The 56,790-nt window shown below is 74.5% G+C and carries 51 protein-coding genes, 3 tRNA genes and 1 pseudogene (1 of these 55 only partly in view); 40 read left to right on the top strand and 15 right to left on the bottom strand.

What is annotated here, in order from left to right; genetic code table 11:
• Nucleotides 1-552 carry the 3' portion of a methyltransferase domain-containing protein gene (locus GXB85_RS06580; protein ID WP_370524047.1) on the top strand. It extends 249 nt beyond the left edge of the window, so 552 of the gene's 801 nt are visible here — the last part of the coding sequence; the start codon falls outside the window, past its left edge; its stop codon occupies nucleotides 550-552.
• A 531-nt stretch (nucleotides 553-1,083) separates the two neighbouring features.
• On the opposite strand, the pseudogene GXB85_RS18105 reads toward GXB85_RS06580, so the two are convergent.
• A pseudogene (locus GXB85_RS18105) lies at nucleotides 1,084-1,620 on the bottom strand (hypothetical protein); the annotation flags it as partial.
• A 35-nt stretch (nucleotides 1,621-1,655) separates the two neighbouring features.
• On the opposite strand from GXB85_RS18105, the gene GXB85_RS06570 reads away from it, so the two are divergent.
• From GXB85_RS06570 to GXB85_RS06560, 3 genes are all read left to right on the top strand, one after another.
• Complete coding sequence (locus tag GXB85_RS06570) at nucleotides 1,656-2,438, top strand: fumarylacetoacetate hydrolase family protein (protein WP_161916839.1); 783 nt, start codon at nucleotides 1,656-1,658, stop codon at nucleotides 2,436-2,438.
• 73 nt (nucleotides 2,439-2,511) lie between these two features.
• Entirely contained in the window at nucleotides 2,512-4,047 is a 1,536-nt protein-coding gene (gene gltX / locus GXB85_RS06565) for a glutamate--tRNA ligase (RefSeq protein ID WP_370524046.1), read from the top strand.
• Nucleotides 4,048-4,094: 47 nt separating this feature from the next.
• Nucleotides 4,095-4,814, top strand: coding sequence for an HAD family hydrolase (locus GXB85_RS06560; RefSeq protein ID WP_370524045.1), 720 nt, complete (start codon nucleotides 4,095-4,097; stop codon nucleotides 4,812-4,814).
• 16 nt (nucleotides 4,815-4,830) lie between these two features.
• On the opposite strand, the gene GXB85_RS06555 is transcribed toward GXB85_RS06560, so the two are convergent.
• Both GXB85_RS06555 and GXB85_RS06550 read right to left on the bottom strand, forming a co-directional pair.
• A complete protein-coding gene (locus GXB85_RS06555) occupies nucleotides 4,831-5,634 on the bottom strand; it encodes a sulfite exporter TauE/SafE family protein (protein ID WP_161916837.1) in 804 nt (267 codons plus the stop codon).
• A complete protein-coding gene (locus GXB85_RS06550; protein ID WP_161916836.1) occupies nucleotides 5,634-7,463 on the bottom strand; it encodes a gamma-glutamyltransferase family protein in 1,830 nt (609 codons plus the stop codon). Before GXB85_RS06550 ends, GXB85_RS06555 begins: the two co-directional genes overlap by 1 nt.
• 127 nt (nucleotides 7,464-7,590) lie before the next feature.
• Here GXB85_RS06550 and GXB85_RS06545 point away from each other — a divergent pair.
• Both GXB85_RS06545 and GXB85_RS06540 read left to right on the top strand, forming a co-directional pair.
• Nucleotides 7,591-7,662, top strand: a tRNA-Gln gene (locus tag GXB85_RS06545).
• 124 nt (nucleotides 7,663-7,786) lie between these two features.
• Nucleotides 7,787-7,859: transfer RNA gene (locus GXB85_RS06540), tRNA-Glu, on the top strand.
• Nucleotides 7,860-8,009: 150 nt separating this feature from the next.
• Here GXB85_RS06540 and GXB85_RS06535 read toward each other — a convergent pair.
• Nucleotides 8,010-8,729, bottom strand: a complete 720-nt coding sequence (locus GXB85_RS06535) for an IclR family transcriptional regulator (protein ID WP_161916835.1) — start codon at nucleotides 8,727-8,729, stop codon at nucleotides 8,010-8,012.
• 121 nt (nucleotides 8,730-8,850) lie between these two features.
• Here GXB85_RS06535 and leuC point away from each other — a divergent pair, with 121 nt between their 5' ends.
• Both leuC and leuD read left to right on the top strand, forming a co-directional pair.
• A complete protein-coding gene (gene leuC, locus GXB85_RS06530) occupies nucleotides 8,851-10,317 on the top strand; it encodes a 3-isopropylmalate dehydratase large subunit (protein WP_161916834.1) in 1,467 nt (488 codons plus the stop codon).
• A gap of 17 nt (nucleotides 10,318-10,334) precedes the next feature.
• Nucleotides 10,335-11,000 (top strand): 3-isopropylmalate dehydratase small subunit, encoded by a 666-nt coding sequence (gene leuD, locus GXB85_RS06525; RefSeq protein WP_161916833.1) that lies wholly within the window; start codon nucleotides 10,335-10,337, stop codon nucleotides 10,998-11,000.
• A gap of 1 nt (nucleotide 11,001) precedes the next feature.
• Here the strand turns inward: leuD and GXB85_RS06520 are convergent, their stop codons facing one another.
• Complete coding sequence (locus tag GXB85_RS06520; RefSeq protein WP_370524044.1) at nucleotides 11,002-11,838, bottom strand: LLM class flavin-dependent oxidoreductase; 837 nt, start codon at nucleotides 11,836-11,838, stop codon at nucleotides 11,002-11,004.
• Nucleotides 11,839-12,091: 253 nt separating this feature from the next.
• Here GXB85_RS06520 and murA point away from each other — a divergent pair, with 253 nt between their 5' ends.
• The 3 genes from murA (at nucleotide 12,092) to GXB85_RS06505 (ending at nucleotide 15,238) form a co-directional block, all read left to right on the top strand.
• Nucleotides 12,092-13,408, top strand: a complete 1,317-nt coding sequence (murA, locus tag GXB85_RS06515; protein ID WP_161916831.1) for a UDP-N-acetylglucosamine 1-carboxyvinyltransferase — start codon at nucleotides 12,092-12,094, stop codon at nucleotides 13,406-13,408.
• An 82-nt stretch (nucleotides 13,409-13,490) separates the two neighbouring features.
• Nucleotides 13,491-14,213 (top strand): lysophospholipid acyltransferase family protein, encoded by a 723-nt coding sequence (locus GXB85_RS06510; RefSeq protein ID WP_161916830.1) that lies wholly within the window; start codon nucleotides 13,491-13,493, stop codon nucleotides 14,211-14,213.
• Nucleotides 14,210-15,238 carry an NAD(P)H-dependent glycerol-3-phosphate dehydrogenase gene (locus GXB85_RS06505; protein WP_161916829.1) on the top strand — a complete coding sequence of 343 codons (1,029 nt, stop codon included), beginning with the start codon at nucleotides 14,210-14,212 and terminating at the stop codon, nucleotides 15,236-15,238. The genes GXB85_RS06510 and GXB85_RS06505 overlap by 4 nt, the downstream gene beginning before the upstream one ends.
• On the opposite strand, the gene GXB85_RS06500 is transcribed toward GXB85_RS06505, so the two are convergent.
• Nucleotides 15,235-16,440 carry a PLP-dependent aspartate aminotransferase family protein gene (locus GXB85_RS06500; protein ID WP_370524043.1) on the bottom strand — a complete coding sequence of 402 codons (1,206 nt, stop codon included), beginning with the start codon at nucleotides 16,438-16,440 and terminating at the stop codon, nucleotides 15,235-15,237. The genes GXB85_RS06505 and GXB85_RS06500 overlap by 4 nt on opposite strands.
• Nucleotides 16,441-16,480: 40 nt before the next feature.
• On the opposite strand from GXB85_RS06500, the gene GXB85_RS06495 reads away from it, so the two are divergent.
• Nucleotides 16,481-17,638 carry a D-alanine--D-alanine ligase family protein gene (locus GXB85_RS06495; protein ID WP_161916827.1) on the top strand — a complete coding sequence of 386 codons (1,158 nt, stop codon included), beginning with the start codon at nucleotides 16,481-16,483 and terminating at the stop codon, nucleotides 17,636-17,638.
• A 19-nt stretch (nucleotides 17,639-17,657) separates the two neighbouring features.
• On the opposite strand, the gene GXB85_RS06490 is transcribed toward GXB85_RS06495, so the two are convergent.
• On the bottom strand, nucleotides 17,658-18,182 hold the full coding sequence (locus GXB85_RS06490) for a DUF3515 domain-containing protein (RefSeq protein WP_161916826.1): 525 nt from the start codon (nucleotides 18,180-18,182) through the stop codon (nucleotides 17,658-17,660).
• Between the two features lie 54 nt (nucleotides 18,183-18,236).
• On the opposite strand from GXB85_RS06490, the gene GXB85_RS06485 reads away from it, so the two are divergent.
• Nucleotides 18,237-19,259 carry a thiamine-phosphate kinase gene (locus GXB85_RS06485; protein ID WP_370524042.1) on the top strand — a complete coding sequence of 341 codons (1,023 nt, stop codon included), beginning with the start codon at nucleotides 18,237-18,239 and terminating at the stop codon, nucleotides 19,257-19,259.
• Here GXB85_RS06485 and GXB85_RS06480 read toward each other — a convergent pair.
• Entirely contained in the window at nucleotides 19,244-19,765 is a 522-nt protein-coding gene (locus GXB85_RS06480; RefSeq protein WP_161916825.1) for a GNAT family N-acetyltransferase, read from the bottom strand. The two genes, GXB85_RS06485 and GXB85_RS06480, sit on opposite strands and share 16 nt — an antisense overlap.
• A gap of 158 nt (nucleotides 19,766-19,923) precedes the next feature.
• Nucleotides 19,924-20,115, bottom strand: coding sequence for a 50S ribosomal protein L28 (gene rpmB / locus GXB85_RS06475; RefSeq protein WP_161916824.1), 192 nt, complete (start codon nucleotides 20,113-20,115; stop codon nucleotides 19,924-19,926).
• Between the two features lie 295 nt (nucleotides 20,116-20,410).
• Between rpmB and GXB85_RS06470 the strand changes: the two genes are divergently transcribed.
• The 10 genes from GXB85_RS06470 (at nucleotide 20,411) to GXB85_RS06425 (ending at nucleotide 29,171) form a co-directional block, all read left to right on the top strand.
• On the top strand, nucleotides 20,411-22,015 hold the full coding sequence (locus tag GXB85_RS06470; RefSeq protein WP_161916823.1) for a DAK2 domain-containing protein: 1,605 nt from the start codon (nucleotides 20,411-20,413) through the stop codon (nucleotides 22,013-22,015).
• Nucleotides 22,012-24,231: an ATP-dependent DNA helicase RecG gene (locus GXB85_RS06465; RefSeq protein WP_161916822.1), complete on the top strand. Its 2,220-nt coding sequence runs from the start codon at nucleotides 22,012-22,014 to the stop codon at nucleotides 24,229-24,231. The genes GXB85_RS06470 and GXB85_RS06465 overlap by 4 nt, the downstream gene beginning before the upstream one ends.
• A gap of 19 nt (nucleotides 24,232-24,250) precedes the next feature.
• A complete protein-coding gene (gene rsmD / locus GXB85_RS06460; RefSeq protein ID WP_161916821.1) occupies nucleotides 24,251-24,823 on the top strand; it encodes a 16S rRNA (guanine(966)-N(2))-methyltransferase RsmD in 573 nt (190 codons plus the stop codon).
• A complete protein-coding gene (gene coaD, locus GXB85_RS06455) occupies nucleotides 24,820-25,314 on the top strand; it encodes a pantetheine-phosphate adenylyltransferase (RefSeq protein ID WP_161916820.1) in 495 nt (164 codons plus the stop codon). The genes rsmD and coaD overlap by 4 nt, the downstream gene beginning before the upstream one ends.
• Nucleotides 25,311-25,835, top strand: coding sequence for a hypothetical protein (locus GXB85_RS06450; RefSeq protein ID WP_237728042.1), 525 nt, complete (start codon nucleotides 25,311-25,313; stop codon nucleotides 25,833-25,835). Before coaD ends, GXB85_RS06450 begins: the two co-directional genes overlap by 4 nt.
• Before the next feature lie 258 nt (nucleotides 25,836-26,093).
• Nucleotides 26,094-26,600 carry a DUF177 domain-containing protein gene (locus tag GXB85_RS06445; RefSeq protein ID WP_161916923.1) on the top strand — a complete coding sequence of 169 codons (507 nt, stop codon included), beginning with the start codon at nucleotides 26,094-26,096 and terminating at the stop codon, nucleotides 26,598-26,600.
• A gap of 2 nt (nucleotides 26,601-26,602) precedes the next feature.
• Nucleotides 26,603-26,800: a 50S ribosomal protein L32 gene (gene rpmF, locus GXB85_RS06440; RefSeq protein ID WP_161916819.1), complete on the top strand. Its 198-nt coding sequence runs from the start codon at nucleotides 26,603-26,605 to the stop codon at nucleotides 26,798-26,800.
• Between the two features lie 3 nt (nucleotides 26,801-26,803).
• Nucleotides 26,804-27,541 (top strand): ribonuclease III, encoded by a 738-nt coding sequence (gene rnc, locus GXB85_RS06435; protein WP_161916818.1) that lies wholly within the window; start codon nucleotides 26,804-26,806, stop codon nucleotides 27,539-27,541.
• 1 nt (nucleotide 27,542) lies between these two features.
• The gene (gene mutM / locus GXB85_RS06430) at nucleotides 27,543-28,487 is read left to right on the top strand and encodes a bifunctional DNA-formamidopyrimidine glycosylase/DNA-(apurinic or apyrimidinic site) lyase (RefSeq protein ID WP_161916817.1); all 945 of its coding nucleotides are present in this window, start codon (nucleotides 27,543-27,545) and stop codon (nucleotides 28,485-28,487) included.
• Between the two features lie 60 nt (nucleotides 28,488-28,547).
• A complete protein-coding gene (locus tag GXB85_RS06425; protein WP_161916922.1) occupies nucleotides 28,548-29,171 on the top strand; it encodes a response regulator transcription factor in 624 nt (207 codons plus the stop codon).
• A gap of 6 nt (nucleotides 29,172-29,177) precedes the next feature.
• On the opposite strand, the gene GXB85_RS06420 is transcribed toward GXB85_RS06425, so the two are convergent.
• From GXB85_RS06420 to GXB85_RS06400, 5 genes are read right to left on the bottom strand one after another with little or no spacing between them, the layout of a single operon-like run.
• Nucleotides 29,178-30,872, bottom strand: coding sequence for a GAF domain-containing sensor histidine kinase (locus tag GXB85_RS06420; RefSeq protein WP_237728041.1), 1,695 nt, complete (start codon nucleotides 30,870-30,872; stop codon nucleotides 29,178-29,180).
• Nucleotides 30,869-32,671, bottom strand: a complete 1,803-nt coding sequence (cydC, locus tag GXB85_RS06415; protein WP_161916815.1) for a thiol reductant ABC exporter subunit CydC — start codon at nucleotides 32,669-32,671, stop codon at nucleotides 30,869-30,871. Before cydC ends, GXB85_RS06420 begins: the two co-directional genes overlap by 4 nt.
• Complete coding sequence (gene cydD / locus GXB85_RS06410; protein ID WP_161916814.1) at nucleotides 32,664-34,349, bottom strand: thiol reductant ABC exporter subunit CydD; 1,686 nt, start codon at nucleotides 34,347-34,349, stop codon at nucleotides 32,664-32,666. Before cydD ends, cydC begins: the two co-directional genes overlap by 8 nt.
• Complete coding sequence (gene cydB, locus GXB85_RS06405; RefSeq protein WP_161916813.1) at nucleotides 34,346-35,365, bottom strand: cytochrome d ubiquinol oxidase subunit II; 1,020 nt, start codon at nucleotides 35,363-35,365, stop codon at nucleotides 34,346-34,348. Before cydB ends, cydD begins: the two co-directional genes overlap by 4 nt.
• A gap of 10 nt (nucleotides 35,366-35,375) precedes the next feature.
• Nucleotides 35,376-36,875, bottom strand: coding sequence for a cytochrome ubiquinol oxidase subunit I (locus tag GXB85_RS06400; protein ID WP_161916812.1), 1,500 nt, complete (start codon nucleotides 36,873-36,875; stop codon nucleotides 35,376-35,378).
• 382 nt (nucleotides 36,876-37,257) lie between these two features.
• Here GXB85_RS06400 and GXB85_RS06395 point away from each other — a divergent pair, with 382 nt between their 5' ends.
• From GXB85_RS06395 to GXB85_RS06320, 17 genes are all read left to right on the top strand, one after another.
• Nucleotides 37,258-40,368: an Rne/Rng family ribonuclease gene (locus GXB85_RS06395; protein WP_370524040.1), complete on the top strand. Its 3,111-nt coding sequence runs from the start codon at nucleotides 37,258-37,260 to the stop codon at nucleotides 40,366-40,368.
• Nucleotides 40,369-40,525: 157 nt separating this feature from the next.
• Entirely contained in the window at nucleotides 40,526-40,834 is a 309-nt protein-coding gene (rplU, locus tag GXB85_RS06390) for a 50S ribosomal protein L21 (protein WP_370524064.1), read from the top strand.
• Nucleotides 40,835-40,885: 51 nt separating this feature from the next.
• The gene (gene rpmA, locus GXB85_RS06385; RefSeq protein ID WP_161916810.1) at nucleotides 40,886-41,143 is read left to right on the top strand and encodes a 50S ribosomal protein L27; all 258 of its coding nucleotides are present in this window, start codon (nucleotides 40,886-40,888) and stop codon (nucleotides 41,141-41,143) included.
• 107 nt (nucleotides 41,144-41,250) lie between these two features.
• Nucleotides 41,251-42,774, top strand: coding sequence for a GTPase ObgE (gene obgE / locus GXB85_RS06380; protein WP_161916809.1), 1,524 nt, complete (start codon nucleotides 41,251-41,253; stop codon nucleotides 42,772-42,774).
• Complete coding sequence (gene proB / locus GXB85_RS06375; protein ID WP_161916808.1) at nucleotides 42,771-43,940, top strand: glutamate 5-kinase; 1,170 nt, start codon at nucleotides 42,771-42,773, stop codon at nucleotides 43,938-43,940. Before obgE ends, proB begins: the two co-directional genes overlap by 4 nt.
• A gap of 13 nt (nucleotides 43,941-43,953) precedes the next feature.
• Complete coding sequence (locus tag GXB85_RS06370) at nucleotides 43,954-45,282, top strand: glutamate-5-semialdehyde dehydrogenase (RefSeq protein ID WP_161916807.1); 1,329 nt, start codon at nucleotides 43,954-43,956, stop codon at nucleotides 45,280-45,282.
• 121 nt (nucleotides 45,283-45,403) lie between these two features.
• Nucleotides 45,404-45,580 (top strand): hypothetical protein, encoded by a 177-nt coding sequence (locus GXB85_RS17805; RefSeq protein ID WP_202627683.1) that lies wholly within the window; start codon nucleotides 45,404-45,406, stop codon nucleotides 45,578-45,580.
• Between the two features lie 68 nt (nucleotides 45,581-45,648).
• Nucleotides 45,649-46,251 carry a nicotinate-nucleotide adenylyltransferase gene (nadD, locus tag GXB85_RS06365; protein WP_161916806.1) on the top strand — a complete coding sequence of 201 codons (603 nt, stop codon included), beginning with the start codon at nucleotides 45,649-45,651 and terminating at the stop codon, nucleotides 46,249-46,251.
• Nucleotides 46,244-47,866, top strand: coding sequence for a hypothetical protein (locus tag GXB85_RS06360; RefSeq protein ID WP_161916805.1), 1,623 nt, complete (start codon nucleotides 46,244-46,246; stop codon nucleotides 47,864-47,866). The genes nadD and GXB85_RS06360 overlap by 8 nt, the downstream gene beginning before the upstream one ends.
• Nucleotides 47,863-48,255: a ribosome silencing factor gene (rsfS, locus tag GXB85_RS06355; protein WP_161916804.1), complete on the top strand. Its 393-nt coding sequence runs from the start codon at nucleotides 47,863-47,865 to the stop codon at nucleotides 48,253-48,255. The genes GXB85_RS06360 and rsfS overlap by 4 nt, the downstream gene beginning before the upstream one ends.
• Complete coding sequence (locus tag GXB85_RS06350) at nucleotides 48,252-48,941, top strand: histidine phosphatase family protein (RefSeq protein ID WP_161916803.1); 690 nt, start codon at nucleotides 48,252-48,254, stop codon at nucleotides 48,939-48,941. The genes rsfS and GXB85_RS06350 overlap by 4 nt, the downstream gene beginning before the upstream one ends.
• A gap of 93 nt (nucleotides 48,942-49,034) precedes the next feature.
• Nucleotides 49,035-49,107, top strand: a tRNA-Ala gene (locus GXB85_RS06345).
• A gap of 163 nt (nucleotides 49,108-49,270) precedes the next feature.
• Nucleotides 49,271-50,599, top strand: coding sequence for an APC family permease (locus GXB85_RS06340; RefSeq protein ID WP_161916802.1), 1,329 nt, complete (start codon nucleotides 49,271-49,273; stop codon nucleotides 50,597-50,599).
• 160 nt (nucleotides 50,600-50,759) lie between these two features.
• Nucleotides 50,760-51,545 (top strand): LLM class F420-dependent oxidoreductase, encoded by a 786-nt coding sequence (locus GXB85_RS06335; RefSeq protein WP_161916801.1) that lies wholly within the window; start codon nucleotides 50,760-50,762, stop codon nucleotides 51,543-51,545.
• Between the two features lie 75 nt (nucleotides 51,546-51,620).
• Entirely contained in the window at nucleotides 51,621-53,555 is a 1,935-nt protein-coding gene (locus tag GXB85_RS06330) for a PT domain-containing protein (protein ID WP_161916800.1), read from the top strand.
• 87 nt (nucleotides 53,556-53,642) lie between these two features.
• Complete coding sequence (locus GXB85_RS06325) at nucleotides 53,643-54,278, top strand: copper resistance CopC family protein (protein ID WP_161916799.1); 636 nt, start codon at nucleotides 53,643-53,645, stop codon at nucleotides 54,276-54,278.
• Nucleotides 54,275-55,036: a YceI family protein gene (locus GXB85_RS06320; RefSeq protein WP_370524039.1), complete on the top strand. Its 762-nt coding sequence runs from the start codon at nucleotides 54,275-54,277 to the stop codon at nucleotides 55,034-55,036. The genes GXB85_RS06325 and GXB85_RS06320 overlap by 4 nt, the downstream gene beginning before the upstream one ends.
• 39 nt (nucleotides 55,037-55,075) lie before the next feature.
• On the opposite strand, the gene GXB85_RS06315 is transcribed toward GXB85_RS06320, so the two are convergent.
• The gene (locus GXB85_RS06315; protein WP_161916798.1) at nucleotides 55,076-56,788 is read right to left on the bottom strand and encodes a helicase HerA-like domain-containing protein; all 1,713 of its coding nucleotides are present in this window, start codon (nucleotides 56,786-56,788) and stop codon (nucleotides 55,076-55,078) included.
• Nucleotides 56,789-56,790 lie beyond the last annotated feature (2 nt).

Genomic DNA, 56,790 nt, shown 5'->3' with positions numbered 1-56,790 from the left:
GGCGTCACCTTCGAGGTGGCCGACGTCATGTCCCTGCCGTACGAGGACGCGTCTTTCGACGTGGTGCACGCCCACCAGGTGCTCCAGCACCTGGCCGACCCGGTGGGCGCCCTGCGTGAGATGCGTCGGGTCACGCGACCCGGTGGGCTCGTCGCGGTGCAGGACGCGGACTACGCGGCCATGACCTGGCACCCCGCCTCGCGCGGCCTCGACGACTGGCTCGAGCTCTACCACGAGGTCACGGAGGCCAACGGGGCCGAGGCCGACGCGGGCCGACGCGTGCTCGCCTGGGCCCTCGAGGCGGGACTCGATGCCACCAGGCTCACCCCGGGCGCCTCGTCCTGGTGCTACGCGACGTCCGACGACCGGGCGTGGTGGTCAGGCCTGTGGGCCGAGCGCGTCACGTCCTCGGACTTCGCGCGGCAGGCCGTCGAGCACGGCCTCGCCGACGACGTCGCGCTCGAGGCCCTCGCCGAGGCCTGGCGCAGCTGGGGGAGCGCCCCCGGGGGGTGGTTCGCGATCCTTCACGGCCACGTGCTCGCGCGCGTCTGACCGCGGCGCGGGAGCGAGGTCGCCCCGCCGACGTCCCTCCGGCACGAGCATGTCGGCGAGGGCCGACGACGGCGTGTGCAGCACGAGCTCGAGCGGCCCCCGGCCGAGGGTGAGCCGCCACGCCGTCGTCGCGGCGAGGGTCACCACGACGAAGGCCGCGAGCCGCGCGTTGCTCGGGTCCCACACGGCGTCGTCGCCGATCGCCGCGATCGCGACGAGGTGCCCGCAGTACGCGGTGAGCGCGAGCGCCCCTGTCGCCGCGAGCGGCGCGACGAGCACCGGGACGTGCCGGACCGCGAGCAGGGCGAGCGCGAGCACCACGAGCGTCACACCCACGTTGCCGACCACCTCGGACGTCGAGTCGGCATGGGGCTCGATGCTCGTGAGGGCGGTGCGCAGCGTCCGGTCGGGCGCCCGGGCGAGCACGGCGGTGCCGAGCAGGCCGCCGCCGTAGCCGATCACCGCGGCGGCCACGCCGAGCAGCCCGAGCCGCAGCGGTGCGCGAGGGGCGAGCAGATCGGTGCGGCCGAGCGCGAGTCCCACCAGCAGGTAGGCCATCCAGACGGCCGCCGGGTAGTACTCGCCCACGAGCACGTCGAGCAGCTGGGGCGTGCCGCCGTCAGGGCCGCTCACGACGGGGCGCGCGAGCTGGACCACCACGGGCCCCACCAGGGCCACGACCCCGGCGACGACCAGCAGGGTCCGCACGCGCCACGACATCGCCACGGTGACCAGCGCGAACATCACCGCGTACCCCGGCAGGATCACCGCGACCGGTGTGCCCAGGGCGATCATGAGCGCGCCGATGGGCCACAGAAGCGCGGCGCGCACCAGCACCCGTACGCGCGCGTAGCGCAGCCGGGGGCCGGTGGACGGCCGCGTGCCACCGCTCAGCAGGGCCGCCGACAGGCCGGCGAGCAGCGCGAACGTCGCGGCCGAACGCCCGTCGGCGAGGTTCTGGTAGCCGTGGGGCGAGGTGAGGTCGGGCCCCGAGGCGCCGAGGTGCGCGGTGAACATCCCGAGGACCGCGAGCCCCCGGGTCACGTCGGCCCCCACCACGCGCTCCATCCCGGGAGCGTACGTCGCGCCCCTACGCTGGGCCCATGCGCATCGCGAGGTTCACCACCGGAGGAGACCCCCGCTTCGCCCTCGTCGAGGGTGAGCCCGGGGCCGAGGAGCTCGTCGTCCTCACGGGCGACCCGATCTACATGCCCGTGCAGCCGACCGGTGAGCGCGTGCCGCTCGCTGACGACGTCCGTCTGCTCGCCCCGGTGATCCCGCGCTCGAAGGTCGTGGGGGTCGGTCGCAACTACGCGGACCACGCGGCCGAGATGGGCAACGAGCTGCCGACCTCGCCTCTGCTCTTCCTCACCCCGAACACGGCCGTGATCGGCCCGGACGACCCGATCGTGCTGCCGCCGTGGTCGGAGGAGGTCCACCACGAGGCCGAGCTCGCCGTCGTGATCGGGAAGGTGGCCAAGGACGTGACGCCCGAGCAGGCGCTCGATCGCGTGTTCGGGTTCACCGTGGCCAACGACGTCACCGCGCGCGACGCCCAGCGCAGCGACGCGCAGTGGACGCGGGCCAAGGGCTTCGACGGCTCGTGCCCGCTCGGCCCGTGGGTGGTGCCCGGCCTCGACGTGGACGACCTCGCGGTCACCTGCCGCGTGAACGGCGAGACCCGCCAGGACGGGCGCACGCGCGACCTGGTCTTCGACGTCGCCTACCTCATCTCCTACGTCTCGGAGGTGTTCACGCTGCTCCCGGGCGACGTGATCCTCACCGGCACGCCCGCGGGCGTGGGCCCGGTGGTGCACGGCGACGTCGTCGAGTGCGAGGTCGAGGAGATCGGCGTGCTGCGCAACCCCGTGATCCGTCGGGCCTGAGCGGGTGCGGGAAGGCGGGACGGGCCGGCCCGCCCGTCGATAGCCGTCGGTGGTGCGCCACTAGGCTGGACCGGTGCCTGAGAACCTCGCGACGCCGTCCGCCCCCCTGCCCAGCGAGCCGCCGTCGGGCGTGCGTGTGCGCTTCTGCCCGTCACCCACGGGCACCCCGCACGTCGGACTGATCCGCACCGCGCTGTTCAACTGGGCCTACGCGCGGCACACGGGCGGCACGTTCGTCTTCCGCATCGAGGACACGGACGCGGCCCGCGACAGCCAGGAGAGCTACGAGCAGCTGCTCGACGCGCTGCGGTGGCTCGGCCTCGACTGGGACGAGGGCGTCGAGGTGGGCGGGCCGCACGGGCCGTACCGGCAGTCAGAGCGCATGGAGGTCTACACCGACGTCGCCCGGCGTCTGCTCGAGGCCGGTCACGCGTACGAGTCGTTCTCGACGCCCGAGGAGATCGAGGCCCGTCACCGCGCCGCGGGCCGCGACCCCAAGCTCGGCTACGACGGCTTCGACCGGCACCTCACGCACGAGCAGAAGGCCGCGTTCCGCGACGAGGGACGCGAGCCCGTGCTGCGCATCCGCATGCCCGACGACGACGTCGTCTTCACGGATCTCGTGCGGGGTGAGCTCACCTTCCCGGCGGGCTCGGTGCCGGACTACGTGATCGTGCGCGCGAACGGCCAGCCGCTCTACACGCTCACCAACCCGGTGGACGACGCCCTCATGGAAATCACGCATGTGCTGCGCGGTGAGGACCTGCTCTCCTCGACCCCGCGCCAGGTGGTGCTCCAGCGCGCGCTCGTCGGGCTCGGCCTCGCCTCGGGTGAGCCGGTGTACGGCCACCTGCCGTACGTGATGGGCGAGGGCAACCGGAAGCTCTCGAAGCGTGACCCCGAGTCGAACCTGTTCCTGCACCGCGAACGGGGCTTCACCCGCGAGGGCCTGCTGAACTACCTCGCGCTGCTCGGCTGGTCGATCGCTCCGGACAGGGACGTCTTCACCGTCGAGGAGATGGTCGAGGCCTTCGACGTCGCCGACGTGCTGCCGAACCCGGCCCGCTTCGACGTCAAGAAGGCCGAGGCGATCAACGGCGCCCACGTGCGCATGCTCGAGCCGACGGACTTCCGCGACCGGCTCGTCCCGTACCTGAACGACGCCGGCCTGGTGTCCGCGCGTGCGTACGACGGCCTCGACGCACGTGAGCGCGCCGTGCTCGACGCGGGCGCGCCGCTGGTCCAGGAGCGCGTGACGCTGCTCGGCGAGGCGGTCGGCATGCTCGGGTTCCTGCTCGTGGCCGACGACGTCCTGGAGGTCACCGAGGACGCGCGAGGTGCGCTGCGCGACGGCGCGGCGGACGTGCTCGACGCGGCGACCGCCGCGCTCGAGGCGATCCCGGCCGACGCGTTCACCACGGCCGCGACGCAGGAGGCGCTCACGGCTGCGCTCGTCGAGGGGCTGGGGCTCAAGCCCCGGCTCGCCTTCACGCCGCTGCGCGTCGCCGTCTCGGGCCGGCGCGTCTCGCCGCCCCTGTTCGAGTCGCTCGAGATCCTCGGCAAGGCCTCGACGCTCACCCGCGTCGGGGCGCTGCGCGCGACCCTGTGACGGATCCGAACGCACGGGCGGACCGCGGCCCGCGTCCGCTCGACGGCGTGCTCTTCGACATCGACGACACACTGGTCGACACGCGCGCCGCCTTCGCGGCTGCCCTCGCCCAGGTCGCCGCCCGGTACCTGGACGCCGACCACGATCCGGCCGAGGTCCTCGCGACCTGGCGGGCGGACGCGGGCGGTCACTACGCGCGCTACACGCGCGGCGAGCTCGACTACCGGACCCAGCGCATGCGGCGGGCCAACGAGCTGCACGCCGCGTTCGGCGGGATCGAGCTCGACGACGAGGCCTACGACGCGTGGGACACGGTGTTCGAGACGGGCTTCAGCGCGGCCTGGTCCGCCCATCCCGAGGCTCTGGACGTGGTCGAGGACCTGCTCGCGGCGGGCCTGGCGGTGGGTGCGCTGTCGAACGCGGGCGTCGCCTACCAGACGGGCAAGCTCGAGCGCGCGGGCCTCGCGCACCGCGTCCCGATGCTCGTCGGGGTCGACACCCTCGGCGTGGGCAAGCCCGCGCCCGAGGTCTTCCTCGAGGCGTGCCGGCGGCTGGGCACCGAGCCGTCGCGCACGGCCTACGTCGGCGACGAGCTCGACGTCGACGCGCGTGCGGCCGTCGCTGCCGGGCTCGTGGGCGTCTGGGTCGACCGACCGGGGCCACGCCGCGTCGAGGTGCCGGCCGAGGACGTCGCCGCGGCCCGTGCGGCCGGCGTCCACGTGGTCACGTCCCTGGTCGGGCTGGGTCGGGTGCTCGGTCTGGGCTGAGGCGGCCCGGCCTCGGTCAGTCGCCGACCCAGAGGACGACGGCGGCCGTGAGCGCGACCACGACGATGAGGGTGCGCAGCAGGGCCGCCGGGATCCGTCTCCCGACACGCGCGCCGATCACCCCGCCGATCGCGGCCCCCACGGCGATCAGGCCCGCGAGCCGCCAGTCCACCAGCCCGCCGACGATGAAGATGAGCGCCGAGATGAGGTTGGCGACGCCGGCGAGCACGTTCTTGGCGCCGTTGGCGCGTTGCAGGTCCGAGCTCCAGAGGATGCCCAGCAGGCTGATCAGCACCACCCCCTGGGCCGCGCCGAAGTAGCCGCCGTACACGCCCGTCGCGGCGATGCCGAGCGCGAGCCCGAGGGTGAGCGGGCGTGTCGAGAGATCCGTGTGGGTGGTCTCGGTCACGTCGGCGCCGGCCGCGCGCTCGGCCGCACGGCGCCGCACCCACGCGCCGACCCGCGGCTGCGCGGCCGCGAGCACGGCGGCGAGGACGAGCAGCCAGGGCACCACCTGCGTGAAGGTCTCGGCGGGCGCGACGAGCAGCAGCAGCGCGCCGAGCACGCCGCCGACCGCCGACATCGCGCCCATCCGGGCGACGGTCGGCCACCAGCCCGCGAGCTCGCGCCGGTACCCCCAGGCCCCGGTGACGGCCGCGGGGACGAGGCCTACCCCGTTGGACACGTTGGCCGTCAGCGGCTGGATGCCGAGCGTCACCAGCAGCGGGAACGTGATGAGCGTCCCCGCGCCCACCACGGTGTTGACCGTCCCGGCCACGATCCCTGCGAGCAGGACGACGGCCATCTGCCAGAGCTCCATCAGCGGCCCACCGCGTAGGCCTGCATGCCGCGAGGCGTCGCGGCGCCGTGACGCAACCCGTCGGGACGCGTGCCGGCGGCCGTGAGCCGGCCGAGCGACCACGGACCGGTCACCGTGACCTCATGGCCGCGGGCGCGCAGCTCCCCGACGACGTCCTCGCCGAGGCGTTCCTCGACGTGCACGCTGCGCGGCTCGACGACGCGCGGATCGAACGACGAGACGAGGTGGTTCGTGTGCCACGAGGGTGCGTCGATCGACTCCTGGAGGCCGCGGCCGCGGCCCAGGTGCTCGACCAGGAACGGCACCTGCCACTGGTCCTGCTGGTCGCCGCCCGGGGTTCCGCACGCGAGCTCGGGCACCCCGTCGCGAAGCACGAGCGTGGGGCTGAGGGTCGTCCGGGGCCGGGCGCCGGGTCGCAGCGAACCGGGCAGTCCCTCCTCGAGCCAGAACATCTGGGCGCGCGTCGACAGCTGGAACCCGAGCCCGGCGATGACCGGTGAGCTCTGCAGCCAACCACCGCTCGGGGTGACCGCGACGGTGTTGCCCCAGCGGTCGACGACGTCGAGGTGGCACGTGTCGCCGCGGGTGCTGCCGTCGGCTGCGACCTCGCCGTCGGACGGGGCGAAGGTGGGCTCGCCCGTGCCCGCGCTGCCGGACCGCGGGGCCGCGCTGCCGGCCATGAGCGCCTCGAGCACGCTGCGGGGCAGGCGCGGCTCCCGGCCGCCGGGGTCTCCTGGGCGGAGCCCGCCCGACGCCTCGGCACCGATGAGCGCACGTCGCGCGTCGGTGTAGGCGGGGGAGAGGAGGTGCTCGATCGGCACGTCGGTGTGGTCCGGGTCGCCGTACCAGGCGTCCCGGTCCGCGAGGGCGAGCTTGGCCGCCTCGACCGCCACGTGCACGAGCTCGGCGGAGCCGGGCGCGGTGTCGGCGAGGTCATAGCCTGCGAGCAGTGCGAGCTGCTGCAGGAGCACGGGGCCCTGGCCCCAGGGACCGGTCTTGGCGAGGGTGCGGCCCCAGACGTCGAGCGTGACGGGGGCCTCCTCGCGCACGCGCCAGCCCGCGAGGTCGTCCGCGGTGAGCAGGCCCTCGTGGGCGCGACCGGTCGAGTCGACGACCGCGGTGCGGCTGTGCCGCTCGACCGCCTCGGCGACGAAGCCCTCGTAGAACGCCCGGCGCGCGGCCTCGATCTGCTGCTCGCGACCCGGTCCGGCGGACTCGCCCGCGCGCACGAGGCGCTCGAGGGTGTCGGCGAGGTCCGGGTTGGTGAAGCGCGCGCCGACGGGTGGGCCCTGCCCGTCCGGGAGCCACGTGCGGGCCGACGTCGGCCAGTGCTCGCGCAGGTGGTCGGCGACCCGGCTGATGGTCGTGGCGGCCTGGGCGAGCAGCGGGTGACCGTGGCGCGCGTAGCCCAGGGCCGGGGCGACGACGTCCGCCAGGTGCCAGGTGCCGTAGCGCGCGAGGAGGTCGAGCCAGGTGCCCCAGGCCCCCGGGACCACGGCGGCGAGAAGTCCCGTGCCGGGGACGGCGTCGACGCCGAGGCGCGCGAAGGCGTCGGGCGTCGCCGCGGCCGGTGCCGTGCCCTGGCCGCACAGGACGAAGGGTGACCCGCCGGCCGTGCAGCCGATCACCGGGACGTCGCCGCCCAGGCCGTTGAGGTGGGGCTCCACCACGTGCAGCACGAGGCCGGTCGCGACGGCGGCGTCGAACGCGTTCCCGCCCCGCTCGAGCACGGACATGCCGGACTGGGACGCGAGCCAGTGCGTCGAGGCCACGACACCCAGGTCGCCGACCACCTCGGGTCGTGTGGTGAAGGCTGTCACGAGCGGCATGGTCGCACGTCGGACCCGTTTGGACGCGCCCGGGACGCTCGGGTAGAGTTCCCCGCCGGTACGACGTCCGGTCGCGACCTGCCCAAGCTCCCACGGGAGCCGGTAGGGAACCCGGCGTTATACCCCATGGGGTATGGTGTAATTGGCAGCACGAGTGATTCTGGTTCACTTAGTCTAGGTTCGAGTCCTGGTACCCCAGCGCAGGTCGGAGGCCCACGGGCAACCGGGCGGTGCGATCACGGTCACACCGCAGTGTGGTCAGCCAGGCCTCGAACATGAGGTAGAGTCTTCGCGGTCGATCCCCACGGGGAGAGATCATCTAGGCCCCCATCGTCTAGTGGCCTAGGACGCCGCCCTCTCACGGCGGTAACAGGGGTTCGAATCCCCTTGGGGGTACAGCAGAAGGCCCGGTCGCTCAGCGACCGGGCCTTCGTCGTTCCCGGGACGTGCTCCTCGGCGAGGCGGCCGTGCGTCGGCGTCCCGCACCGCGCATCCCCGGTGCGTGTGCGCGGGTGCCGAGCCTGGAGGTCGGCACCCGCGCACACGTCACTCGGCTGTGCGGCGCAGCACCTCGGTCAGCCGGTTCGCCGCTGCGACCACGGCGCCCGCGTGCAGGCGGCCGGGCTGGCGGCTGAGGCGCTCGACCGGCCCCGAGATCGAGACCGCGGCCACGACGCGTCCCGACGGGCCGCGCACCGGGGCCGACACGGACGCGACGCCGGCCTCGCGCTCGGACACGGACTGGGCCCAGCCGCGCCGTCGGACGCCCGACAGGATGGTGGCGGTGAACTTGGCGCCCTGCAGGCCGCGGTGCAGGCGGTCGGGCTCCTCCCAGGCGAGGAGGATCTGGGCGGCGGAGCCGGCCTGCATCGTGAGGGTCGCACCCACCGGGATCGAGTCGCGCAGGCCGATCGGACGCTCGGCGGCGGCGACGCAGATGCGCTGGTCGCCCTGACGTCGGTAGAGCTGAGCGCTCTCGCCGCAGTGGTCGCGCAGCGCGGTGAGCACCGGGTTGGCCGCCGCGAGCAGGCGGTCCTCGCCCGCGGCCGTGCTGAGCTCCGACAGGCGGGGCCCGAGCACGAAGCGTCCCTGCATGTCGCGCGCGACCAGCCGGTGGTGCTCGAGCGCGACCGCCAGACGGTGCGCGGTGGGTCGGGCAAGATGGGTTGCTGCGACCAGCTGCGCGAGGGTGGCCGGGCCCGCCTCCAGGGCGCTCAGGACCGACGCGGCCTTGTCCAGAACGCCGACTCCGCTAGAGTTGTCCATAGGTCGATATTGGCGTCTCGCACGCTGAGACGCAAGTGCCCGCCCCGAAGTGGTGGGAGCGCGACCGCCGACGGCTCACCCGGAGCCACCCATCCGGGCGACGGACGAAGGGATGCAGCACATGGCCGGCACGCTGGCGGAGAAGGTCTGGGACGCGCACATCGTGCGCCGTGGCACCGACGGGGCGCCCGACCTCCTCTACATCGACCTGCACCTCGTGCACGAGGTGACCAGCCCGCAGGCCTTCGAGGGTCTGCGGCTCGCGGGACGCCCCGTGCGCCGGCCGGACCTCACGATCGCGACCGAGGACCACAACACCCCGACGCTCGACATCGACCGTCCGATCGCGGACCTCACGAGCCGCACCCAGATCCAGACGCTGCGCGACAACGCACGCGAGTTCGGCGTGCGGCTGCACTCGCTGGGTGACGCCGACCAGGGGATCGTCCACCAGGTGGGGCCGCAGCTCGGGCTCACCATGCCGGGCCTCACGGTGGTCTGCGGCGACTCGCACACCTCGACCCACGGCGCGTTCGGCGCGCTCGCGTTCGGCATCGGCACGAGCGAGGTCGAGCACGTGCTGGCCACCCAGACGCTGCCGCTCGCCCCCTTCAAGACCATGGCGATCACCGTCGACGGCCAGCTGCCCGCGGGCACCACGTCCAAGGACATCATCCTCGCGATCATCGCCAAGATCGGCACGGGTGGTGGTCAGGGGTACGTGCTCGAGTACCGCGGCGAGGCGATCCGCGCGCTCTCGATGGAGGCGCGGATGACCATCTGCAACATGTCGATCGAGGCCGGTGCGCGGGCCGGCATGATCGCGCCCGACGAGACGACGTTCGAGTACCTCAAGGGGCGCCCGCACGCACCCGAGGGTGCCGACTGGGACGCCGCGGTCGAGTACTGGCGCACGCTGCGCAGCGACGACGACGCCGTCTTCGACGCCGAGGTCGTGCTCGAGGCCGCGGACCTCGAGCCGTTCGTGACCTGGGGCACCAACCCGGGCCAGGGCCTGCCGCTCTCGGGTCGGGTGCCGGTACCCGCCGAGATCGCCGACGAGGGTGAGCGCGTGGCCGCCGAGCGCGCACTCGAGTACATGGGTCTCACCCCGGGCATGCCCTTGCGTGACGTCGCGGTCGACACGGTCTTCATCGGATCGTGCACCAACGGCCGGATCGAGGACCTCCGCTCGGTCGCCAAGCTGATCCGGGGGCGGCGCAAGGCCGAGAACGTGCGCGTGCTCGTCGTTCCGTCGTCGGCCCGTGTCCGGCTCCAGGCCGAGGCCGAGGGTCTCGACCGGATCTTCCTGGACTTCGGTGCCGAGTGGCGCAACGCGGGGTGCTCGATGTGCCTCGGCATGAACCCCGACCAGCTCGCCCCGGGGGAGCGCAGCGCGTCGACCTCCAACCGCAACTTCGAGGGCCGCCAGGGCAAGGGCGGTCGGACCCACCTGGTCTCGCCGCTGGTCGCCGCCGCGACCGCCATCCGCGGGACGCTCTCGTCGGTCGCCGACCTGGGCCCCGACGTGGAGGCGCCCGACGGCAGCCCGCTCACCGACACGCCCGCCCACCTGCAGAGCGCCTGAACGGCGAGGAGAGTCCCATGGAGAAGTTCAGCCAGCACACGGGCGTCGGCGTCCCCCTGCGTCGCAGCAACGTCGACACCGACCAGATCATCCCCGCCGTCTACCTCAAGCGCGTGACGCGCACGGGCTTCGAGGACGCGCTCTTCGCCGCCTGGCGAGGAGACGCCGAGTTCGTGCTCAACCAGCCCGCGTACGCCACCGGCTCCGTCCTCGTCGCCGGCCCCGACTTCGGGACGGGGTCCTCGCGCGAGCACGCCGTCTGGGCGCTCAAGGACTACGGCTTCCGCGCCGTCCTGTCGTCACGGTTCGCCGACATCTTCCGCGGCAACTCGGGCAAGCAGGGCCTGCTCGCAGCGCAGCTCGCACAGGACGACATCGAGCTCATCTGGAAGGTGCTCGAGACGGCCCCCGGTACCGAGGTGACCGTCGACCTCGTCGAGCGTCAGGTGCGGTGCGCGGACGTGACGGTGCCCTTCCAGGTCGACGACTACACGCGCTGGCGCCTCATGGAGGGGCTCGACGACATCGGCCTCACGCTCCAGCACGAGGGCGAGATCACGGAGTTCGAGCAGACGCGTGCGTCGTGGCGGCCGCGCACCCTCCCGGCGAAGCACCTGCCGCCGGTCGAGATCCGCTCGGCGCGCCCCGTGGGTGCCGTGCACGGCGACGACGCACTGGCCTGAGTCACGTCCCCGGCGGGCCCTGACGCGCGAGTCCGAGGATCGCGTCGGGGCCCGCCGTCCGGGGGTCCCACCGGGCCTCGACCCACCACGTGGCCCCGGCCTCCGCGAGCGCCGACAGGTGCTCGCGGGCGTGCACGGCGTCGGTCGGCAGCTCGCCCTGCACCACGACGTCGAACGTGTCCGAGAGCACATGGCCGTCCGCCCTGAGCTCCTCGCGCAGCTCCCCCAGCATCGCGACGGCGCCGGCCACCTCGGAGGGCGTGAGCGGCCGCTCCTCACCGATCGTCTGGAGCACGGCGCCGTCCCAGCGGGCCGCGCGCCGCATCGAGCGGCGCGACCCGAGGCCTGCGACCGGCCACACGGGGACGCGGGGCCGCTGCACGGGGCGCGGGGCGATCACCAGGCCGTCGACGGTGTGGTGCCGGCCCGAGAAGGAGAAGGCCTCGCCGGTCCAGGCGCGCTCGAGGATCGCGAGGGCCTCGTCGACCTGCTCGGCACGGACGCGCAGCTCGGCGGCCTCGCCGCTCACCCGGCCGAAGCCGCCGTCGTCGAGGACGCCGAGGCCGACGGGGAGCACGAGGCGGCCGTGGGAGAGGTGGTCCACCGTGAGCGCCTCACGCGCGACCTTCCACGGCCGCCGTCGTGCGAGCGGGAAGACGAGCGCGCCGAGGGCGACCCGGCGCGTCGACGCCGCGACGGCGCCGAGGAGCACCCACGGGTCCCACGTGTCCGCGTCGCCGATGCTGATCCCGTCCCACGTGAAGAAGCCGTCCCAGCCGGCGTCCTCGACCTCGTGAGCCACCCGGACGTGGTGGTCGACGGTCCCGTACGTGCTCACGAGCCCCACCTTGAGCCGGTCCCGCGCCCGCGCTGGTCGCGCGCCCGTCCCCGTGCCTCCTGAGCCCTGCGTCATGGTGTCCCTCCGTCGCGGCCGACCGTCCGTGCGACGCACGCTAGGTGTGACCTCCGACACGGGACCGGCGTCCGACGGCGTGACGTGTGTGCGGGTGACGTGCGTCCCCGGTGGTGACCCGGTGCCCACCGGGTGGCCGTGACATGACGTACCCCTGCGCGTGCGCGACGATGGGGGCATGTCCGACGTCCTGCACATCAACGGTGGCACGCCCCTGAGCGGTGAGATCACCGTCCGCGGTGCCAAGAACTTCGTGTCGAAGGCGATGGTCGCCGCGCTGCTCGGCGACACGCCGAGCGAGCTGCGCAACGTCCCGGTGATCCGGGACGTCGCGGTGGTCACCGGCCTCCTCGAGCTGCACGGCGTGGCGGTGACCGCCGACACCGGGGCCGGGGTGCTGACGCTCGACCCGTCGAACGTCGAGTCCGCCCACGTCGCGGACATCGACGCGCACGCGGGCTCGAGCCGGATCCCGATCCTCTTCTGCGGCCCGCTGCTGCACCGCCTCGGCGAGGCGTTCATCCCCGACCTGGGCGGCTGCCGGATCGGCGACCGGCCGATCAACTACCACCTGGACATCCTCCGTCAGTTCGGTGCCGTCGTGGACAAGCGCGAGCAGGGCATCCACATCCGCGCGCCGCGGGGGCTCCAGGGCACGAAGATCGCCCTGCCCTACCCGAGCGTGGGTGCGACCGAGCAGCTCCTCCTGACCGCCGTGCGGGCCGAGGGCCTCACCGAGCTCTCCAACGCGGCGATCGAGCCCGAGATCCTCGACCTCATCAACGTGCTCCAGAAGATGGGCGCGATCATCTCCGTGGACACCGACCGGGTGATCCGGATCGAGGGGGTGCCTCGCCTGCGCGGGTACCGCCACACGGCGCTGCCGGACAGGATCGAGGCCGCGTCCTGGGCTTCGGCCGCGCTCGCGACCCGTGGCGACATCCGGGTGCTCGGCGCGAGCCAGCCCGAGATGACGACCTTCCTCAACACCTTTCGCAAGGTGGGCGGCGAGTTCGACGTCGACGACGACGGCATCCGCTTCTACCACCCGGGCGGCGACCTGCGCTCGATCGTGCTCGAGACCGACGTGCACCCGGGCTTCATGACCGACTGGCAGCAGCCGCTGGTCGTCGCCCTCACCCAGGCCAAGGGCCTGTCGATCGTGCACGAGACCGTCTACGAGAACCGGTTCGGGTTCACGGACGCGCTGCGCGGCATGGGCGCGACCATCCAGGTGTACCGCGAGTGCCTCGGCGGTCACCCCTGCCGGTTCGGCCAGCGCAACTTCTACCACTCCGCCGTCGTCTCGGGCCCCACCCCGCTGTCGGCCGCCGAGATCGAGGTGCCCGACCTGCGCGGCGGGTTCAGCCACCTCATCGCCGCGCTCGCGGCCAAGGGCACGTCGCAGGTCAAGGGGATCGACCTGATCGACCGTGGCTACGAGCACTTCACCGACAAGCTCGCGGCGCTGGGCGCCGAGTTCGAGCGCGACTGACCGACGGCGTCGTCCCGGTGGTCGTGCCCGACGTGCGACCACCGGGATGCCCGACGACGGCCCCCGGGTAGCATCGGCTCCCGTGCCGGCACCCAGACGCTCGAACCGCGCCTACCGCAACGTCGCGCGCGTGGTGCGACCCCTGCTGCTCGCGATCACGCGCCGCGACTGGCGCGGCACCGAGCACCTGCCCGCCGAGGGCGGCTTCATCGCCGCCGCGAACCACATGACGAACGTGGACCCGCTCACGTTCGCGCACTTCCTCTACGACAACGGGATCGCGCCGAAGATCCTCGCCAAGTCGTCGCTGTTCAAGGTGCCGCTCGTGGGGGCCGTGCTGCGGGCCACCGGGCAGATCCCGGTGCACAGGTACTCGACCGCTGCGGGCCAGTCGCTCCAGGCGGCCGTCGAGGCGCTCGAGGCCGGCGACTGCGTGGCCGTCTTCCCCGAGGGCACCCTGACGCGCGAGCCGGACCTGTGGCCGATGGCCGGTCGCACGGGCATCGCGCGCCTCGCGCTCACCACGCGCGTCCCCGTGGTCCCGATCGCCCAGTGGGGCGCCCAGGACCTGCTGGGCCGCTACGCGAAGCTGTTCAAGCCCGTGCCTCCCAAGCGCATCACCGTGGTCGCCGGCCCCCCGGTCGACCTCGCAGACCTCTACGACCGGCCGCTCGACTCCGCGACACTGCGTGAGGCGACCGAGCGCGTCATGACGGCGATCACGGGCCTGCTCGAGGAGATCCGTGGCGAGAGGGCCCCCGCCGAGCGCTTCGTGTGGCGTCGCGACCCGCAGGGCCGCGCATGAGTGGCGGCGCCGGTGCGCTGCGGAGAGCCACCGTGCTGGGGTCGGGCAGCTGGGGCACGACGTTCGCCGCGGTGCTCGCGGACGCGGGGTGCGACGTCACGCTCTGGGGTCGCCGGGCCGAGGTCGCCGAGGCCGTCAACCTCGAGCACCGCAACGAGCGCTACCTGCCCGGGGTCGACCTGCCCCCGTCGATCACGGCGACCACCGACGTCGCCGCAGCGGTGCAGGGCGCGCAGCTCGTCGCCGTGGCCGTCCCCGCGCAGACCGCGCGCGCGACGCTCGAGCCGCTGCGCGGCCTGATCGAGCCCGACGCCGTCGTCGTCTCGCTCATGAAGGGCGTCGAGCTGTCGTCCGACCGGCGCATGAGCGAGGTCGTCCAGGAGGCGCTCGGCCTGCCGCCCGAGCGTGTGGCAGTGGTCTCGGGCCCCAACCTGGCGCGCGAGATCGCGCAGCGGCAGCCCACGGCCACCGTCGTCGCCTGCACCGACGAGAGCACCGCCCGACGCGTCGCGGAGGCGTGTGCCTCGGGGTACTTCCGGCCCTACACCAACACCGACGTCGTGGGCGTCGAGCTGTCCGGTGCCGTCAAGAACATCATCGCCGTGGCCGTGGGGATCGCGCAGGGCCGTGGCTTCGGTCACAACACGATGGCGACCGTCATCACGCGCGGGCTCGTCGAGATCACGCGGCTGGGCCTCGCCCTGGGCGCGGACGCCGCGACCTTCGCGGGCCTCGCGGGCATGGGCGACCTGGTGGCCACGTGCGCGTCGCCCCTGTCGCGCAACCACACGCTCGGCGTGCACATCGGCCAGGGTGCGTCTCTCGACGAGGCGATCACCGCGACCGGCGGCACGGCCGAGGGCGTGAAGTCGTCGACCTCCGTGCTCGACCTCGCGCGGCACGTGGGCGTCGACGTGCCGATCACCGAGGCCGTGGTCGCGGTCCTCCACCACGGGCTCCCGGTCGACGAGATGGCCCAGATGCTGCTCGCCCGGCCGCACAAGCCCGAGCGCGTCCAGCCCTAGTCGCTCGTCGTCCGCGCGGCCTGCTGCAGGGCCTGGTCCAGGTCGGCCCAGAGGTCCTCGGCGTCCTCGACGCCGACGGCGAGCCGGAGCAGGTCCTCGGGCACCGTGGGGGACTCGGTCGAGAACCGCCGTCGGCGCTCGAGGCACGACTCGACGCCGCCCAGGCTCGTCGCCGGGACCCACAGCCGCACCGCGTCGACGACGGCGTCCGCCCCGGCGGCCCCGCCGCGGGGCCGCACACCGAGCACCGAGCCGAACCCGGACATGAGGCGGGCGGCGCGCTCGTGGCCCGGATCGCCCGGCAGCCCGGGGTGTCGCACCTCCTGCACGTCCGGGTGCGCGGCAAGGCGCCGCGCGAGCTCGAGCGCGTTGGCCTGCGACCGCTCGACGCGCAGCGCGAGCGTCCGCAGCCCGCGCAGCGCGAGCCAGACCTCCCACGGGCCCGCGACGGCACCGTGGACGGTGCGGTAGGTGTGCAGGCGCGCGCGGAGCTCAGGGTCCGACGTGACGGCCGCGCCGAGCACGACGTCCGAGTGGCCCGCGAGGTACTTCGTGACCGAGTGGACGACGACGTCGGCGCCCAGCACGAGGGGCTGCTGGCCGAGCGGCGTCGCGAAGGTGTTGTCGACGACGACGAGCGCCCCGGCGGTCCGCGCGCCCTCGACGAGCGCGGGCAGGTCGGCCACCTCGAGCATCGGGTTGGTGGGCGACTCGACCCAGAGCATGTCGGCGGCGCGACCGTCGGCCGCGCCGCGCACCGCCGCGAGCGTCGCGTCGGTGGCGGCGATGTCCACCAGGTCCACGTCGAGCCCCGCGCGCGTGCGCAGGTCGTCCACCAGCGCGCGGGTCATCTGGTAGCTGTGCCGCGGGAGCACCACGCGGCCGCCCGGCGGGACGAGCGACAGCGCCGCCGCGATCGCCGCCATGCCGGAGCCGGTCACGAGCGCAGGCAGCTCCGCGTGCTCGAGCGTCGCGAGGGCGTCCTCGAAGGCCGACCACGTCTCCGTCCCGTTGCGCGTGTAGAGGAGGTCTCCGGGAGCGGGCGTGCCCGTCGACACGTACGTCGAGGACAGCACGACGGGTGGGTTGACCGGGGCCTGGGGCGCGTGCGGCGGACGCCCGGCCGTGACGGCCAGGGTCGCGGGGGACAGGGCGCGCGCCGCCGTGCCGGGGGCGGCGTCGGACGAGGGTTCGGAGGTCACCGCCGCAGGGTACGCCCGGCCGCCGGTAGGGTCGGCCACGATGGATGCCACGACCGCCCCAGCCCCCGTCCCGGCGCCGCTCCCCGAGGGGAGGCCACGCGTCGCCGTCGTGTTCGGCGGACGCTCGGGCGAGCACGGCATCAGCTGCGCGACCGCGGGCGGCGTGCTCGCGGCGATCGACCGCGAGCGCTATGACGTCGTTCCCGTCGGCATCACGCGCACCGGTCGCTGGGTCCTCGTCGAGGACGAGCCCGAGCGCTGGCGCATCACCGACGGCCGGCTGCCCGAGGTGACGGACGCGCACGGCGCCGAGGTGCTGCTCCCGCGCTCGACGGAGGACACCGAGCTGACCGTCGTGCGCGCCGGCGCGGTCCCGAGCGTGCTCGGCAGGGTCGACGTCGTGCTGCCGTTGCTGCACGGCCCGTACGGCGAGGACGGGACGCTCCAGGGCATGCTCGACCTCGCCGGGGTGCGCTACGTGGGTGCCGGCGTGCTCGCGTCCGCCGTGGGCATGGACAAGCACTACATGAAGCTCGTCCTCGCAGGTCAGGGAATTCCCGTCGCCCCGTACACCGTGCTGCGACCTGGCGCGTGGGAGCGGGACCCGGCTCCGTGGACGGCCGCGGTCGAGGCGCTCGGGCTCCCTGTGTTCGTCAAGCCCGCGCGCGCTGGCTCGAGCCTGGGGATCTCGCGCGTCGACGACCTCGCCGATCTGCCGGCCGCGGTCGCTGCCGCCCAGGAGCACGACCCGAAGGTGCTGGTCGAGGCGGGCGTCCAGGGCCGAGAGGTCGAGTGCGCCGTGCTGGGCGGGCGCGACGGGGCGCAGCCGCGCACCTCGCTGCCCGGCGAGATCGTGGTGCTCGACCCGGAGCACGCGTTCTACGACTTCGAGGCCAAGTACCTCGACGAGGACGGCGTCGCGCTCAGCTGCCCGGCCGACCTGCCCCAGGACGTGATCGAGCGTGTACGCGACCTCGCGGCCCGGACGTTCGAGGCGATCGGCTGCGAGGGCCTGGCGCGGGTCGACACGTTCGTGACCGAGGGCGGCGACGTCGTGGTCAACGAGATCAACACCATGCCCGGCTTCACGCCGTACTCGATGTACCCGCGCATGTGGGAGGCCACGGGGCTCGCCTACCCCGACCTGATCGACGAGCTGCTCCAGCTCGCGCTCGCGCGCGGGACGGGCCTGCGCTGACCTCGGCTCGCGCCGTCGGTCACAGGCAGGCGCGGGTCTGCTCGACGAGAGCGACCGCGGGCCCCAGGTCGAGCAGGAACGACGTGGAACGGCTGCCCACCACCTCCGCCGGCACCCGCACCTCGACCGCCGGCGCGCGGCCGTAGGTCGTGAAGGTCCAGCCCACCTCGTCCTCGGCCGCCGTGGCGTCGTCCGGCACCGCGAGCCAGTCGACGGCCGTGGTGCCGTCGTCGGCGGTCACGCACTGCTCCGTGCTCGGTCCCGGCGGTTCGACCCCGCAGCGCAGGACGACGGGTGCGTCGCGCTCGCCCCAGGCGACCGTCGCCTGGCTGCCCGTGTCGATCCGCTCGAGGCCCTCGAGCGAGTCCGGCAGCGCGAGCACGACGGACGCGCAGAGCGGGTCCGCCGCGTACGGGGCGACCTCCACGGGGACCGGGTTCGAGCACGCCGCGAGGCCGACGAGCGCGGCGGCCGCGCTCGCCGCTGCGGTGCGGTTCCGGGCCGGGCGGCGAACCGCCGAGGGGGACGAGGTCGGCTGGGGCACACGGCCACCGTAGCCACACCTGCGGACGGTCACCGACTCGGTAGCGTGGCGGGCGTGGAACGGGTGAGCAGCACGGTCGGTGAGGGCGTGCGTGTCGGTGACCTGGGCGAGGACGAGCTGCTCGCGCGGGTGTTCCCGCTGCTGCCCGTCGGGAAGGCGACCCTCCTGGGCCCCGGGGACGACGCGGCCGTGGTCGCGGCGCCCGACGGACGTGTGGTGGTGTCGACCGACGTCCTCGTCGAGGGCCGGCACTTCCGGCTCGGCTGGTCCGGTGGCAGGGACGTGGGGCGCCGCGCCGCAGCGCAGAACCTCGCGGACGTGGCGGCCATGGGTGCCCGGCCCACGGCACTGGTCGTGGCGCTCGTGATGCCTGTCGGCCTCCCGGTCGCCTGGGTCACCGACCTGGCCCGCGGGCTCGCCGACGTGTGCGGCCCGCACGGCGTGGGGGTGGTGGGCGGAGACCTGTCGAGCGGGGACCAGGTGGTGGTGGCCGTCACCGTCCACGGCGACCTCGAGGGGCGCGCGCCCGTGCTGCGCTCGGGGGCGAGCCCGGGGGACGCCGTGGTCCATGCCGGCGTCCTCGGCTGGTCCGCGGCCGGCCTCGCGCTCCTCGACGCGGGCGCCGGTCACGAGCCCGGCGGCGCGGCCGTGGCGCATCTGCTCGCGGCGTTCCGGGCGCCCGCGCCGCCCGTCGACGCCGGGCGCGTGGCGGGCGGCGCGGGTGCGACCGCGATGCTCGACGTCTCGGACGGGCTGCTGCGTGACGCCGGGAGGATGGCGCGGGCGTCGGGCGTCGTGCTCGACCTCTCGCGTGACCTGCTGGCGGCCGACCTCGGGCCGCTCGGGGCGGCAGCGGACGAGCTAGGGACGGATCCCTGGCCCTGGCTGCTCACGGGGGGTGAGGACCACGGCCTGCTGGCGACGATGCCCGCGGGCTCGACCGTCCCCGACGGCTTCCGCCGCATCGGCCGGGCGCGGGCGCCTCTCGCGGGAGACGGACCCGGGGTGCTCGTCGACGGCGCCCGCGCCTCGGGCGTGCCGGGCTGGGACCACTTCGGTGGTCAGTCCCGCCGGTAGCGCACCTCGCGCAGCGGCTCGCCGTCCACGTCCTCGACGCGCTCCACGCCGTCCGCGGTGAAGCCGTTGCGGCGGTAGAAGTGGCGCGCGCGCTCGTTCGCGTCGGGCACCCAGAGCGTCACGGGCGCACCCTCCGGGACATCGGCGAGCGCGGTCCGCATGAGCTCGCGCGCGATCCCGCGGCCCCATGCCGACGGCTCCAGGTAGAGCGTGTGGATCTGCATCGTGCGGCGGTCGGCGTCCTCGTCGCCGCTCGGGCCGAGCGAGAGGAAGCCGACCGCACCGCTCTCGTCCTCGGCGACCCACACCGTGGTACCCGCGCCGGGGCTGTCGAGCAGGTCGCGCCACCACGCCGCGCGGGCCTCGACGTCGAGCCCCGCGAGGTACGCGTCGTCGACGAGACCCGCGTACGCGTGACGCACCGAGGCGACGTGCACCCGGGCGATGGGCTCGGCGTCGTCCACCGTCGCCCTACGGATCACCGGGTCGGCGAGATCGTCCACCATGACCGACACCATGCCATCTGGAGCCGGGCGAGGCCACCACCCGTGGACGGAGACGTCGCCGCGACGGACGGGGAGGCGTACGCCGTCGCACGACGGGCCCGGGGACAGCACAGCGCCCGCGGGGCCGGGGCTCCGCGGGCGCTGTGCTGTGCTGGGACTCAGGCGGTGCGCTGCACCTTGCCGGCCTTGAGGCACGACGTGCACACGTGCAGGCGCTTGGGCGATCCCGCCACGACCGCGCGCACGCGCTGGATGTTCGGGTTCCAGCGACGCTTGGTGCGACGGTGGGAGTGCGAGATGCTGTGCCCGAAGCCCGGGCCCTTGCCACAGACGTCGCAGTTCGCAGCCACGTTGTCTCCTGATCGGTGCATGCCGCGCGCTCACGTCGAGGACGGCTGTCGGTCTCGGTCGTACGAGGTCCCACGGCGGCCGCTCGGGGACCGCGAGGACGTCTCGCACCTGCCCAGGGCTCACCCGGGCAACCTCGCTAGGGTAGCCGATCGCGGGCCAGCCTCCCAAACGTCGGGCGGCGCCCGTACGGTGGCCTGCGCCGACCGTGCGTCGAGCGGCCCTGCGATGGTGCGCGGGCCGGTCGTCGACCGGTCGTGGACGCGGGACCATGACGGACGAGCAGGAGGAGGTGGCGTGCAGCGAGCCGAGCAGGCGCGGGCCGACGCCGCCACTCCTGCCGCCCGCGTCGACGCCGCGGGTGACGGCGCATCCCTCGACGCCGCCGGCGTCCGGCGATGGGCCGAGGGCGCACGCCAGGTACTCGCCGACCGGCGGCACGAGCTCGATGCGCTGAACGTGTTCCCGGTCGCGGACTCCGACACCGGCACGAACCTCTACCTCACGTTCGCCGAGGCCGCAGCCGCGGTCGGGCGGCTGGCTCCGGGGGCACCGACGGCCGACGTCGTGCGTGGGTTCGCGCGTGCCTCCGTCCGCGCGGCCCGCGGCAACTCGGGGGTCATCGTCGGGCAGTACGTCGCGGTGCTGTGTGCCGAGCTCGCCGCCGCGAGCCGCCGGCACGCCCTCGACGGCGCGGCGCTCGCGCGAGCCCTCGAACGCGCGGCCGAGGCGGCGCACGACGCCGTCGCCCACCCCGTCGAGGGAACCGTGCTCACGGTCGCGCGCGAGGTCGAGGCCGCCGCCGGCCGTCTCGTCGCGCCCGTGTCGTCGGGGCCCGCCGACGCCGTCGCCGTGCTCGACACAGCGCTCGACGAGGGCCTCGACGCGCTCGCGCGCACCTCCGGACAGCTGCCCGTGCTCGCCGCCGCAGGCGTGCACGACGCGGGTGCCTGGGGCCTGCTGCTCATCCTCGAGGCGCTCGCGCACGCCCTCGGCTCGTCGCACCCGCCGCGCGAGCCGCTGGCCACCGCGGAGGGGGACGCGACGCAGTGCCCGCACGACGCGCACGCCGTCGACGAGGGCGGCGACCTCGAGGTCATGTACCTCGTGGCCGCCCCCGCCGGTGCCCCCGTCGACATCGCCCACGAGCTGCGCACCGGCCTGGACGCGGTGGGCGGCTCGGTCGCGGTCGTCGGGGCGGAGGGCCTGTGGCAGGCGCACGTCCACACCGACGACGCCGCCGCGGCGATCGCCGTCCCCCGTGCGTACGCGGCCCTCGGCGTGACCCAGGAGCAGGTCAGCGTGCGGCACCTGCTCAGCCAGTCGGGCGTGCACGGTGCGCGCCGACCGGGGCTCGGCCTGGTCGCGGTCACCACCTGCCCCGGTCTCGCGGCGGACCTCGCGCGGGCGGGCGCCGTCGTCGTCGTCGCGCGCGACGGCGTGCCCAGCGACGCCGCCCTCGACCGGGCGCTCGACGACACGGGAGCCGACCGCGTGCTCGTGCTCTCGGCGCCTGGCCTCGGCGAGGTGCGGCACCGTGGCGGCCTCGGCGACGTCGTCGTCGACGTGCTCGACGCGATCACGGAGGTGCAGCTCACGGTCGGCGCTGCCACCCTCGCGTCGGGGGCGCGCCTGGCGCCCGACACCCTGCTCGAGGAGGTGCGCTCAGCGGTCGACGCCGTCCGCTGCGTCGAGGTGCCCGCGGGCGCCGATCCGGTCGAGGTGCTGCACGGCGTGGTCGACGACGCGACGGCGATCGTGACGGTGCTCGTGGCCGAGCAGACGCCGCCCGCGGCGGTCGAGCAGCTCCGGACGCACCTGAGGGCGACGTGCCCGGGTGTCGAGCTGGTCGAGCTCCCGTCGGGTCGCTCCGGAGCCGGGATCGTGCTGGGGGTCGAGTGAGCGAGGACCGGCTCGCCGAGCCGCTGCGCAAGGTGCTCGGGACGCGCACGGCCGGTGCGCTCGAGAAGCTCGGTCTCGTCACGGCGGGGGACCTGCTGCGGCACTACCCGCGGCGGTACGTCGAGCCGGGGCGCATGAGCGACCTCGCGTCGCTCGTGGTGGGCGAGCACGTGGCCGTGATGGCTCGCGTGCAGCAGGCGACCGTGCGCGACATGCGCTCACGTGGCGGGGCGATGCTCCAGGCCAAGGTCACCGACGGCGTGCGGTCGCTGCACCTGACGTTCTTCGCACGGCACCGCGGCTCCCTGCGGCCGCACGAGGACCGCCTGCGCCCCGGGCGCCTGGGCATGTTCACCGGGACGGTGGGCGAGTACCGCGGCGAGCTCCAGCTGACCCACCCCGAGTACCAGCTCGTCGGCGTCGACGCGGACGACGAGGCGACCGTCATGCTCGAGGCGAGCAGACCGGTCCCCGTGTACCCGGCGAGCGCCGCCATCCCGACCTGGCGCATCCAGCGCGCCGTCCGCACGGTCCTCGACCCGCTCGACCCGGCCGACGTGCCCGATCCGCTGCCGGACGAGGTGCGCGAGCGTCGGGGCCTGGTCGACCTGCACACCGCGCTGCGGCTCGTGCACGAGCCGTTCTCCGAGCGCGACTGGCAGCGCGCGCGACGCCGGCTGCGCTACGAGGAGGCGTTCGTCCTCCAGGCCGCGCTCGCGCGCAGGCGCGCGATCACCGCGGCCCTGGGTGCCGTGGCCCGGCCCGGCGCGTCCGACGGCGCCCCCGGGCTCCTCGCGGCCTTCGACGAGCGGCTGCCCTTCACCCTCACCGAGGGACAGCGGACGGTGGGTGAGCAGATCGCGCACGACCTGGCCCAGGCCGTCCCGATGCAGCGGCTGCTCCAGGGCGAGGTGGGCTCGGGCAAGACCGTCGTCGCGCTGCGCGCGATGCTCCAGGTGGTCGACTCGGGCGGGCAGGCCGCGCTGCTCGCGCCCACCGAGGTGCTCGCCGCGCAGCACGTGCGCACGTTGCGTGCCCTGCTCGGCCCTCTCGCCGAGGCCGGCATGCTCACCCAGGCCGAGGCCGCGACGAGGGTCGTGCTGCTCACGGGATCGCAGGGCGCCACCGAGCGACGCGAGGCGCTGCTCGACGCCGCGTCGGGACGGGCCGGGATCGTGGTCGGGACGCACGCGCTGCTCGGCGACAAGGTCCAGTTCGCCGACCTCGGCCTCGTGGTCGTGGACGAGCAGCACCGGTTCGGGGTCGAGCAGCGCGACGCGTTGCGCACGCGCTCGGGCACGACCCCCCACCTCCTGGTGATGACCGCGACGCCCATCCCGCGCACCGTCGCGATGACGGTGTTCGGCGACCTCGAGACCTCCACTCTGGCCCAGGTCCCGGCCGAGCGCGCGGGCGTGACCACGCACGTGGTCCCGGCCGACAACGCCACCTGGGTCGGGCGCACGTGGCGGCGGGTGCGCGAGGAGGTCGATGCCGGACGGCGTGCCTACGTCGTGTGCCCGCGGATCACGTCCGACGACACGACGGGGGTCGAGGGCACCGACGACGCCGACCTGCTCGCGGGGGAGGGTGAGGGGGCCCGGCCGCTGCACGCCGTGCTCGACGTCGCGGAGCGGCTGCGCGCCGACCCCGCGCTCGCGGGGGTCGAGGTGGGCGTGCTGCACGGGCGCATGCCCGCGGCGGAGAAGGACGCGGCGATGGCCAGGTTCGCCGACGGGCGGGCTCCCGTGCTCGTGTCCACGACCGTGATCGAGGTCGGCGTCGACGTGCCCGAGGCGACCGTCATGGTGGTGCTGGACGCCGAGCGGTTCGGGCTGTCGCAGCTGCACCAGCTGCGTGGACGGGTGGGCCGCGGGCGCGACCCGGGCCTGTGCCTGCTGCTCAGCTCTGCCGAGGACGGCACGGACGCAGCGACGCGTCTGCGCACGCTCGCCGAGACGAGCGACGGCTTCCGGCTCGCGACCGTGGACGTGCAGCTGCGACGGGAGGGCGACGTGCTGGGGTCCTCGCAGTCCGGGGGGACCTCGTTGCGGCTGCTGCGCGTGGTCGACCACGCCGAGGTCATCGAGGAGGCGCGTCAGGACGCGGTCGACGTGGTGGGGGAGGACGTCACGCTGCTGACCAGGCCCGTCCTGGCACGCGCCATCGAGGCGTGGCTCGACCCTCGGCGCGAGGAGTTCCTCGATCGCACGTGAGCCCGCCTAGGCTGGCGCGGTGACCAGGATCGTGGCCGGGGTCGCCGGCGGTCGGGGCCTCGCGGTGCCGCCGCGGGGGACGCGCCCGACGAGCGACCGCGTCCGCGAGGCGCTCTTCTCCCGGCTCGAGCACGCCGACGCGCTCGACGACGCCGTCGTGCTCGACCTGTTCGCGGGGTCCGGAGCCCTGGGGCTCGAGGCCGCGAGTCGCGGCGCGCGGACGGTCGAGCTCGTCGAGGCGGCGCGCGCCGCGGCCGCCGTGTGCCGACGCAACGTCGCGGCCCTCGGGCTCGACGGAGTCGTCGTCGTGCCCGACAAGGTGCTGGCCCACCTGCGGCGGCGCACGGGGGACCCGGTGGACCTCGCCGTGCTCGACCCGCCCTACGACCTCGGCGAGGACGACCTCGCCGAGGTGCTCGAGGTGCTCGTCACCCAGCTCGCGCAGGACGCGCTGGTCGTCGTCGAGCGCTCGAGCCGCAGCCCCGAGCCGCGCTGGCCCGCGGGGCTGCGTCGCGACGGCGACCGACGGTACGGCGAGACCGTGCTGCACTTCGCGACGTGGACCGGGAGCGGTCCTACAGTGGCCGGGTGAGCACCGCCGTCTGCCCGGGGTCGTTCGACCCGATCACCCTCGGCCACCTCGACGTCGTCCGGCGAGGTGCCGCCCTGTTCGACGAGGTGGTGGTCGCCGTCGCGAGCAACAGCGCGAAGCAGCCGCTCCTCGACGTCGATGAGCGGGTCGAGCTCGCCGCCCGCGCGGTCGCGGACCTGCCCAACGTGCGTGTCGCGCCCGTCACCGGCCTGCTGGTCGACTTCTGCCGCGACGCCGGTGCCGACGTGCTCCTCAAAGGGCTGCGTGGCGGGTCCGACCTCGACGCGGAGCTGCCGATGGCGCTCATGAACCGGCACCTCACGGGCGTCGAGACCGTCTTCCTGCCCGCGGGCCGCACCGTGCTGCACATCGCGAGCTCGCTGGTCAAGGACGTCGCGCGGCACGGGGGAGAGATCGACGACCTGGTGCCGCCCGGCGTGGGCGACGCGGTGCGTGCCGCGCTCGCCGCGAGGGGAGGGACGAGGCCATGAGCGAGTCGCACGAGCCCGTGGGCCGGGCCGGCGAGCGGGCCGGCGCCCACGAGCCACGGGAAGGGCTGACCGGCGTGCTGGGGGCCCTCGAGGACGCCGTCGGCCACGGCAGGGCCATGCCGATGTCGTCCTCGGTGCTCGTCAACCGCGCCGAGCTCCTCGACCTGCTCGCCCAGGCCCGCGAGATGCTCCCGGCGCAGCTCGCGGGTGCCGACGAGGTGCTCGCCCGGGCGGACGAGGTGCTCGCCCGTGCGGCCCGCCAGGCCGACGACGTGCTCGCCACCGCGCGGGCACGCGCCGAGGAGCTCGTCGCGCACGAGCAGGTGGTGCATGCCGCGCGCGTGCGCGCGGACGAGGTCGTCGCAGCGGCCGAGCGCGAGGCCGAGCGCCTGCGCCGTGAGGCTGACGACTACTGCGACCGTAGGCTCGCGGACTTCGAGATCGACCTCGGGAAGGTGATCGCGCAGGTCCAGGCAGGCCGGGCCAAGCTCGCGGGGCGCCTCGAGGGCCCCGAGGGCTGAGCGGCGCCGGGTCGGCAGCGGGTCTTCAGCGGGTTGGCCTCGTGTCGGCGCTGCGTCGGCACTGCGTCGGCACTGCGTCGGCGCTGCGGCGTTTGGGGGCGGTCCCGGCGATGCCGTAGCATTGCCCGTTGGTCCTGCCGCTCGCGGCGCGGACCGAGATCCCTCGACGCCGGAACCACTGCGGAGCCTGCCATCACTGCCGACCCCCCGTCGCCGTTCGTGCTCGATGTCCACGAGCTCGGTCGACGCCCCGGGACGATGCGTGAGGTGCGACGCACCGTGCCTGCACCGGAGGACCTCGGTACCGCCGTGATCGGCGTCCCCACCGGGAGCGACCTCGAGCTCGACCTGAGGCTCGAGGCGGTCATGGAGGGGATCCTGGTCTCCGGAAGCGTCCGGGGCCGGGCCGTCGGGGAGTGCGTGCGCTGCCTGGAGGAGGTCGTCGAGGACGTCGACGCACCCGTCCAGGAGCTCTACGTCTACCCTGAGCGCGCCCGTGCCGCGGTCGAGGACGGGGACGACGAGGAGGAGATCCGCGAGCTCGACGGCGACCTGGTCGACGTCGAGCCCGTGGTCCGGGACGCGGTGGTGCCCGCACTGCCGTTCCGCCCGGTCTGCTCGCCGGACTGCCCGGGTCTGTGCCCGCAGTGCGGTGCACGCCTCGCGGACCCGGAGAACGCGGACCACTCGCATGAGGTGCTGGACCCCCGGTGGGCTGAGCTCGACCGGATCAAGGACGTGTTGGACGACAGGAAAGAGAGCTAGCCGTGGCTGTTCCGAAGCGCAAGATGTCGCGCAGCAACACCCGTGCGCGTCGGTCGCAGTGGAAGACGACTGCCGCGACCCTCACCACGTGCCCCCGGTGCCAGGCGCAGACGCGCCCGCACCAGGCCTGCCCGTCGTGCGGCGCGTACAAGGGTCGTCAGTACGCCGAGGCGCTGCGCACCGAGCACGAGTCGCACTGACCCGTGCGTGACGCAGGCCCGTCCGCGACACCGCCTGCCCAGCTCGTCGAGAAGCTCGGGGTCCACCTGGACCCCGAGCTTCTCGTGCTGTCCCTGACCCATCGGTCGTTCGCGCACGAGGCCGGAGGCATCCCCACGAACGAACGCCTCGAGTTCCTGGGCGACACGGTGCTGGGTCTCGTCGTGACCGAGACGCTCTACCGCCGTCACCCCGAGCTGTCGGAGGGCGAGCTCGCGAAGATGCGTGCGGCAACCGTGTCGCAGCGTTCCCTCGCCGCGATCGCGCGCGAGCTCGACCTCGGCGCCTACCTGCTGCTGGGCAAGGGCGAGCTCGCGACCGGTGGCCGGGACAAGGACTCGATCCTGTCCGACACGCTCGAGGCGCTGTTCGGCGCCGTGTACCTGACGCACGGTCTCGAGCCGGCGCGGGAGGTCGTCGCACGGCTGGTCGAGGACACGCTCGCCAACGCGGCGGACCTGGGTGCCGGCCTGGACTGGAAGACGTCGCTCCAGGAGCTCACGGCCCGTCTGGGGCGCGGCGTGCCCGAGTACCGGTGCGAGGGCGAGGGACCGGACCACGCGCGCACCTTCACCGCGCAGATCGTCCTCGACGGGGACGTCGTCGGCACCGGGACCGGCACGGCCAAGAAGGTCGCGGAGCAGGAGGCCGCGGCCGACGCCTACCGTGCCCTGCAGGAGGCCGCGGGGGCGCCCGTCGGCCCGGTGGCCACCGAGGGCTGACGTGCCCGAGCTCCCCGAGGTCGAGACCGTCCGGGACGGCCTCGCGCGGCACCTGGTCGGCGCACGGGTGCGCGACGTCGAGGTGCGTCGTGACTCGAGCGTGCGCCGCCACGAGGGCGGCGCCGCCGACTTCCGTGGCCGGCTCGAGGGCCGCACGCTCACGGCCGCCGTCCGGCGCGGCAAGTTCCTCTGGCTCGTCCTGGACGACGCGGCGCAGGACGACGCGCTCATGGCGCACCTGGGCATGAGCGGTCAGCTGCTCGTGCGCGGACGCGCCGCATCCCCGGTCGGGCACCCGCACCTGCGCGCCAGGATCCACCTGGACGAGGGGCCGGTCGCGAGCCTCGACTTCGTGGACCAGCGCACGTTCGGCCACCTCGCGGTGACCGACCTCGTGCCCACCGCCGACGGCGCCCCGGGTGGGCACGGCTCCGGGCTCGCGGCCGTGCCGACGCCGGTCGCCCACATCGCGCGTGACCTCCTCGACCCCCACCTCGACCGCGCGGCCCTCGTCCGCGGCCTGCGTCGACGTCGCACCGACGTCAAGCGCGCGCTCCTCGACCAGACGCTCGTGTCGGGGATCGGCAACATCTACGCCGACGAGGCCCTGTGGCGCGCCCGGCTGCACTTCGCACGGCAGACGGACAGGCTCCGCCCGAGCGACGTCGCCCGTCTCCTCGACGCCGCGGCAGACGTGATGCGCTCCGCCCTGCGTGTCGGCGGCACGAGCTTCGACGCGCTCTACGTCGACGTCAACGGCTCCTCGGGCTACTTCGACCGGGCCCTGGCGGTCTACGGGCAGCACGGGCGGCCCTGCCCGCGCTGCGGCACACCCGTGGTGCGCACGCCGTTCATGAACCGCTCGTCGTTCACGTGCCCCCGCTGCCAGCGGCGTCCGCCACGCCACGCGGCGCCGGGTTCGGCCCTGGGGGCGCGCGTTCCCTAGGATTGGCCCGTGGCAGCCAACGTCCCGCCCGCCGCGTCCGGGCACACTGACATCGCCGTGATGATCGTCGACGACCACGAGGTGGTCCGACGGGGGATCGCGGAGGTGATCGACCGCAGCGAGGGCATGGGGGTCATCGCCGAGGCCGGTTCGGTGGCCGAGGGGATCAGGCGCGCCAACCTCGTGCGCCCGCAGGTCATGCTCGTCGACCTGCAGATGCCCGACGGCACGGGGATCGACCTCATGACGGCCCTGCGAGAGACGCTCCCGGAGACCCGAGCGATCGTCCTCACGTCGTTCGACGACGACGACGCCCTCGCCGCGGCGCTGCAGGCAGGTGCGGCGGCGTACGTGCTCAAGACGGTGCGCGGTGCCGAGATCGCCGACGTGATCCGTCAGGTGGCGGCCGGTCGCACGCTGCTCGACGAGCGCACCGTGACCCGACGGCGTGCGGGCCACGACGACCCGACGTCCGAGCTCACGCCGAGCGAGCGCAAGGTCCTCGACCTCATCGGCGAGGGCATGTCGAACCGCGAGATCGCGGAGCGTCTGGGCGTCGCCGAGAAGACCGTGAAGAACCACATCACGTCGCTGCTGGCGAAGATGGGCCTGCAGCGACGCACCCAGGCCGCTGCCTGGGTCGCGGGCCACAAGCGCAGCGCCTGGCGTCCGAGCGAGGACTGAGCCGGCTCAGTGCGAACGCAGCGGTGCCTGCCAGGCGAGGAGGGTGCCGCGGCCCTCGGCGCTCGTGCCGAGCGTGAACGAGCCGCCGTGCCGGCGTGAACGGGCCGCGAGGTTGTCCGTGCCGGACCTGCGCTCGCGCGCGGGCGGCAGGCCCGCGCCGTCGTCCTCGACCTCGACGGTGATCCGTCCGTCCGGGGCCTCGCCCGTGAGGTCGACGCGCACCGCGACGGACGACGCCCGTGCGTGCCGTGCGGCGTTCGCTAGTCCCTCGCGCACCACGGCGACGACGTCGTCGGCCATGTCCTCGCCCACGCGGTCGTCGAGCGTCCCCGCGTCCCCCTCGAGGGCGTCGGCGGAGTCGAGGACCCGCCCGTCCACGGTCACGACCAGCGACGGCGCGAAACCGAGGCCCGTGCGCGCGAGGGAGGCCTCGCGGCGCAGGCGTTCCGCGAGGGGGGCTGCGGCGTCCGGGTCGCGCAGCGCGTGCACGATCGAGCGGATCTGGCGCACCGTCGAGTCGACGTTGTCGAGGGCGTCCTCGACGATCCCGGTGAGCTCGGACGGGTCGACGCCGCGGGCCGCTCGCCTGCGGACGGTCTCGAGCTGCATGCCCGTGGCGAAGAGCTGCTGGATCGCGAGGTCGTGCAGGTCGCGCGCGATCCGCTCGCGCTCGTCGAGCAGCGCGGCGACGTCCTGCGCGTGCCGCGCCTCGGCGAGCACGAGCGCGATCGCCGCCTGCCCGGCGTACGACTCGGCGGTCGTGAGGTCGCTCGGGTCGAACGGCGCCGAGCCCACCCGGCGCAGCAGGACGAGCACGCCCACGCCGCGGCCGTCGGCCTGCATCGGGGCGTAGAGCGCCGGGCCGAACTGCCGCATCGCCTCGACCCGCATCGCGCGGCTGCGCGACAGCGAGTCGACCACGAGGCCGTTGCCGTCACGCAGCACCGTGCGGGCGCGCCCGTCGGGCGGCATCACCGTGCCCAGCAGCTCGTCGGCGCCGACCCCGTCGACGATCTCCATGACCAGGGAGTCGCCCGTGCTCGGCAGCACGAGAGCGGCCGTGTCGGCGCGCGCGACCTCGCGGGACGACACCGCGATCTGCTGGAGCACGTCCTCCTCGTCGGCACCCGAGAGCAGCATCGTGGTGATCTGCTGGCCGGCCTGGAGCCAGCGCTCGCGGTGCTCGGCCTGCGCGAAGAGCTGGGCGTTCTGGATCGCCACCGCCGCGGCGGCCGCGAGGGTGAGCACCGCCTCGTCGTCCTCGTCCGTGAACCCGCCCGGCTTCTCCGACAGGTAGAGGTAGCCGAACACCCGGTCGCGCACGCGCACCGCGGTGCCGAGGAACGAACCCATGGGCGGGTGGTGCGGCGGGAAGCCACGGAACGTGGGGTGCTCCATGAGGTCGCCCAGCCGCAGGGTGCCGTGCGCGGGGATCGCCGCGAGCACGCCGATCGCGTGCGGGGGCCGACCGAGCAGCTGCGCGAGCTCGGGTGCGAGGCCGGTGTGGACGAACGTGGTCGACCGCCCGCGAGCGTCGAGCACGTTGATCGCGGCGTAGCGCGCACCCGTGAGGTCTGCCGAGGCCTGGACGAACCGCTGGAGGACGGTCGGCAGGTCGAGGTCGCTCGCGAGCCCGAGGGCGGCCTGCAGCAGGTCGGCCGCGGCGAGGGACCCGTCGTGGTGCTGACGGATCGATGTCATCGGGTCTCCTGGTGCACCTCGGTCTGCCATGCGGCGCGGTAGGCGTCGGCCGCGGGGGAGGCCAGCAGCTCGTCGTGGGTACCGCGTGCTCGCACGCTACCCGTCCGGTCCAGCAGGATCACCTCGCTCGCGCGCTCGAGGCCCGCGAGGCGGTGCGTGACGACCAGCACACCCCGTCCCGGGGTCAGCGAACCGTCGAGCAGGCCACGCAGCACGGCGCCGTCGACGTCGTCGAGGTGCTCGGTGGGCTCGTCGAGGAGGAGCAGCGGCGCCGGGGCGAGGAGTGCGCGGGCGACCAGCACGCGGCGCCTCTCGCCACCGGAGAGGCGTCGCGCGTCGGGGCCGAGGACCGTGTCGAGCCCCTCGGGCAGCCGCGCGAGCCACGGACCGAGCCCGACGGCGTCCAGGGTGGCGGCCGCCTCGTCGGGCGTCACGTCGCCGCGGGCCACGCGGAGGTTCTCGAGCACGGTCGTGTCGAAGACGTGGGCGTCCTCGGCCGTCATCGCGACGCCGCTGGCGGCCTCCGCACGTGTGAGGGCACCGACGTCCCGCCCGTCGAGCGTCACCGAGCCCGCCGCCGGGGGGAGCAGGCCGGCGAGCGTCAGCAGCACCGTCGTCTTCCCGGCTCCGCTCGGGCCGACCAGGGCGATCCGCCGCCCGGGGGCGATGTCGAGGTCGAGGCCCCGGACCACCGGCGGAGAGCCGGGCCAGGCGCAGGCGAGGCGTCGCGCCCTCAGCGTCTGCGCCCCCGTGCCGGACGCGCCCGACGGCGTGGCTCCGGGCGCCGTCGGGACGGATGCCGCGCGGACCGGCTCCGCCGCGGCGTCGAGCAGGTCGAGGATGCGGGCGGCCGCGTGGTGCGAACGCAGCACCTGGACGGCCGCGGCGGGCAGCAGAGCCGCACCCTCGAACGCCGCGAGCGGGGTGAGGACGACGACGGCGAGCTCGACCGGCGTGAGCGCTCCGGCGGCCGTGGCGGGGATGCCCAGCACGAGGGAGCCGAGCACGGCGAGACCCATCGCCGCCGTTCCCGTCGCAGCCGCCACCGCCGCGGGACGCGCACCCGCGTCGACCGCGCGCGCGACCTCGCGCTCGCGTCGAGCGAGAGTGTCGAGCAGAGGGTCGACCTGGCCCGCGACCGCGAGCTCGGCCCCGCCCTCGAGCGCGGTGAGCGTCAGCGCGTCCACCTCGGTGCGGGCGGCCCGCGCGCGCCGCTCGGTGCGACGTGCGGCGCGCACCGCCCACCACGGCGCGACGATGCCCGCGAGCAGCAGGCACAGGGCGAGCCACGCGCCGGCCGCGGGCAGCAGGACGCCGACGAGGACCGCGCTGCCGAGTCCCACCACGCCCGCGACCGCCGCGGGCAGCAGGCCGCGCACCACGACGTCGCCGACGGCGTCGACGTCGGCGCCCACGGTGCCGAGCAGGTCACCGCGACGGAGGGCGACGAGGGGCGCGGTGCGGCCGTCGGCCAGCCGGCGGTAGACCTCGGTGCGCAGGTGCGCCATGCCGCGCAGCGCGAGGTCGTGCGAGACGAGGCGCTCCAGGTACCGCAGCAGCCCGCGCGAGATGCCGAACGTCCGCACGGCGACGGCCGCGACGGACAGGTGCAGCACGGGCGGCATCTGCGACGCGCGCGCGATGAGCCACGCGGAGACGGCGGCGAGCGCGACGGCGCTGCCGAGGGCCCCCGCGCCGGTGAGGACCGCGAGGGCGACGCGGGGCCAGCGCACCCCGAGCAGGGCGATGGCGCGCACGAGGGGGTCCCGGCGCACGCGCGTGCGGAACGGCTCAGTCATCCCGACCCTCCTCGCGCGCGGGTTCCGTGGCCGAGGCGCCGACGGTCACCACGACGTCGGCGGTCGCGAGGAGCTCGCGGCGGTGGGCGACCAGCAGCACGGTGCGGCCCTGCCGTCGCAGCTCGTCGACCACCCGGTGCACGACGGCGGCGCCATCGTGGTCGAGGTGGGCCGACGGCTCGTCCAGCACCACGAGCTGCTCGTCGCCCAGGAGGGCGCGCGTGAGCGCGACGCGCTGGCGCTCACCGAGGCTCAGCCCTGCTCCGCCGTGGCCCAGCACGTGCGACCAGCCGTCCTCCCGCGCGGCGACCACCTCGTCGAGACCGGTCAGCCGGGCCGCCCGGGCACGCGCGTCCGGGGCCACCTCGCGGTCCGCGGCGACGGCTGCGGCGAGCGAGCCCGGCAGGAGAGTCGGGCGCTGCGGGACCCAGGCCGTCTGCGCCCACCAAGAGGTGCGGTCGACGTCGGCGAGGTCCACGGGAGGAGCGCCGGCCGGCTGCAGCACCACCCGGCCCTGGTCAGGGGTGAGCAGCCCGAGGACGACGAGCGCCGCGGTGGTCTTGCCGACGCCGTTGGGGCCGGCGAGCGCGACGACCGAGCCGGGCCGTACGTCGAGGTCGAGGCCCGCGGGCGCGAGCGCACCGCGTCCGGGCGCGACGACCCCCACCCCGGAGAGCGCCACGGACGTCGTCCGCAGGTCGGGCGCCGCGAGCGTGCCCGAGGGCGGTGTGGGGCGCTCGAGGAGGTCGAACGCCTGCTCGGCCGCCGCGACGCCGTCGGACGACGCGTGGAAGTGCGTGCCGACCTGCCGCACGGGTGCGAACACCTCGGGAGCCAGCACGAGGACGGTGAGGCCGGTCAGGAGGTCGAGGTCGCCGTGGACCAGACGGAACCCGACGCCGACGGCGACCAGTGCGACCGACAGCGTGGTCAGCAGCTCGAGCACCATGCCCGAGAGGAAGGCGACCCGGAGCGTGCTCATGGTCGCGCGCGCGTGCGCCTCGCCGAGCGCGCGGACACGTTCGGCGGGGCCTCGCTCGCGGCCGAACGCGCGCAGGGTGGGCAGGCCCGCGAGCAGGTCGAGCACCTGGTCACCCAGCCGCTGCAGCACCACGAGCCGCCGCTGGGCGTACGTCTGCGTCGCGACCCCGACGAGCCACATGAACACGGGTACGAGCGGGAGCGTGAACGCGATCGTGGCCGCCGCGATCCAGTCCAGCCCGAGCACGACGGCGAGCGTCGCCGGCGTGACCGTCGCGGCGAGCACGAGCTGGGGCAGGTACCGGACGAAGTACGGCTCGAGGGCGTCGAGACCGCGTGTCACGAGGGTCGCGAGGGCCGGGCCCTCGCCGTCGCGCCGCGGTCCCAGCGCGACGGCGTGCCGGAGCACCTGACCGCGCAGGTCGGCGATCGTCCGGTTCGCCGCGCGGTGCGCCCAGCGCTCCTGCAGCCCCACGGCCAGCGCGCGGGCCGCGACGACGAGGGCGAGCCAGCCGATCACCCCCGCGACGTCGCCCCAGGCCGCGGTGCCCTCGACCACCGGTGCGAGCGCGCGCGCGAGGAGCATCGCCTGGGCCACGACCAGCGCCGCGGTGAGGCCACCGAGCGCGGCCGTGAGCAGGACGTAGCGGCGGGCGTCGCGCGCGCGACGCAGCAGGCGCGGGTCGAGCGGCCTCACACCCGCTCGAACGTGAGGCCGGTGTGCTCGGGGATGTGGGCCGTCGAGATCCGCTTGCGGAACACCCAGTAGGTCCAGCCCTGGTAGAGCAGCACCACGGGTGTGAGGACCACGGCGACCCAGGTCATGACCGTGAGCGTGTACGGCGTCGACGACGCGTTGTCCACGGTGAGCGAGTTGGCCGGGTCGAGAGCGGGCATCACGTCGGGGTACATCGAGCCGAAGATGAGCACGACGGCGGCGACGATCGTCACGGCCGACGCGAGGAACGCCCGGCCCTCGCGGCGCAGCCGCGTCGTGACGACGAGGGCGGCGAGCCCGGCCGCGGCGACCGCGGTGGCGACCCACGTCCAGCCCACCGAGTACGCGACCTGGGTCCACACGGCGAACGCCCCGGCGACGCCCGCGGTGACCAGGGCGAGCCGCTGCGCGAGGGCGCCCGCGGCGTGCCGCATGTCGCCCTGGGTCTTGAGCGCGAGGAACACGGCCCCGTGGGTGAGGAAGATCAGGCCCGTGGTCGCGCCGCCGAGCAGGGCGTAGGGGTTGAGCAGGTCGAAGAACGTGCCCACGTACTGGTGGTCGGCGTCGAGGTGCACGCCCCGCACGAGGTTCCCGAACGCGACGCCCCACAGCACTGCGGGAACCCACGACCCCACGACGAGGGCGCGGTCGGCCCAGGCGCGCCACGCGGGGTCGTCGATCTTGCCGCGCCACTCGAACGCGACCACCCGCACGATGAGGGCGAGCAGGATCAGCAGCAGTGGCAGGTAGAACCCCGAGAACATCGTCGCGTACCACTCGGGGAACGCGGCGAAGGTCGCTCCACCCGCGGTGAGCAGCCACACCTCGTTGCCGTCCCAGACCGGGCCGATGGTGTTGATCATCAGACGGCGGTCCTTGTCGCCGCGGCCCAGCACGGGCAGCAGCATGCCGACGCCGAAGTCGAAGCCCTCGAGCACGAGGTAGCCGGTCCACAGCACGGCGATGAGGATGAACCAGACGGTCGACAGCTCCATGGTCGTCTCCTCAGTACGCGAAGGACAGCGGCCGGTCGGACGCGTCGTCGGGCTCGTCGGGGTGGTCCGGGCGCCGTCCGTTCGGCCCGTCGGGGCTCGGGTCGACCTCCGAGTCGGCCACGCCCTGCACCGCGTAGCGGCGGATCAGCCGGAACCAGATCACGCCCAGCACCCCGTAGATGACGGTGAAGGTGATCATCGACGCGAGCACGGCACCCGGGCCCACGGCGGTCGAGACCCCGCGAGCGGTGAGCATCCAGACGCCGTCGACGCCCGTCGGGTTGGGGTTGGGCACGACGACCCACGGCTGGCGACCCATCTCGGTGAAGATCCAGCCGAACGACGACGCGAGGAACGGCATGGGGATCGCCCAGATGCCGAGGCGCGCGAACCACACGTTGCCCGTGACACGCCCGCGGCGGGTCAGCCACAGCGCCGCGAGCGAGAGGGCGACGCTGCCCGCCGCGAGGCCGATCATCAGGCGGAAGCTCCAGTACGTGACCAGAAGGTTCGGGCGGTAGTCCACGCCCTCGCCGTACTCGGCCTCGTAGCGGGCCTGGAGGTCCTCGACGCCCTCGATCGGTGCGCTGAAGTCGCCGGTGGCCAGGTAGGAGGTCAGTCCGGGGATCTCGATGACGTGCGCGACGCCGTCGCAGCTGTTGCTGAGGTCGCCGATCGTGAGGATCGAGAACGACGCACCGTCCTCGCTCTCGCACAGCGCCTCGGCGGACGCCATCTTCATCGGCTGCTGGTCGAACATCAGCTTGGCCTGCCAGTCGCCGCTCGCGCCGATGCCGATCCCGGCGACGATCATCGTCACCACCCCGAGCATGACGGCGGGGCGGTACACGTCACGGGCTTCCTCGGCGCGACCCGCACGCACGAGCCGCACCATCCACCACGCGGCGATGCCCGCGACGAAGGTGCCGCCCGTCAGGAGTGCGGCCGTGATGGTGTGGGGGAAGGCGGCCAGCAGCGTCACGTTCGTCAGCACGGCGCCGATGTCCACCATCTCGGCGCGGCCGGTCTCGGTGTTGAACACGGCGCCCACGGGGTGCTGCATCCACGAGTTCGCCGCGAGGATGAAGTAGGCCGAGAGCGTCGTCGCGATCGCGACGGCCCAGATGCACGCGAGGTGGATGCGCTTGGGCAGCTTGTCCCAGCCGAAGATCCAGAGCCCCAGGAAGGTGGACTCGACGAAGAAGGCGGCGAGGGCCTCCATCGCGAGCGGCGCGCCGAACACGTCGCCGACGAACCGCGAGTACTCGCTCCAGTTCATCCCGAACTGGAACTCCTGGACGATGCCGGTCGCGACGCCGAGCGCGAAGTTGATGAGCAGGAGCTTGCCGAAGAACTTCGTCAGGCGCAGCCAGCGCTCGTTGCCCGTGCGTACCCATGCCGTCTGCATGATCGCGACGAGCGGGGACAGGCCGATGGTCAGCGGCACCAGGATGAAGTGGTACACCGTCGTGATGCCGAACTGCCACCGGGCCAGCTCGAGTGCCTCCACGCTCGCCTCCGGGGTTCTCGATGCGGGGTCCTCCGACGGTACGGAGCGGGTCATGGGACGTCTCTGGGACCTTGGTCCCGGTTTCGTGACGGCTCGTCACCTCCGCTCCCGTCGTGTCGCGTGGTCCGCGAGAGCCCCTGTGCGATACTGACGCCGGTGGTTGGGGTCGCCACACCGGCTCCCTCCGCCGACGACGTTCCGCTGGACGAGGTCCGCGGCTCGCCGCGCGCCGCCTCACCTCCCAGGTGACCGGCAGGCGCCGGTGCCGCCCGCCCGCCCAGGCAGACGACCCGACGACTTCCGTCGCGAGGTGCGCGCACCCGTGACGACCGAACCGCCCGCAGGCCGGCGAGTGTGGACGGCCTCGGGCCGGAGCACCTCCGTGACGACCGAGAACACCCAGGGCGAGAGCCCGACCGCCGACGCCGCGACGACGCCCGAGAGTGCGCAGCCGCGTCGCCGCTCACGGCGCGCGACCAGCGCGTCCACGACCCCCGCGCCCGCCGCTCCCGTGGTCACGGCAGCCGACGTCCCCGCGGCGCAGGCCGATGACGCGTCCACCGGCACCCCCGCCGCTCCCGCTCCGGCCGAGAAGGCCCCTGAGGTCCCGGCCCGGGCGCGCCGCAGCCGCCGGGCCACGAGTCCGGCCACCGCCCCGACGGCCGACGCCGCCCACCAGGAGGCCGGCCGGGGCGCCAACGACACGGCAGAGGCCTCGAGCGAGGTCTCCGAGGCGCCCGTCCCCGCGGAGGCGCCCGCGCCCCGCACCCGGCGACGCAAGGCGACCGCGAAGGCGACGGCGGCCGCCGACGACGCCGCGGGCACCGAAGCCACGACCGCACCGGCCGCGGACGCGGCACCCGGGTCGACCGCTCCTGCCGAGGGCGGCGCCCCGGCGCGTCGCGGAGCCCGACGCAAGAAGCCCGCCACCGAGGCGACGGAGGGCGCCGCCACCGCGACGTCGTCCGAGGAGGTACCGCCCGGGGAGTCCGCCGCCGAGGACGAGAAGGCGCCGCGCGCCCGCAAGGGTCGCGGCACGACCAAGCGCAAGGCTGCCGACACGGCCACGGCTGAGGCTGCGACGCCCCCGGGCTCCCCGGCCGAGCGGGAGGCGCCGCTCGACGTGATGGCCGAGCTGGGTGGCCGGACGACGCCGCGGGCCGGCGAGAGCCCGCGGCTCGCGACCACGGCGCTGCTCTTCCAGGCCCCCGAGCCCGACCGTCCCCGTCGTCGTCGCGCGCAGGCCCCCGCGGGCCCGCCCGTGCCGGTCGAGGACGCCGAGATCACCGGCGAGGAGGTCGCCGACGAGGACGTCGAGGAGACGACCACGGCCGACGCCGCGCAGGAGGGCGAGGGCGCGTCCGAGGACACGACGCCCGACGAGGGCCAGGACGAGCAGGACGAGCAGGACGAGGAGTCGGCGGGCGCACGTCGCCGCCGCCGGCGCCGCGGTGGACGCGGCCGGCGCAGCCGGGGCGGTGACCGCGGCGAGGACGGCGACGGCGATGCCGACGCGGGGGACGACGCCGATGGCGACGCCCCGCAGGGAGGTGCCGCGTCAGAGGACGACGCGGGCGACGAGTCGGACGGGGAGGAGGGCGGCTCCTCGAGCCGCCGTCGTCGACGTCGGCGTCGCTCGGGCGGTGGCGGGCAGACGGACGAGCGACCCAGCCGGTCGACCCGTTCCGGCCGTACGTCGTCCGACGAGGTGACGGCGCTCAAGGGCTCGACGCGGCTCGAGGCCAAGCGTCAGCGTCGCCGCGAGGGCCGGGACGCCGGGCGCCGCCGGACCGTCGTGACCGAGGCCGAGTTCCTCGCCCGCCGTGAGGCGGTCGAGCGCGCGATGATCGTGCGCGAGCAGGCGGGGCGCGTGCAGATCGCCGTCCTCGAGGACAACGTCCTCGTCGAGCACTTCGTCTCGCGCTCGGCCCAGAACGCCCAGAGCTCGATGGCGGGCAACGTCTACCTGGGCCGCGTGCAGAACGTGCTGCCCAGCATGGAGGCGGCGTTCGTCGACGTCGGCAAGGGCCGCAACGCCGTGCTGTACGCCGGTGAGGTCAACTGGGACGCCGCGGGCCTCGAGGGGCAGCCGCGGCGCATCGAGCAGGCGCTCAAGTCGGGTGACTCCGTGCTCGTCCAGGTGACCAAGGACCCGATCGGCCACAAGGGTGCGCGCCTGACGTCGCAGATCACGCTCGCGGGCCGGTACCTCGTGTACGTGCCGGGCGGCGGCATGACGGGCATCTCGCGCAAGCTGCCCGAGAACGAGCGGTCGAGGCTCAAGAAGCTGCTCAAGGAGATCGTTCCCGACGCCGCGGGCGTGATCGTGCGCACCGCGGCCGAAGGTGCCTCGGACGAGGAGCTGCGGCGTGACGTGCAGCGGCTCCAGGACCAGTGGGCCGCGATCGAGAAGAAGGCGAGGACGGCGTCCGCCCCTGCGCTCCTGCAGGGCGAGCCGGACCTCGCGATCCGTGTGGTCCGCGACATCTTCAACGACGACTTCCGTTCGCTCGTGGTCCAGGGCGACGACGCGTGGTCGACCATCTCCGACTACGTGCAGGCGATGGCGCCGGACCTCGCGGACCGTGTCTCGCGGTGGGCCGGCGAGGGTGACGTCTTCTCGGCGCACCGCATCGACGAGCAGCTCGCCAAGGGCATGGACCGCAAGGTCTGGCTCCCGTCGGGTGGTTCCCTGGTGATCGACCGCACCGAGGCCATGACGGTGATCGACGTGAATACGGGCAAGTTCACGGGCGCGGGCGGCACCCTCGAGGAGACGGTCACGCGCAACAACCTCGAGGCCGCCGAGGAGATCGTGCGCCAGCTCAGGCTGCGCGACATCGGCGGGATCATCGTGATCGACTTCATCGACATGGTCCTCGAGTCCAACCGCGACCTCGTGCTGCGTCGCCTCGTCGAGTGCCTCGGTCGGGACCGGACCAAGCACCAGGTGGCCGAGGTGACGTCGCTGGGCCTCGTGCAGATGACTCGCAAGCGCGTGGGCCAGGGGCTCGTCGAGGCCTTCAGCGAGACCTGCGAGCACTGCCACGGGCGCGGCTTCCTCGTGCACAGCGACCCGGTCGAGGCCAAGGGCGGCGGGAGCCAGGACACCGAGTCCGAGGGTGGCTCGTCGAAGCGCTCGCGGCGCAAGAAGGGCGGCTCGTCAAGCGCGTCCGGGGCGCCGTCCGCCGCGCCCGTGCCGGCCGTGCCCGTGCTGCCCGCCGCGCGGGAGGCCGTCAAGGCGACCCTCGCGACGATCGCCGCCGCGGCGGCGCACGCCCACGAGCACGAGCACGAGCACGACGCCGTGACGGAGTCCGAGCACGGCGACGGTCCCTCGGACGGCGACGCGGCGGTCGCCTCGGGCGGCGAGGCCGCGGTGCCCTCGGGCGGCGAGGCCGCGGTGCCCTCGGGCGGCGAGGCCGCGGCCGCCGAGCTCGACGCCACTGTCGCGAGCGTGGCCGCGGTCGAGACCGAGGAGTCCGAGGACTGACGTGCTCGCGCCCGTTTGACCGGAGGTGGGCGCCTTCCGTACCCTGGAACGTCGGTGCGCCGTGAGCGCACCGCTTCCACGTGCCCCGGGCGCCGGGACTCCCCGAGAGCGCTTCGCACGTCATATGCGTGAGAACCGAGTAGAGATGAGCAGCAACGTGGTGTACGCGATCGTCAAGGCTGGTGGCCGCCAGGAGAAGGTGTCGGTCGGCGACGTCGTCGTCGTGGACCGGCTGTCCGGCGAGGCCGGCTCGACCGTCCAGCTGCCGGCCGTCCTGCTCGTCGACGGGGAGACGGTGACGTCGGACGCCGCCTCGCTCGCGAAGGTCACCGTCACGGCGGAGATCGTGCGGGACGAGAAGGGCCCCAAGATCGACATCCTCAAGTACAAGAACAAGACGGGCTACCGCGTCCGTCAGGGCCACCGCCAGAAGCTGACCCGTCTCAAGGTCACCGGCATCAAGTGATCGCCGGGCCTGCGGGCCCTCCCGGTTCTCCAGCACCAAGAAAGGTCAGTCATGGCACACAAGAAGGGCGCGAGCTCCTCGCGGAACGGTCGCGACTCGAACGCGCAGCGTCTGGGCGTCAAGCGCTTCGGCGGTCAGCTCGTGAACGCGGGTGAGATCATCGTCCGCCAGCGTGGCACGCACTTCCACCCGGGCGTCAACGTCGGCCGCGGTGGCGACGACACCCTGTTCGCCCTCGCCCCCGGCTCGGTGCAGTTCGGCGTGCGCCGTGGCCGCAAGGTCATCGACATCGTCACGGTCGACGCCTGATCCTCGACCTCCACGAAGGGGCGCACCGTTGGGTGCGCCCCTTCGTCGTCCCGGGTGACGACGCTCCGTGCGTGACCCGTCGCCGATCGCTCTGAGAGGAGCCCACCGTGGCCACGTTCGTGGACAGGGTCGTGCTGCACGCCACCGGCGGTGACGGCGGCCACGGCGTCGCCTCCATCAGGCGCGAGAAGTTCAAGCCGCTCGCCGGTCCCGACGGCGGGAACGGTGGCGACGGCGGCGACGTCGTCCTCGAGGTGGACCGCCAGATCACCACGCTGCTCGACTTCCACCACGCCCCGCACCGCCGCGCGACGTCGGGCACGCAGGGCATGGGGGACAACCGGCACGGCGCCAACGGGCAGGACCTCGTCCTCAAGGTGCCCGGGGGCACCGTCGTCAAGGCCACCGGCGGCGAGGTGCTCGCCGACCTCGTGGGTGACGGCACACGCTTCGTGGTCGCCGCGGGTGGGCGGGGCGGCCTCGGCAACGCCGCCCTCGCCTCGCCGCGGCGCAAGGCACCCGGGTTCGCGCTGCTCGGCGAGCCGGGGGAGCAGCGCGACGTCGTGCTCGAGCTCAAGACGATCGCCGACGTCGCCCTCGTCGGGTTCCCGAGCGCGGGCAAGTCCAGCCTCGTCGCGGCGATCTCGGCGGCCCGCCCCAAGATCGCCGACTACCCGTTCACCACGCTGGTGCCGAACCTGGGCGTCGTGCAGGCGGGATCGGCGCGTTTCACCGTCGCGGACGTCCCCGGACTGATCCCCGGTGCGAGTGAGGGCAAGGGCCTGGGGCTCGAGTTCCTCCGGCACGTCGAGCGGTGCGCCGTCCTGGTGCACGTGCTCGACTGCGCGACCCTCGAGCCCGGACGCGACCCGCTCACGGACCTCGAGGTGATCGAGGCCGAGCTCGCGGCCTACGCGGGCGACCTCGAGATCGCGGGCGGCGAGGTGCCGCTCACCGAGCGGCCGCGCGTCGTGGTGCTCAACAAGGTCGACGTCCCGGAGGCCCGTGACCTCGCGGACCTCGTCCGCCCCGACCTCGAGGCGCGGGGCCTGCGCGTGTTCGAGATCTCTGCCGCGAGCCACGAGGGTCTGCGTCCGCTGACCTTCGCGCTCGCCGAGCTCGTCGCCCAGGTGCGTGCACGGACCGAGACGGTCGAGGCGCCGCGTGTGGTGCTCAGGCCCCCGGCGGTCGACGACGCCGGCTTCACCGTCACCCGTCAGGAGAGCGGCGGTCGCACCTGGTTCCAGGTGCTCGGCAGCAAGCCCGAGCGGTGGGTGCGCCAGACCCAGTTCAGCAACGACGAGGCCGTCGGCTACCTCGCCGACCGGCTCGCCCGCCTCGGCGTCGAGGAGCAGCTGTTCGCCGTGGGCGCCACCCCGGGGGCCGAGGTGGTCATCGGGGCCGGTGACGACGCCGTGGTCTTCGACTGGGAGCCCACGATGATGACCGGCTCCGAGCTGCTCACCGGACCCCGCGGGACGGACCTGCGGCTCGAGGACCGTACGCGGGCCTCACGCGCCGAGCGCCGCCAGGAGCACAAGGAGCGCATGGACGCCAAGGCCGAGGCACGCGCCGAGCTGTGGACGGAGCGCGAGGCCGGTCACTGGACCGACCCGGACGGCGAGGCATGATCACCGACCGCTCGGGGCTCGCGACGGCCCGCAGGGTCGTGGTCAAGGTCGGGTCGTCCTCGCTCACGGGCGCGGACGGTCACCTGGACGTCGCGGCGCTCGGTCGGCTCGTCGACGTGCTCGCCGCGCGGCGTGCGTCCGGCGGTGAGGTGGTGCTCGTGACCTCGGGCGCGATCGCGGCAGGGATCGGCCCACTCGGGCTGGCGGTCCGGCCACGCGACCTCGCGACCGCGCAGGCCGCGGCGTCGGTGGGCCAGGGGCTCCTGGTCGCGCGGTACACGGAGGCGTTCGCGCGCCACGGCATGCGCGTGGGCCAGGTGCTCCTCACGGCCGAGGACACGATCCGGCGCGGGCACTACCGCAACGCCCAGCGAGCGCTCGCCCGGCTCCTGGGGCTCGGCGTGGTGCCCGTGGTGAACGAGAACGACACGGTCGCGACCGACGAGATCCGCTTCGGCGACAACGACCGGCTCGCGGCGCTCGTCTCGCACCTCGTCCGGGCCGATGCGATGGTGCTCCTCACCGACGTCGACGCCCTCTACGACGGTCCGCCCAGCAGGCCCGGTGCGCAGCGGGTCGAGGAGGTGCGGCGTCCCGAGGACCTCGAGGGCGTCGCGGTCACGGCCCGCGGCAGCGGCGTCGGCACGGGCGGCATGGTCACCAAGCTCGCGTCGGTCGCGATCGCGACGGGTTCGGGGATCCCGGTCGTGCTGACGAGTGCCGCGCGCGCCGCGGACGCCCTCGCGGGAGACCGCGTCGGTACGTGGTTCACCGCGACCGGACGACGCCGTCCGACCCGCATGCTCTGGCTCGAGCACGCGGCCCGCACCGAGGGCCGCCTGGTGCTCGACGACGGTGCGGTGCGTGCGGTCGTCGAGCGTCGCACGTCGCTGCTCCCGGCGGGCGTCACGGCGGTCGAGGGCAGCTTCGAGGCCGGTGACCCGGTGGACCTCGTCGACCCGCGGGGACGGGTGGTGGCCAGGGCCCTCGTCGCCTACGACGCGGCCGAGGTGCCCGAGCTGCTCGGGCGCTCGACGCACGAGCTGCGGGCCGAGCTCGGCGCCGGGTACGACCGTGAGCTCGCTCACCGCGACGACATCGTGCTCGTCCGGGCGCCGCGCACGGCCGCACGTCGGACGCCCCCTGCCCGGACGGCGACGCGCTGACTATCCTCGCTGCATGACAGCGGTGACCCCCGACGCACCCGCCACCGGCGGCGGCGCGCGTGCCCAGGTGCCCTCCGACGACGTCCAGGACGCCGTCCGCGTGATCGCCGAGCGTGCGCGCGTCGCGTCCCGCGTGCTCGCCCGCGCCACGCGTGCGACCAAGGACGCCGCGCTGCACGAGATGGCCGACGCCCTCGTCGCCGCGACCCCCGAGGTCGTGGCTGCCAACGCGGTGGACCTCGAGCGCGGTCAGGCCGCAGGCATCTCCGCGGGTCTGCTCGACCGGCTGACCCTCACGCCCGAGCGGATCCGCGCGATCGCGGACGCGCTCCGCGAGCTCGCGGCGCTGCCGGACCCCGTGGGCGAGGTCGTCCGGGGCTCGACCCTGCCGAACGGGCTACGGCTGCGGCAGGTGCGCGTACCGATGGGCGTCGTCGGGATGATCTACGAGGCCCGGCCCAACGTCACCGTCGACGCCGCGGGGCTCGCCCTCAAGAGCGGCAACGCCGCGATCCTGCGCGGAGGGTCGGCGGCCTCGGGCTCGAACACGGTGATCGTCCGCGTGCTGGGGGAGGCCCTCGAGCAGGTGGGGCTGCCGGCCGACGCCGTGCAGTCCGTCGACGGCCACGGCCGCGCAGGGGCCGTCGCCCTCATGCGGGCGCGTGGCCTGGTCGACCTGCTCGTGCCGCGCGGCGGCGCGGACCTCATCCAGACGGTGGTGCGCGAGGCGACGGTCCCCGTCGTCGAGACAGGCGTGGGCAACTGCCACGTCTACGTGGACGCCTCCGCCGACCCGGAGGTCGCGCTGCCGATCCTGATGAACTCCAAGACCCAGCGCGTGGGCGTCTGCAACGCGGCCGAGACCCTGCTGGTGCACGTGGACGCGGCGCAACGGTTCCTCCCCGCCGCGCTGGACGCGCTGCAGGCCGCCGGCGTCACGGTGCACGGGGACGCCCGTACCGCCGAGCTCGCGCCCGACGGCGTCACGGTGGTCCCCGCGACCGACGAGGACTGGGCGACGGAGTACCTCTCGCTCGACCTCGCGGTGCGGGTCGTGGACGACATCGAGCAGGCCATGGAGCACATCCGCACCTGGTCGTCGGGTCACACCGAGGCCATCGTCACGCGCGACCTCGCGGCGTCCGAGCGCTTCGTGGCCGAGCTCGACTCGGCCGCGATCATGGTCAACGCCTCGACGCGTTTCACCGACGGCGGACAGTTCGGCCTCGGCGCGGAGATCGGGATCTCGACCCAGAAGATGCACGCGCGCGGCCCGATGGGGCTGCCCGAGCTCACGACCACCAAGTGGGTCGTCAACGGCGACGGGCACGTGCGCGCCTGAGTCACCCGTTCGTACGCCGGCCTCGGGTCGCTGAAGGGATCGGCCCGCGAACCGTGCGACACTGGAGGACCTGCGCGGCGCACCGGCGCCGCCGGGTGAGGACGATCGCCAGGAGGTCGACGTGCACGCTGCCCAGATCGTTGCCGAGGCTGCCGCCGAGGGCGGGCACCTGGCGATGCCGCCGGTCGGCTTCGGCGTCGTGACGCTCGCGGTGCTGCTCGCCCTGCTCGGCGTCACGTGGTCGTTCCGCAGCGTCGGTCAGCGGCACAGCCCTGACGACCACGACCGTCACCCCTGAGGACGGCCCCAGCACCGCACGAGCCGGCAGCCAGGCCGGCCCCGACCTGCGTGGAGGAACGCGACGGCATGGCAACGCACCGGCCCCGGCTGGGGGTGATGGGCGGGACGTTCGACCCCGTCCACCACGGCCACCTGGTGGCCGCGAGCGAGGCGGCGGCCAAGCTCGACCTCGACGAGGTCGTGTTCGTGCCGACCGGACGCCCGTCGCTCAAGCAGCACCCGGGCGTCACCGCAGCGGAGCACCGCTACCTGATGACCGTGATCGCGACGGCCTCCAACCCGCGCTTCACGGTGAGCCGGGTGGACGTCGACCGCCCCGGGCTGACGTACACGGTCGACACGCTCGCGGACCTGAGCGCCCAGCGGCCCGACGCCGACCTCTTCTTCATCACGGGTGCTGACGCGATCGAGCAGATCCTCACCTGGAAGGACGCCGATCGGTTGTGGTCGATGGCCCACTTCGTCGCCGTGACCAGGCCGGGACACACGCTGTCGATCGAGGGGATCCCGCGCGACGCCGTCTCCGTGCTCGAGGTGCCCGCGCTCGCGATCTCGTCGACGGACTGCCGCGAGCGTGCCCGCGCGGGCCAGCCGGTCTGGTACCTCGTGCCGGACGGCGTCGTCCAGTACATCGCCAAGCACCGTCTGTATCGAGGTCACGATGACTGACGCCAGCATGGGGGAGCGCCGCCGTCGCCGTGAGGAGGAGCGTCTGCGGGCCCTGGCCGCCCAGTCCGACGCCGCGCCCGCACAGCCCGCGGCTGCACACCCCGCACCCGACCAGCCCGCACCCGCTCAGCCCGCACCCACGCAGTCCCGACCGCTGTCGCGACGCGAGCTGCGTGAGCGTGCCGAGGCCGAGGCGGCCCGGCGCGCGGCGGCCGAGGAGCGGGCCGTCGCGCCGTCTGCCTCGTCGACCACAGCAGACACCGTGCGTGGCGCACCCGCAGCACCGTCACGGCGCGCACTGCGCGAGTCCGGCCCGCCGCCGACCGTCACGTCGACCCCGTCGCCGCGTGTCACGCCGCCCGCGGCGACCGGCGGGATCCGCAGGGTCGACGCGACCGGGCACCTGACGCCCGTCGAGGCCCCCCGGCAGGAGCCCGCAGGGCGGGCGGACGCATCCGCCACGTCGGGGAGCGGTCCTGCTCCCGCACGTGCCACCGAGGAGGCCCCGGCGTCGAGCAGCCGCGCGCTGTACGAGCGCGCGCGCCGCAACGCGGGCGGCTCGGCCGCGCCGACGGGAGCCGCGGCACAGCCCGCGAGCGCGGCGAGCCTCACGCCCCAGGCACGTGCGGACGCGTTGCGTGCGCAGGCGGCGCGCGCCCAGGCCGAGCGCGAGGACGCCGCGCGCCGGCAGGCCGAGCGGGCACAGGCGCAGCGCACGCAGACCCAGCGGGTCCACGCCCAGCGTGCGCACGACGAGCGACAGGCGTCGGAGGCGCGCCCGGGTGCCTCACGCGCCCCGGGGCAGGCTCCCGCACCGCACGTGGCAGGCAGGTCCGGTCCGGGCGGCGTTCCCGAGGCCGCAGGTCTGCCCGATGCCGCCCCCGCGGTCGACGGCGTGCGGCCGACCGAGCCCGCGCGCAGCCGGCTCGCCTCCTGGCCCACCAGCGAGTGGCCGGCGCAGCCCCAGCGGCCGACGGTGCGGATCGTCACCGAGCCCGCTACCCGGCAGGGGCCGGCGAGCGTCTCGAGCGTCGTGCCCGCGGAGCAGGTCCCGCCGATCGGCAGCCCGGTCGCCGTCGTCCGCGCGCCGCAGGCGGCGCCGGCCGCGCCGCAGGGTTGGGCGCCCGTCCCCGCGACCCCGCACGCTCCGCGCGAGGCGCGCGAGTCCGTGCGACAGCCGGCCCCGGCGGCGAAGGTCGCAACAGCGCCACCGGGCTCCGCCACGCCGGTGCCTGCGGCTCCGCCGGGTCCGACCGCGGCCGAGCCCACGGTCGACGCGACCCCGTCGTGGCGCCCCGTGGAGCACGGTGCACCCGTGCCCAGTCCGCAGGCCGCTGCGCCGGTCGAGCACCTGCCCCAGCCGTCCGAGGCCGAGGCCACGGACCCGGACGAGCATCACGAGCCCCAGCCGGCGGCCGAGGCCGGCCACCAGCCGTACACGTGGAAGCATCTCGCCGTCCTGCTGCTCGTCGCGTTCGTGCTGGGCATGCTCATCGTCATGGTCGTGCTCCAGGACTCTGCCGGGGCAGAGGCCCTCGCCGACGCCGCGACCAGCACCGCCTCCGTCCTCACCTCACCGCCCGTGGGCGGCCTCGACCAGACAGGGATCCTGTGACCGCGACCGACCGTGCCCTCGAGCTCGCCTACGCCGCAGCGCGCGCCGCCTCCAGCCGCAAGGCGGAGGAGATCATCGCGCTCGACGTGAGCGAGCGTCTCGTCCTGACGGACGTCTTCCTCATCGCCTCGGGCACCAACGAACGGCAGGTCGGGGCGATCGTCGACGCGGTCGAGGAGGCGCTGCACGCGCACGGCGTCAAGGCGCTCCGGCGCGAGGGTGTCCGTGAGGGGCGTTGGGCCCTGCTGGACTACGGCGACGTCGTCGTGCACGTCCAGCACGCCGAGGACCGCGTGTACTACGCGCTCGAGCGGCTGTGGGCGGACTGCCCCGTGGTCGAGCTGCCTGCAGACGTGCGCGACGGTGACGGCGCACCCGACAAGACGTGAGCGCCGGGACCGTCGTCCTGTGGCGTCATGGCCGCACGGCCTACAACGCGCAGGCGCGCCTGCAGGGGCAGGTGGACATCGACCTCGACCACGTGGGTCGTTGGCAGGCGGGCCGGGCGGCCGAGGTGCTCGCGGTGCAGCACCGCCCGGCCCGGCTGCTGAGCTCCGACCTCGGGCGCGCGCGGGAGACCGCACAGGCGCTCGCCGAGCTCACGGGGGTGCCGGTCGAGACCGACGTGCGGCTGCGCGAGCGCAGCTTCGGCGAGTGGGAGGGCCTCACCGCGGACGAGATCGCCGTCCGGTGGCCCGAGGCGTACGGCGTCTGGCGTGCCGGACGGGACCCCGAGCGCGTGGGTGCCGAGACGCGCGCGCAGGTGGCCGATCGGATGTCGGCGGCGGTGCGTGAGCACGCCGTGGCGACGGACGGCACGCTCGTGTGCGTCTCGCACGGGGCGGCGGTGACGCTCGCGCTGACCGCGCTGCTGGGGCTCGACGCGCACGAGTGGCGCGGCATCGTCGGGCTCCACAACGCGCACTGGGCGGTGCTGCGCGCGAGTGCGGGCGACGCCGTCCCGCCGTGGCGGCTCGCGGGTCACAACCTGGGCCCGGCGGTCGACCTCGACGAGTGGAACGACGGTCCGAGCGAGCAGGTGCCGAGCACGACCGCGGACGCGCTCCGGACGTGAGCACGCCCCGCCGTGGGCGGGCCGCCGCGAGGTCGGGCCGATTGGAGTTCGGGGCGTGGTTGCCCCTAGACTGACCGAGCCCTCCGGGGCACCGGGGCTGTGGCGCAGCTGGTAGCGCACCTGCATGGCATGCAGGGGGTCAGGGGTTCGAGTCCCCTCAGCTCCACCGAGGACAGAGCTCAGAGGCCACGTCGGGACCCTTGAACGAGGGTTCGGCGTGGCCTTCGTGCGTCTCGGGCGGCGCGGTGGGAACGGCGCGGCGCGAGTGCTGGCCACCGCGTTCGGGAGGTCGCGCTGCGGGCTCGCACCGGACTCCCTACGGTGGCCGGATGAGCGACGAACGGCAGCTGTCCCTCGTCGGCTCGGTCTCTCTCGGTACCGGCGTCATGGTGGGTGCGGGCATCTTCGCGCTCGTCGGGCAGGTGGCCGAGCTCGCCGGGCCGCGGGTACCCGAGGCCTTCCTGCTCGGTGCCGTGGTCACGGCTTTCGCGGCGTACGCGTACGCGCGCTACTCGGCCGCGAACCCGACGTCGGGCGGCATCGCGATGCTGCTCAAGGCCGCCTACGGCCCGGGCTTCGTGGCCGGGTCGTTCTCCTTGTTCATGTACGTGTCGATGGTGATCGCGCAGAGCCTGCTGGCGCGCACCTTCGGGACGTACCTCCTGCAGCCGTGGGGGCTGCAGGACTCGGCCGTCCTCGTGCCCGCGCTCGGCGTGAGCCTGATCGCGGTCGCGGCGGTGATCAACGTCAAGGGCATCGGCTTCGTCGAGGGCTCGGCAGCGACGTCTGCGGCCATCAAGGTGGTCGGACTCGCGGTGCTTGCCGTGGCCGGCCTCGCCGCTGCGGGCTGGAGCTCGGTCGCGACGGCGCTCCTGCCGGCTGCCGGCACCGACGACGGCACGGGGGCCGGCTGGTTCGGGCTGGCGGCGGCGACCACCCTGTGCGTGCTCGCGTACAAGGGCTTCACGACGATCACCAACCAGGGCGACGACCTGCGCGACGCGGAGCGACAGCTCCCGCGGTCGATCCTGTGGTCCATCGTGGCGTGTGCGGTGGTCTACCTGCTGCTCACCGTCGCGGTGACGGCAGCGCTCACCCCGGCGGAGATCGCGGACGCCCGCGACTACGCGATCGCTGCTGCCGCGGAACCGCTGCTGGGCGTGTGGGGCGTGCGGCTCACCATCGGGCTCGCCGTCGTCGCGACGTTCTCCGGCCTGCTCGCCAGCATCTACGCGGTGTCGCGGCTCTACTCGATGCTGCACAGCATGGGGCAGGTACCCCTGCTGCCGGTGTCGGTCCACCGCCAGCCCGTCCTCCTCACGGCGGGCCTCGCGATGCTCACCACCGTCTTCTTCGACCTCACGCAGATGGCGTCGATGGGCGCGATCCTGTACCTGACGATGGACGTCGCGGTCCAGTGGGGCGTCCTGCGCCGTCTCGCGGCCGACATCGGCGCCAAGCGGTGGATCCCCGCCGTCGCGATCGTGCTGGACGTCGTCGTGCTCGCCGCCTTCGTGGTGCTCAAGCTGCAGCGTGAACCCGCGACGATCGTGGCGGGGGTCGGGGTGGCGGTCGTGGTGCTCGCGTCCCAGGCCCTCGTGGTCCGACGCCGGAGGGCCCACGAGGACGAGGGCGGCGCAGCGGGCCACGGCGCCTGACGGGTCCACGCCGGGGGCGTCCCCGCCCGTCGCCTCTCCGCGCGTCGCCGCACCGGCTCGTCGTGCACCACCCGCTCGGACCGCCTTAGGGTTCCGGTGTCCCCCCCGTCGACGACCCGGTCCGTGCGACGGCCCGGTCAGTGCCCACCCGGAGCCCCCGATGACCCGCCCCCTGCGCATCGCCCTGCAGATCCAGCCGCAGCACGCGCCCTACGCGCGCATCCGCGACGTCGTCGCCGAGGCGGAGGACCTCGGTGCCGACGTCCTGTTCACGTGGGACCACTTCTTCCCCTTGAGCGGCGATCCGGACGGTGCGAACTTCGAGTGCTGGACGACGCTCGCCGCGTGGGCCGAGCAGACCGAACGGGTCGAGATCGGCGCCCTCGTGACGTGCAACAGCTACCGCAACCCCGACCTGCTCGCGGACATGGCGCGCACGGTCGACCACGTCAGCGACGGCCGGCTGGTGCTGGGGATCGGGGCAGGGTGGTTCGAGCGGGACTACGTCGAGTACGGCTACGACTTCGGGACGGCCGGCTCGCGCATCGCCGACCTCGCCGACGCGTTGCCGCGGATCAAGGCGCGGTGGGAGCGGATCGTGCCACCGCCCACGCGCGAGATCCCGGTGCTGATCGGCGGCGGGGGAGAGCGCAAGACGCTGCGTGTGGTCGCCGAGCACGCGACGGTGTGGCACGCGTTCGGTGACGTCGACACGTTCCGGCACAAGAGTGCCGTCCTGGACCGCTGGTGCGCCGAGGTGGGCCGCGACCCGGGGGACATCGAGCGGTCGGTCGCCGTCGGGCACAGCGGCCCGCCCGGTGCCGACGCCGAGGCGCTCGTCGCCGCAGGTGCGACGCTGTTCACCGTGGACACGTCGGGACCGGAGCACGACCTCGACCGTCTGCGGACGTGGCTCAGGTGGCGCGACGCGCACCAGCGCCCATGAGCGTGTTCGCTCACGGCGAACACGCGGGGTGCTCCGCAGGTGGCCGACCGGACGAGGGAGAGGAGACGGGGGACGATGCCTGAGTCGCGTGGTCTGCCGACCCGTCTCGCCGCGCTCGGACGGCGACGCGTCGAGGGTCGACGCGTGCTGCGGTGGCTGCTCGTCGCGCTGCTCGTGCTGGTGCCGAGCGCGGCCTGGGGCGTCGCGACCGCCTCGGCCCAGGCGTCCCTCGGGCCGCACGTCGCGCGCTACGAGGTGACGCTCGACCACGAGATCACCGTGGACCTCGGCCCCCTGGGCACGCTCGTCATCGACTCCCCGCTGCCCCTCACCCTCGGGGCCAGGGTGGTCGTCCAGGAGATCCCGCGCGAGGTCACCGCCCTCCAGGGCGTGGACACCCTCGAGGCGCTCAGCGCCGACCTCGAGCGCTACGTCCAGTTCTTCGGGTCACCCTCGGCGACGCTCGAGGACGCCGTGTGGGCGCTGGTCGCGGACGCCGTGAGGCGCACGCTGCTCGCCGCGGGCCTCGTCGCGGTCACCGTGCTCGCGCTGCGAGCCCTGCTCGGTCCCGCACGACGACGCGAGGTCGCGCGCGAGCTGCGGCCGCACACCGCGGCGCTCGCGGGCGGCACGGCCCTCGCACTCGTGGTGGTCGGCACCGTGACTGCGAGCGACCACCGCGTCACCGTGGCAGCCGACGACCGGCAGGCGTCAGCCGTCTTCGACGGGACCCCGCTCGAGGGGGCCCGGATCACCGGGCGCCTGGCGGGGGTCATCGACACCTACGGCGGCTACGTGGTCGACGCCGTGCGGGACAACGACGCCTTCTACGCGGCGGCGCGCGGGAACCTCACGGCGGCCTGGGAGGCGCGCCGCGCGAGCGACGCCGCGCTCGCGGCGATCCGAGGTGAGCGTCCGTTCGGCGACCGACGAGACGCCGAGGGCGCCGACGCGCGTAGCGCGCCCGGCGATGCCGCCGACGACGCGGCCGTGGAGGGCGGGACGGAGCGCACGGGCCCGGCCGACGCCGCCCGCGGGGCGACGCCGACGCCCCCGCCGGCACGGACGGAGCCCACAGCCGACCCGACCGGCGAGCCACCGGGTGGGCCGACCAGCGAGCCGAGCGACGAGCCCACGGGCGAGCCGACCGAGGTGCCCGTCGACGTCGAGCCTGCGTCCGAGCTCGTGACGCTGCTCGTCGTGAGCGACCTGCACTGCAACGTCGGCATGGCGCCCGTGATCGGCGAGGCCCTGCAGCTCTCGGGTGCGCAGGTGCTGATCGACGGCGGTGACACCACCGTCAACGGCACCGCGGTCGAGTCGTACTGCGTGACCGCGTTCGCCTCGGCCGTGCCCGCCGGCGTCGACGTCGTCGTCGCGAGCGGCAACCACGACTCGACCGAGACCGAGGACCAGTACCGCGGCGCGGGCGCCGTCGTGCTCGACGGCGAGGTGGTGGACGTCGCGGGCCTGCGCTTCCTCGGGGACACCGACCCACGGGCGACGCGCATCGGTGCGGGCACCACGCTGCGCGGGGACGAGACGATGCTCGAGGTGTCCGCCCGGCTCGCCGAGGTGGCGTGCGAGGACCCGGACGGGGTCGACCTGCTGCTCGTGCACGACCCCGTGATGGGCGAGGAGACCCTCGGTCGCGGCTGCGCGCCGGCGCAGGTGTCGGGGCACATGCACCGCAGGGTCGGTCCCAGCCGCGAGGGCGAGGGGGTGCGCTACGTGAGCGCCAGCACCGCGGGGGCCGCGCTCGGGCGACCCACCGTCGGGCCGCTCAGCGGCATCGCCGAGATGACGGTGCTGCGGTTCGACCCGACGACGCGCCGGATCGTCGACTACCGCCTCGTGCGGGTGCACCCGGACGCGTCGGTCGACGTCGGGTTCGCCGTGCGGTGGCCCGACGGCCCGGCGGAGCCCGACCCGCCCCGCCGCCCGGTGGGGCCCCCGGTCGCGCGAGGCGCCGTGGGTGGACCGGGCACTCCCGCGGCCGTCGTACGGTAGGGGGCGGCGTCGGCAGGGCCGACGCGGGTGCGGACCCGACCGCACGACCCCGTCGACCGGCGTGCCGCGCCGAGGAGAGGAGAGCCGGTGCCCCGCAACGACCGTCCCGTGGCCCGGGCGGCCACCGCCCGCCTCCGGTCGGTGGCGCTGGTACTCGTACTTCTGCTCGGGACGTTCGGCCCGGCCGGTCCCGCGGCGGCCCACGACGTGCTGCTGGCGACCGACCCCACGGACGGCGCGACGCTCGACGAGGCGCCCACGCAGATCATGCTGACGTTCTCGGCGGACCAGATCGACGTGGGCACGGCCGTCCGCGTCGTCGACGCGGCGGGGCAGGACCACGCGGACGGAGCACCTCGGGTGGACGGCCCGACGGTCGTGCAGCCGCTCACCCCGCTGGCTCCGGGGACGTACGAGGTCGTGTGGCGCTCGGTCTCGAGCGACGGCCACACGCTCGACGGCGCCTTCGGTTTCGAGGTCGCCGGTGCCGCGGAGCAGCCCCCTGCCGAGCCGACGCCCGAGGTGACCACGGCAGCACCCACCGAGCCGGTCACCGGGCCCACGGCCGACCCGACACCCGAGCCGACCACGACCGACGCGCCGGCTGACGCGGGCACCGCCGACGGCGGAGGGGGACCGGCCCTGCCGCTCGTGCTCGGCGCCCTGGGCCTCGGCGTGGTCGGCGCGGCCGTCGCGCTCCTCGTGCGCAGGCGGCGGTCGTGAGCGCCGCGCGGCGGGACCGGCACGCACCGGACGTCCCGGGCCCCTCCCCGACGCTCCCGCCCGAGCACCGGCGCCGCTGGCTCGTGCGAACGGTGGTCGCCGTGGCCGTGGTGCTCGGCCTGATCGCCGGCGGCCCGTGGGTGTACGCGCAGCTGCTCGCCCCCGAGGCGGCTGCACCGCTCGCGTTGCAGACCCCGGCGCCCACGCTGGCGCGTGAGGTCGCGCCGAGCGTCGCCCCTGCGGACCTCGACGGCGCGTGGACGGTGCAGCCCGACTCCGAGGCCGGCTACCGGCTCGACGAGGTGCTCTCGGGGCAGGACGTCACGGTCGTCGGGCGCACCACCGAGGTCGCGGGGAGCATGACGGTGGCCGACGGTTCGCTCACCGCGGCCCAGGTGACGGTCGACGTCGCCTCGATCGCGACCGACGAGTCCGCGCGTGACGCCTACTTCCGGCGGGCGATGGACACGACCGCGAACCCCGAGGCGACGTTCGTGCTCGAGCAGCCCGTGGACGTGCAGGCGCTCGCGGCGACGGCGGAGGCGGTGCCGGTCGAGGCCGTCGGAGCGCTGACCCTGCACGGGGTGACCAGGCCCGTGACCGCCCAGCTCGAGATGCGCCGCACCGCCGCCGGCGTCGAGGTCGCCGGCAGCATCCCGGTCACCCTCACGGACTTCGGCCTCACCGCACCGGACCTGGGTTTCGTGACGGTCCAGCCCGCCGGGCTCGTCGAGATGCGGCTGCTGCTGAGCCGGTGAGCGTGCGGGTCGCGGGGGGCGGGCCCGACCGCGGAGGGCTCAGCGACGGCGCGTGCCGAAGATCGTGCGCGTGATCTCACGGCCGAGCGCGGTGCCGGCCGACCTCAGCAGCGCGTCGAGCGGTCCGTCGTCGCGTCGCCGGGCGGCCCGGGGGGCCCGTCGAGGCACGGTGCCGGGCTCGCGTCGCATCGACCGCTCGACCTCCTCGAGCTCCGCGGCGCGGCGCGCGGCGTCCTGGTCGGCCGCGGCGTCGGCGCGCGCCTGAGCGGTGCGCGCGGTCAGGAGCTCGTACGCGGACTCGCGGTCGACCGGGCTCCCGTACCGAGCTGCCACGGGTGAGGCCGCCACGAGCTCGCGCAGCCGCTCCTCGGGCGCGGGGGACATGGACGACTCGGGGGCCCGCAGCCGCGTGTGCGCGACGGGTGTGGGCGCGCCGTCCTCCGAGAGCACCGTGATGAGGGCCTCGCCCGTCCCGAGCGTGGTCAGCAGCTCGGCCAGGTCGAGGTCCGACCGTGGGAAGGTCCGCGCGGTGGCCCGGAGCGCGGCCTCGTCGTCGGGGGTGTGGGCACGCAGGGCGTGCTGCACACGGTTGCCGAGCTGGGCGAGGACGTCGGGTGGGACGTCCTTGGGCGTCTGGGTCACGAGAACGACGCCCACGCCCTTGGAGCGGATGAGCCGCACGGTCTGCGTGACCTGCGCGAGGAAGTCCTTCGACGCGTCCGAGAACAGCAGGTGCGCCTCGTCGAAGAAGAAGACGAGGGCCGGCCGCTCGGGGTCGCCGACCTCCGGCAGGCTCTGGAAGAGGTCGGCGAGGAGCCACATGAGGAACGTGGAGAACAGCGCGGGCCGGTCCTGGACCCCCGGGAGCTCGAGTGCCGAGACCACGCCCCACCTCCCGGCCGGCGTGTCGGTGGTGCGCAGCAGGTCGGCCGTGTCGAAGGCGGGTTCGCCGAAGAAGACGTCCCCGCCCTGGGCCTGAAGGGCCACGACCTCCCGGAGGATCACTCCCGCCGTCGCGCGCGACAGCCCACCGATGTCCTGGAGCTCGGCTCTGCCCTCCTCCGAGACGAGGTGCCCGATGACGGCCTGGAGGTCCTTGAGGTCGAGCAGCGCGAGACCCTGCTGGTCGGCCCAGTGGAAGACCAGCCCCAGGCTCGACTCCTGCGTCGCGTTGAGCCCGAGCACCTTCGCGAGGAGCAACGGCCCGAAGTCGGTCACCGTGGTGCGGATCGGGGTCCCGGTGCCCAGGCCGCCGAGGGTGTACGGCTCGACGGGGAACACCGTCGGCGTCCACTCCTGGCCGACGCTCGCGGCGCGCTCACGCAGCCGGTCGCCGTCGGTGCCGGGGGACGCCAGACCCGAGAGGTCACCCTTGAGGTCGGTGACGAAGACCGGCACGCCGGCGCGTGCGAGGCCCTCGGTCATGAGCTGGAGGGTGCGCGTCTTCCCGGTGCCCGTGGCCCCGGCGACCAGCCCGTGCCTGTTCATCGACCGCAGCGGAAGCCCCACCTGTGCACGTGGCTCGGCCGTGCCCGCCTCCACGAGCGCGCCCAGCGGGAGCACCGGACCGTCGGCTCGGTAGGCGTCGCGGACCTGCGCGGCGCGGGGGCTCAGACCGTCCCCGCGGTCCGCCCCCGCACGTGCCGGCACCTCCGCCGTCGACGAGCCCGACGGTGACCCGCGCCGCCCCGCCTCTGCGGTCGCGAGGTCGGCCGCCGCCTCCAGGGCGTCGGCCCTGTCTCCTATACACATCT

It is taken from the genome of Cellulomonas sp. APG4 (genome assembly GCF_009996735.1).
In the GTDB taxonomy this organism is placed as follows: Bacteria; Actinomycetota; Actinomycetes; order Actinomycetales; family Cellulomonadaceae; genus Actinotalea.
This window is presented reverse-complemented; position numbering and strand designations above follow the sequence as displayed.

Coding starts and splice junctions, on each gene's coding strand:
- GXB85_RS06570 (WP_161916839.1), top strand. CDS start 1,656: ATGCGCATCGCGAGGTTCACCACCGGAGGAGACCCCCGCTTCGCCCTC.
- GXB85_RS06555 (WP_161916837.1), bottom strand. CDS start 5,634: ATGGAGCTCTGGCAGATGGCCGTCGTCCTGCTCGCAGGGATCGTGGCC.
- GXB85_RS06550 (WP_161916836.1), bottom strand. CDS start 7,463: ATGCCGCTCGTGACAGCCTTCACCACACGACCCGAGGTGGTCGGCGAC.
- GXB85_RS06535 (WP_161916835.1), bottom strand. CDS start 8,729: ATGGACAACTCTAGCGGAGTCGGCGTTCTGGACAAGGCCGCGTCGGTC.
- leuC (WP_161916834.1), top strand. CDS start 8,851: ATGGCCGGCACGCTGGCGGAGAAGGTCTGGGACGCGCACATCGTGCGC.
- leuD (WP_161916833.1), top strand. CDS start 10,335: ATGGAGAAGTTCAGCCAGCACACGGGCGTCGGCGTCCCCCTGCGTCGC.
- murA (WP_161916831.1), top strand. CDS start 12,092: ATGTCCGACGTCCTGCACATCAACGGTGGCACGCCCCTGAGCGGTGAG.
- GXB85_RS06505 (WP_161916829.1), top strand. CDS start 14,210: ATGAGTGGCGGCGCCGGTGCGCTGCGGAGAGCCACCGTGCTGGGGTCG.
- GXB85_RS06495 (WP_161916827.1), top strand. CDS start 16,481: ATGGATGCCACGACCGCCCCAGCCCCCGTCCCGGCGCCGCTCCCCGAG.
- GXB85_RS06480 (WP_161916825.1), bottom strand. CDS start 19,765: ATGGTGGACGATCTCGCCGACCCGGTGATCCGTAGGGCGACGGTGGAC.
- GXB85_RS06450 (WP_237728042.1), top strand. CDS start 25,311: ATGAGCGAGTCGCACGAGCCCGTGGGCCGGGCCGGCGAGCGGGCCGGC.
- GXB85_RS06445 (WP_161916923.1), top strand. CDS start 26,094: ATGCGTGAGGTGCGACGCACCGTGCCTGCACCGGAGGACCTCGGTACC.
- GXB85_RS06425 (WP_161916922.1), top strand. CDS start 28,548: ATGATCGTCGACGACCACGAGGTGGTCCGACGGGGGATCGCGGAGGTG.
- GXB85_RS06420 (WP_237728041.1), bottom strand. CDS start 30,872: ATGACATCGATCCGTCAGCACCACGACGGGTCCCTCGCCGCGGCCGAC.
- cydC (WP_161916815.1), bottom strand. CDS start 32,671: ATGACTGAGCCGTTCCGCACGCGCGTGCGCCGGGACCCCCTCGTGCGC.
- cydB (WP_161916813.1), bottom strand. CDS start 35,365: ATGGAGCTGTCGACCGTCTGGTTCATCCTCATCGCCGTGCTGTGGACC.
- rpmA (WP_161916810.1), top strand. CDS start 40,886: ATGGCACACAAGAAGGGCGCGAGCTCCTCGCGGAACGGTCGCGACTCG.
- proB (WP_161916808.1), top strand. CDS start 42,771: ATGATCACCGACCGCTCGGGGCTCGCGACGGCCCGCAGGGTCGTGGTC.
- GXB85_RS06370 (WP_161916807.1), top strand. CDS start 43,954: ATGACAGCGGTGACCCCCGACGCACCCGCCACCGGCGGCGGCGCGCGT.
- nadD (WP_161916806.1), top strand. CDS start 45,649: ATGGCAACGCACCGGCCCCGGCTGGGGGTGATGGGCGGGACGTTCGAC.
- GXB85_RS06360 (WP_161916805.1), top strand. CDS start 46,244: ATGACTGACGCCAGCATGGGGGAGCGCCGCCGTCGCCGTGAGGAGGAG.
- GXB85_RS06340 (WP_161916802.1), top strand. CDS start 49,271: ATGAGCGACGAACGGCAGCTGTCCCTCGTCGGCTCGGTCTCTCTCGGT.
- GXB85_RS06335 (WP_161916801.1), top strand. CDS start 50,760: ATGACCCGCCCCCTGCGCATCGCCCTGCAGATCCAGCCGCAGCACGCG.
- GXB85_RS06330 (WP_161916800.1), top strand. CDS start 51,621: ATGCCTGAGTCGCGTGGTCTGCCGACCCGTCTCGCCGCGCTCGGACGG.
- GXB85_RS06315 (WP_161916798.1), bottom strand. CDS start 56,788: ATGTGTATAGGAGACAGGGCCGACGCCCTGGAGGCGGCGGCCGACCTC.